Annotated in this window: 53 protein-coding genes (2 of these 53 only partly in view); 28 read left to right on the top strand and 25 right to left on the bottom strand. The window is 59.8% G+C overall.

Annotated features, from left to right (window positions below; genetic code table 11):
* Positions 1 to 1037, bottom strand: partial view of an aldehyde dehydrogenase family protein gene (locus tag ABZS45_RS10780; protein ID WP_412099810.1) — the 5' portion only. The gene continues 373 nt to the left of window position 1, outside the view; the window shows 1037 of its 1410 coding nt (coding positions 1-1037); its start codon is at positions 1035 to 1037; its stop codon lies beyond the left edge, outside the window.
* A gap of 151 nt (positions 1038 to 1188) precedes the next feature.
* On the opposite strand from ABZS45_RS10780, the gene ABZS45_RS10775 reads away from it, so the two are divergent.
* Positions 1189 to 2109: a helix-turn-helix domain-containing protein gene (locus ABZS45_RS10775; RefSeq protein WP_412099808.1), complete on the top strand. Its 921-nt coding sequence runs from the start codon at positions 1189 to 1191 to the stop codon at positions 2107 to 2109.
* Between the two features lie 86 nt (positions 2110 to 2195).
* Here the strand turns inward: ABZS45_RS10775 and ABZS45_RS10770 are convergent, their stop codons facing one another.
* The 7 genes from ABZS45_RS10770 to ABZS45_RS10740 form a co-directional block, all read right to left on the bottom strand.
* Positions 2196 to 3683, bottom strand: coding sequence for an NAD-dependent succinate-semialdehyde dehydrogenase (locus ABZS45_RS10770; protein ID WP_070444607.1), 1488 nt, complete (start codon positions 3681 to 3683; stop codon positions 2196 to 2198).
* 9 nt (positions 3684 to 3692) lie between these two features.
* Entirely contained in the window at positions 3693 to 4478 is a 786-nt protein-coding gene (locus tag ABZS45_RS10765) for an HpcH/HpaI aldolase family protein (protein WP_412099807.1), read from the bottom strand.
* Positions 4463 to 5248 (bottom strand): 2-oxo-hept-4-ene-1,7-dioate hydratase, encoded by a 786-nt coding sequence (gene hpaH / locus ABZS45_RS10760; protein ID WP_046648741.1) that lies wholly within the window; start codon positions 5246 to 5248, stop codon positions 4463 to 4465. Before hpaH ends, ABZS45_RS10765 begins: the two co-directional genes overlap by 16 nt.
* Positions 5249 to 5408: 160 nt before the next feature.
* The gene (gene hpaD, locus ABZS45_RS10755; protein ID WP_070521828.1) at positions 5409 to 6485 is read right to left on the bottom strand and encodes a 3,4-dihydroxyphenylacetate 2,3-dioxygenase; all 1077 of its coding nucleotides are present in this window, start codon (positions 6483 to 6485) and stop codon (positions 5409 to 5411) included.
* A 49-nt stretch (positions 6486 to 6534) separates the two neighbouring features.
* Positions 6535 to 8049, bottom strand: a complete 1515-nt coding sequence (gene hpaE, locus ABZS45_RS10750; RefSeq protein WP_412099805.1) for a 5-carboxymethyl-2-hydroxymuconate semialdehyde dehydrogenase — start codon at positions 8047 to 8049, stop codon at positions 6535 to 6537.
* 16 nt (positions 8050 to 8065) lie between these two features.
* Positions 8066 to 8728, bottom strand: a complete 663-nt coding sequence (locus ABZS45_RS10745) for a GntR family transcriptional regulator (protein ID WP_412099804.1) — start codon at positions 8726 to 8728, stop codon at positions 8066 to 8068.
* A complete protein-coding gene (locus ABZS45_RS10740; RefSeq protein WP_412099803.1) occupies positions 8725 to 10200 on the bottom strand; it encodes a fumarylacetoacetate hydrolase family protein in 1476 nt (491 codons plus the stop codon). The genes ABZS45_RS10745 and ABZS45_RS10740 overlap by 4 nt, the downstream gene beginning before the upstream one ends.
* A gap of 124 nt (positions 10201 to 10324) precedes the next feature.
* On the opposite strand from ABZS45_RS10740, the gene ABZS45_RS10735 reads away from it, so the two are divergent.
* Together ABZS45_RS10735 and ABZS45_RS10730 are read left to right on the top strand one after the other, a co-directional pair.
* On the top strand, positions 10325 to 11689 hold the full coding sequence (locus ABZS45_RS10735) for an MFS transporter (RefSeq protein ID WP_412099802.1): 1365 nt from the start codon (positions 10325 to 10327) through the stop codon (positions 11687 to 11689).
* Positions 11690 to 11912: 223 nt separating this feature from the next.
* Positions 11913 to 13763 (top strand): FAD-binding monooxygenase, encoded by a 1851-nt coding sequence (locus ABZS45_RS10730; protein WP_412099801.1) that lies wholly within the window; start codon positions 11913 to 11915, stop codon positions 13761 to 13763.
* A gap of 172 nt (positions 13764 to 13935) precedes the next feature.
* On the opposite strand, the gene ABZS45_RS10725 is transcribed toward ABZS45_RS10730, so the two are convergent.
* From ABZS45_RS10725 to ABZS45_RS10715, 3 genes are read right to left on the bottom strand one after another with little or no spacing between them, the layout of a single operon-like run.
* Complete coding sequence (locus ABZS45_RS10725; protein ID WP_070645196.1) at positions 13936 to 14724, bottom strand: ABC transporter ATP-binding protein; 789 nt, start codon at positions 14722 to 14724, stop codon at positions 13936 to 13938.
* A gap of 3 nt (positions 14725 to 14727) precedes the next feature.
* Entirely contained in the window at positions 14728 to 15585 is an 858-nt protein-coding gene (locus tag ABZS45_RS10720) for an ABC transporter permease (protein WP_070711367.1), read from the bottom strand.
* The gene (locus ABZS45_RS10715) at positions 15582 to 16565 is read right to left on the bottom strand and encodes an ABC transporter substrate-binding protein (protein ID WP_070645190.1); all 984 of its coding nucleotides are present in this window, start codon (positions 16563 to 16565) and stop codon (positions 15582 to 15584) included. Before ABZS45_RS10715 ends, ABZS45_RS10720 begins: the two co-directional genes overlap by 4 nt.
* A gap of 432 nt (positions 16566 to 16997) precedes the next feature.
* On the opposite strand from ABZS45_RS10715, the gene ABZS45_RS10710 reads away from it, so the two are divergent.
* Genes ABZS45_RS10710 through trpA form a run of 6 tightly spaced genes read left to right on the top strand, consistent with a single transcriptional unit; the run spans position 16998 to position 23625 of the window.
* Entirely contained in the window at positions 16998 to 18497 is a 1500-nt protein-coding gene (locus ABZS45_RS10710) for an anthranilate synthase component 1 (RefSeq protein WP_216382085.1), read from the top strand.
* The gene (locus ABZS45_RS10705; protein ID WP_070716815.1) at positions 18494 to 19138 is read left to right on the top strand and encodes an anthranilate synthase component II; all 645 of its coding nucleotides are present in this window, start codon (positions 18494 to 18496) and stop codon (positions 19136 to 19138) included. The genes ABZS45_RS10710 and ABZS45_RS10705 overlap by 4 nt, the downstream gene beginning before the upstream one ends.
* On the top strand, positions 19138 to 20175 hold the full coding sequence (gene trpD / locus ABZS45_RS10700; protein ID WP_412099800.1) for an anthranilate phosphoribosyltransferase: 1038 nt from the start codon (positions 19138 to 19140) through the stop codon (positions 20173 to 20175). The genes ABZS45_RS10705 and trpD overlap by 1 nt, the downstream gene beginning before the upstream one ends.
* Entirely contained in the window at positions 20153 to 21535 is a 1383-nt protein-coding gene (gene trpCF / locus ABZS45_RS10695; protein ID WP_412099799.1) for a bifunctional indole-3-glycerol-phosphate synthase TrpC/phosphoribosylanthranilate isomerase TrpF, read from the top strand. The genes trpD and trpCF overlap by 23 nt, the downstream gene beginning before the upstream one ends.
* Positions 21536 to 21580: 45 nt before the next feature.
* Positions 21581 to 22795: a tryptophan synthase subunit beta gene (trpB, locus tag ABZS45_RS10690; RefSeq protein WP_070444575.1), complete on the top strand. Its 1215-nt coding sequence runs from the start codon at positions 21581 to 21583 to the stop codon at positions 22793 to 22795.
* Positions 22795 to 23625 (top strand): tryptophan synthase subunit alpha, encoded by an 831-nt coding sequence (gene trpA, locus ABZS45_RS10685; protein WP_070444573.1) that lies wholly within the window; start codon positions 22795 to 22797, stop codon positions 23623 to 23625. The genes trpB and trpA overlap by 1 nt, the downstream gene beginning before the upstream one ends.
* Positions 23626 to 23916: 291 nt before the next feature.
* Here trpA and ABZS45_RS10680 read toward each other — a convergent pair whose 3' ends face one another.
* Both ABZS45_RS10680 and ABZS45_RS10675 read right to left on the bottom strand, forming a co-directional pair.
* A complete protein-coding gene (locus tag ABZS45_RS10680) occupies positions 23917 to 25122 on the bottom strand; it encodes an HNH endonuclease signature motif containing protein (RefSeq protein ID WP_412099798.1) in 1206 nt (401 codons plus the stop codon).
* A 347-nt stretch (positions 25123 to 25469) separates the two neighbouring features.
* Positions 25470 to 26705 (bottom strand): dicarboxylate/amino acid:cation symporter, encoded by a 1236-nt coding sequence (locus tag ABZS45_RS10675; protein ID WP_395420202.1) that lies wholly within the window; start codon positions 26703 to 26705, stop codon positions 25470 to 25472.
* Positions 26706 to 26862: 157 nt separating this feature from the next.
* On the opposite strand from ABZS45_RS10675, the gene ABZS45_RS10670 reads away from it, so the two are divergent.
* The 5 genes from ABZS45_RS10670 (at position 26863) to ABZS45_RS10650 (ending at position 29549) form a co-directional block, all read left to right on the top strand.
* Positions 26863 to 27327 carry an SdpI family protein gene (locus ABZS45_RS10670; RefSeq protein ID WP_070444569.1) on the top strand — a complete coding sequence of 155 codons (465 nt, stop codon included), beginning with the start codon at positions 26863 to 26865 and terminating at the stop codon, positions 27325 to 27327.
* A 224-nt stretch (positions 27328 to 27551) separates the two neighbouring features.
* Positions 27552 to 27776 carry a hypothetical protein gene (locus tag ABZS45_RS10665; protein WP_070711375.1) on the top strand — a complete coding sequence of 75 codons (225 nt, stop codon included), beginning with the start codon at positions 27552 to 27554 and terminating at the stop codon, positions 27774 to 27776.
* Positions 27777 to 27827: 51 nt separating this feature from the next.
* Positions 27828 to 28199, top strand: a complete 372-nt coding sequence (locus tag ABZS45_RS10660) for a Rieske (2Fe-2S) protein (protein WP_070645176.1) — start codon at positions 27828 to 27830, stop codon at positions 28197 to 28199.
* A gap of 75 nt (positions 28200 to 28274) precedes the next feature.
* Positions 28275 to 29234 carry a bile acid:sodium symporter family protein gene (locus tag ABZS45_RS10655; protein WP_412099796.1) on the top strand — a complete coding sequence of 320 codons (960 nt, stop codon included), beginning with the start codon at positions 28275 to 28277 and terminating at the stop codon, positions 29232 to 29234.
* A gap of 6 nt (positions 29235 to 29240) precedes the next feature.
* On the top strand, positions 29241 to 29549 hold the full coding sequence (locus ABZS45_RS10650) for a hypothetical protein (protein WP_412099795.1): 309 nt from the start codon (positions 29241 to 29243) through the stop codon (positions 29547 to 29549).
* On the opposite strand, the gene ABZS45_RS10645 is transcribed toward ABZS45_RS10650, so the two are convergent.
* Genes ABZS45_RS10645 through ABZS45_RS10630 form a run of 4 tightly spaced genes read right to left on the bottom strand, consistent with a single transcriptional unit; the run spans position 29546 to position 32650 of the window.
* Positions 29546 to 29878 carry a branched-chain amino acid transporter permease gene (locus ABZS45_RS10645; RefSeq protein ID WP_412099794.1) on the bottom strand — a complete coding sequence of 111 codons (333 nt, stop codon included), beginning with the start codon at positions 29876 to 29878 and terminating at the stop codon, positions 29546 to 29548. The two genes, ABZS45_RS10650 and ABZS45_RS10645, sit on opposite strands and share 4 nt — an antisense overlap.
* Entirely contained in the window at positions 29863 to 30579 is a 717-nt protein-coding gene (locus ABZS45_RS10640) for an AzlC family ABC transporter permease (RefSeq protein WP_412099793.1), read from the bottom strand. Before ABZS45_RS10640 ends, ABZS45_RS10645 begins: the two co-directional genes overlap by 16 nt.
* Before the next feature lie 35 nt (positions 30580 to 30614).
* Entirely contained in the window at positions 30615 to 31214 is a 600-nt protein-coding gene (locus tag ABZS45_RS10635) for a YqgE/AlgH family protein (protein WP_412099791.1), read from the bottom strand.
* A 2-nt stretch (positions 31215 to 31216) separates the two neighbouring features.
* Positions 31217 to 32650: a CCA tRNA nucleotidyltransferase gene (locus ABZS45_RS10630; protein ID WP_412099790.1), complete on the bottom strand. Its 1434-nt coding sequence runs from the start codon at positions 32648 to 32650 to the stop codon at positions 31217 to 31219.
* A gap of 28 nt (positions 32651 to 32678) precedes the next feature.
* Here ABZS45_RS10630 and ABZS45_RS10625 point away from each other — a divergent pair, with 28 nt between their 5' ends.
* The 10 genes from ABZS45_RS10625 to ABZS45_RS10580 all read left to right on the top strand — a co-directional run bounded on the left by ABZS45_RS10625 (position 32679) and on the right by ABZS45_RS10580 (position 47210).
* On the top strand, positions 32679 to 33281 hold the full coding sequence (locus tag ABZS45_RS10625; protein WP_010188049.1) for an NUDIX hydrolase: 603 nt from the start codon (positions 32679 to 32681) through the stop codon (positions 33279 to 33281).
* A complete protein-coding gene (locus ABZS45_RS10620) occupies positions 33278 to 35419 on the top strand; it encodes a hypothetical protein (RefSeq protein WP_412099788.1) in 2142 nt (713 codons plus the stop codon). Before ABZS45_RS10625 ends, ABZS45_RS10620 begins: the two co-directional genes overlap by 4 nt.
* Before the next feature lie 8 nt (positions 35420 to 35427).
* Positions 35428 to 38670 carry a murein biosynthesis integral membrane protein MurJ gene (gene murJ, locus ABZS45_RS10615; RefSeq protein ID WP_412099787.1) on the top strand — a complete coding sequence of 1081 codons (3243 nt, stop codon included), beginning with the start codon at positions 35428 to 35430 and terminating at the stop codon, positions 38668 to 38670.
* Positions 38671 to 38881: 211 nt separating this feature from the next.
* On the top strand, positions 38882 to 39418 hold the full coding sequence (locus tag ABZS45_RS10610) for a YceI family protein (RefSeq protein ID WP_412099786.1): 537 nt from the start codon (positions 38882 to 38884) through the stop codon (positions 39416 to 39418).
* Between the two features lie 268 nt (positions 39419 to 39686).
* Positions 39687 to 41399 carry an ATP-binding protein gene (locus ABZS45_RS10605; RefSeq protein ID WP_412099785.1) on the top strand — a complete coding sequence of 571 codons (1713 nt, stop codon included), beginning with the start codon at positions 39687 to 39689 and terminating at the stop codon, positions 41397 to 41399.
* A gap of 43 nt (positions 41400 to 41442) precedes the next feature.
* Positions 41443 to 43953: an aminopeptidase N gene (gene pepN / locus ABZS45_RS10600; protein ID WP_412099784.1), complete on the top strand. Its 2511-nt coding sequence runs from the start codon at positions 41443 to 41445 to the stop codon at positions 43951 to 43953.
* Positions 43954 to 44105: 152 nt separating this feature from the next.
* Positions 44106 to 44648 (top strand): sigma-70 family RNA polymerase sigma factor, encoded by a 543-nt coding sequence (locus ABZS45_RS10595; protein ID WP_010188059.1) that lies wholly within the window; start codon positions 44106 to 44108, stop codon positions 44646 to 44648.
* Between the two features lie 54 nt (positions 44649 to 44702).
* On the top strand, positions 44703 to 45629 hold the full coding sequence (gene trxB / locus ABZS45_RS10590) for a thioredoxin-disulfide reductase (protein WP_412099783.1): 927 nt from the start codon (positions 44703 to 44705) through the stop codon (positions 45627 to 45629).
* A gap of 7 nt (positions 45630 to 45636) precedes the next feature.
* Positions 45637 to 45960 (top strand): thioredoxin, encoded by a 324-nt coding sequence (gene trxA / locus ABZS45_RS10585; RefSeq protein ID WP_412099782.1) that lies wholly within the window; start codon positions 45637 to 45639, stop codon positions 45958 to 45960.
* Between the two features lie 65 nt (positions 45961 to 46025).
* Entirely contained in the window at positions 46026 to 47210 is a 1185-nt protein-coding gene (locus ABZS45_RS10580) for an N-acetylmuramoyl-L-alanine amidase (protein ID WP_412099781.1), read from the top strand.
* Between the two features lie 25 nt (positions 47211 to 47235).
* On the opposite strand, the gene ABZS45_RS10575 is transcribed toward ABZS45_RS10580, so the two are convergent.
* The 8 genes from ABZS45_RS10575 to rpmH are packed head-to-tail and all read right to left on the bottom strand — an operon-like array spanning position 47236 to position 52172.
* Positions 47236 to 47811: a hypothetical protein gene (locus ABZS45_RS10575; RefSeq protein WP_412099780.1), complete on the bottom strand. Its 576-nt coding sequence runs from the start codon at positions 47809 to 47811 to the stop codon at positions 47236 to 47238.
* A 6-nt stretch (positions 47812 to 47817) separates the two neighbouring features.
* Positions 47818 to 48873: a ParB/RepB/Spo0J family partition protein gene (locus ABZS45_RS10570; protein ID WP_412099779.1), complete on the bottom strand. Its 1056-nt coding sequence runs from the start codon at positions 48871 to 48873 to the stop codon at positions 47818 to 47820.
* A gap of 6 nt (positions 48874 to 48879) precedes the next feature.
* A complete protein-coding gene (locus tag ABZS45_RS10565) occupies positions 48880 to 49728 on the bottom strand; it encodes a ParA family protein (RefSeq protein ID WP_284763588.1) in 849 nt (282 codons plus the stop codon).
* A 10-nt stretch (positions 49729 to 49738) separates the two neighbouring features.
* Positions 49739 to 50368, bottom strand: coding sequence for a 16S rRNA (guanine(527)-N(7))-methyltransferase RsmG (gene rsmG, locus ABZS45_RS10560; RefSeq protein ID WP_339017070.1), 630 nt, complete (start codon positions 50366 to 50368; stop codon positions 49739 to 49741).
* A 23-nt stretch (positions 50369 to 50391) separates the two neighbouring features.
* Positions 50392 to 51381, bottom strand: a complete 990-nt coding sequence (gene yidC, locus ABZS45_RS10555; protein WP_412099778.1) for a membrane protein insertase YidC — start codon at positions 51379 to 51381, stop codon at positions 50392 to 50394.
* A gap of 9 nt (positions 51382 to 51390) precedes the next feature.
* Positions 51391 to 51669, bottom strand: a complete 279-nt coding sequence (yidD, locus tag ABZS45_RS10550; protein ID WP_070444526.1) for a membrane protein insertion efficiency factor YidD — start codon at positions 51667 to 51669, stop codon at positions 51391 to 51393.
* Positions 51657 to 52025, bottom strand: coding sequence for a ribonuclease P protein component (gene rnpA / locus ABZS45_RS10545; protein ID WP_412099776.1), 369 nt, complete (start codon positions 52023 to 52025; stop codon positions 51657 to 51659). Before rnpA ends, yidD begins: the two co-directional genes overlap by 13 nt.
* Before the next feature lie 3 nt (positions 52026 to 52028).
* Positions 52029 to 52172 carry a 50S ribosomal protein L34 gene (gene rpmH, locus ABZS45_RS10540; protein ID WP_003847033.1) on the bottom strand — a complete coding sequence of 48 codons (144 nt, stop codon included), beginning with the start codon at positions 52170 to 52172 and terminating at the stop codon, positions 52029 to 52031.
* 798 nt (positions 52173 to 52970) lie between these two features.
* Between rpmH and dnaA the strand changes: the two genes are divergently transcribed.
* From dnaA to ABZS45_RS10520, 4 genes are all read left to right on the top strand, one after another.
* Positions 52971 to 54602 (top strand): chromosomal replication initiator protein DnaA, encoded by a 1632-nt coding sequence (gene dnaA, locus ABZS45_RS10535; RefSeq protein WP_412099775.1) that lies wholly within the window; start codon positions 52971 to 52973, stop codon positions 54600 to 54602.
* Between the two features lie 573 nt (positions 54603 to 55175).
* Positions 55176 to 56357, top strand: coding sequence for a DNA polymerase III subunit beta (gene dnaN, locus ABZS45_RS10530; RefSeq protein ID WP_412099774.1), 1182 nt, complete (start codon positions 55176 to 55178; stop codon positions 56355 to 56357).
* 5 nt (positions 56358 to 56362) lie between these two features.
* Complete coding sequence (gene recF / locus ABZS45_RS10525) at positions 56363 to 57541, top strand: DNA replication/repair protein RecF (RefSeq protein ID WP_412099773.1); 1179 nt, start codon at positions 56363 to 56365, stop codon at positions 57539 to 57541.
* Positions 57534 to 57671: the 5' end (the start) of a DciA family protein gene (locus tag ABZS45_RS10520; RefSeq protein WP_412099772.1), read on the top strand. It continues 405 nt past the right edge of the window; 138 of the gene's 543 nt are visible here — the first part of the coding sequence; the start codon lies at positions 57534 to 57536; its stop codon lies off the right edge, out of view. The genes recF and ABZS45_RS10520 overlap by 8 nt, the downstream gene beginning before the upstream one ends.

The raw sequence follows: 57671 nt of genomic DNA, 5'->3' as shown, positions 1-57671 counted from the left end.
CCGCCCAGCAGTACGCGGGCGCCGGAATCCTTGGCGGCGTTGACGAGCTTGTCCACGATGTCGAACTGCTGCTTGTTCTGCAGCGGGCCGAGCACGTTCTCTTCCTCGAGGCCCACGCCCATCGGGGAGGCCTTGGCTACCTCGACGAGGGCTTCGCAGACGGCGTCGTAAAGCGATTCCGGCACGTACAGGCGCTTCATTGCCGCGCAGGTTTGTCCAGTGTTGATGAACGCGCCCCAGAAAAGGTCGCCGGCGATGGCGGCTGGGTCGGCGTCGTCAAGCACGATGCCCGCATCGTTACCGCCGAGCTCGAGGGTGAGGCGCTGCAGGTTCGCCGCAGAGGACTCGACGATCTTCTTGCCGGTCGCAGTGGAGCCGGTGAACATGATCTTGTCGATGTCGGCGTGAGTGGTCAGCGCTGCGCCTACCGCGCCGTCGCCGGTGACAACCTGCAGGACGCCTTCCGGAAGCACGGAATTAAAGACCTTGATGAGCGCCAGGACGGACAGCGGGGTGTACTCGGAGGGCTTGACGACGACCGCGTTGCCCATACGCAGCGCTGGCGCAATCTGCCAGATGGTGATCATCATCGGCCAGTTCCACGGGCCAATAGCACCGACGACGCCGAGCGGACGGTAGTTAACGGTGGCGGTGATGTCATCATCGACGGCGGTGTAGTTAGGGTGCTCGAAAGAAGCGGTAGCATTCAGCCAACCAGAGCAGGCACCGACCTCGAAGCGGGCGTTCGGGCCGTTGAGCGGCTTGCCCTGCTCACGGGAGAGCAGCTCCACGAGCGCCTCTGCGTTAGCGTCGATGGCGGCGGCGGCCTTGGTGAGAAGCTCGCAACGCTCTTCGTCGCTGAGCTTGGCAAAGTCCTTCTGGGCAGCACGTGCGGTCTCAACTGCTGCGTTGAGGTCTTCAACGGTGTTCTCTGGGGCGCGGCCAACAACCTCACCGGTGGCGGGATTGAGGATTTCGCGGCCGTTTTCATCCGTGATGGCGTCGAGCAGATCAGCGTAGGTGGCGAACTGAGTCATGAGATCTCCTTGTAAAGAAGTCGAGGGCCCCGCGAACAAAGCCCAAAGGAACTTTTGCTCGGTATGTTACCTGTACCACACGATGCCGCTTGACTCTGCGTGCATACAATTTGTCCACAAATGTGTGAGCTCTCACGATATGATCCCAGCTATGTCTGCTTCAGCCGTTGAGCATTTCGATATCGCGTCATGGCGCACCGCGTCATCCGAGTCTTTTGGCCAACTCGACGTGGACACTGAGGATCCCTCTTCCTTTCACGCCACGCTGCGTTCAACGAAGGTGGGAGATATTTCCCTCTTCGATATGTGCACGTCGCCCCACACGGTGAACCGATACAAGATTTCTACCGACGAGGCTCCCTTTTGCAAGCTCAGCCTGCAAATCACCGGATCCTCAACCATGAGCCAGGACGGGCGAACCTGTGAACTGCGCCCAGGGGACCTGGCTCTGTACGTAACCCAACGGCCCTACACTCTGCACTATCCGGAAGAGCAAAACACCCTCATCGTGCACTTCCCGCAGAGCTTTCTCGACATTTCACCAGCGCAGATCCAACGCCTCACCGCGAACCCCATCTCACGCTCACACGGCCTGGGTGCGGTGGCTGTGCCCCTCTTTGAACAGTTAGCCAAGAACCTGGATCTACTCAAGGGGCCACACGCCACGGCCCTGGTCCGCTCGGCTCTCACCATGTTGGTGTCGGTTCTCTCCTCCGACGTGGCCGGAGAACCCTCTGCAGGCACACTCCTGTTTAACCAGGCCATCGCCTACATAGAGAAGAACTTGGGCGACCCCGAGTTAGGCCCCAGCACCATCGCCCAAGCACTCTTCGTGTCCGTGCGCCACCTCCACGCCAAGTTCTCCGAGCAGGGACTCTCGGTAGGCAGCTATATCAGAACTAGACGCCTAGAACACATCCGCAGAGACCTCGTGGACCCGCGGTACTCCGAGGAATCAATCAGCCACATCAGTGCCCGCTATGGCCTGCACGATCCCTCGCACCTCTCGCGCATCTTCAAGGCGGAGTATCACAAGTCACCGAGTGCATACCGTGCAGCGGCTAGCGGTTAACGCAGGCGAGTTTGTCTAAAACGCCAATGCTGGCACCTCCCACCTAGGAGATGCCAGCATTGTCAGCGGCTAAATTAATGCACTAGTTATGCATTCGCGTACGGGTCGCGCATAGCGATGTACTGCAGCGAGGTGTACTCATCCAAGCCCTCGGCGCCGCCCTCGCGGCCCATGCCGGACTGCTTGACGCCACCGAATGGGGCAGCGGCGTTGGAGATGACGCCGGCGTTGAAGCCCATGAGGCCGAACTCGAGGCCGTCACCGATGCGCCACATGCGGTCGGAGTCCTCGGTGAACACGTAGGAGGCCAGGCCGTACTCCGTGTCGTTAGCAATCTCAATCGCTTCCTTCTCATCGGAGAAGGTCAGGATCGGAGCAATCGGGCCGAAGATCTCTTCCTGTGCCACTCGAGCATCACGAGGAACGTTCGTCAGGACGGTCGGGGCGTAGAAGTAGCCCTTGCCCTCACCCGGCTTGCCGCCGACGATGGCCTTGGCGCCCTTCTCCACGGCGTCGTCGACAAGCGCGGTGATGTTATCCAGCGCCTTCTGCTCCACGAGCGGGCCACAAGTAACACCCTCATCGAGGCCGTTGCCCACCTTGAGCTCACCGATGCGCTTGGCGAATTTCTCCGCGAACTCATCCGCAACAGACTCGTGAACGATGAAGCGGTTGGCGGCGGTGCAGGCCTCACCGATGTTGCGCATCTTGGCGCCCATTGCGCCCTCGACGGCCTGGTCAATGTCGGCATCCTCAAAGACGATGAACGGAGCGTTGCCGCCCAGCTCCATCGAGGTGCGCAAGACGTTATCGGCAGCTGCCTTAAGCAGGGTCTTGCCCACCGGGGTAGAACCGGTAAAGGAAACCTTGCGCAGACGGGAATCCGCCATGATCGGCTCAGAGATAGCAGACGCAGACTTACCGGAAACCACGTTGACCACACCGGCAGGAACGCCGGCATCAATCATGGTCTGTGCGAAGTACTGGGTGGTCAGCGGGGTCAGCTTGGCGGGTTTGACCACCATGGTGCAGCCAGCGGCGATGGCCGGTGCAATCTTGCGGGTAGCCATAGCCAGCGGGAAGTTCCACGGGGTAATAAGCAAGCACGGGCCCACCGGCTTGCGACGGGTCACCATGCGCAGGGTGCCCTCCGGCGCCGGCAGGGTACGGCCGTAGTCACGAACGGCCTCCTCACTGAACCAGCGCAGGTACTCAGCGCCGTAAGTAACCTCACCGTAGGACTCTGCCAGCGGCTTGCCCATCTCCAGTGTCATCAGCGCAGCGAACTCGTCCTTGCGCTCCTGCACCAGGTCAAAAGCACGGCGCAGCAGGTTGGAGCGCTCGCGAGTGGACGTGCGTGCCCACTCATCCTGCACGGCGCAGGCAGCATCCAAAGCCTTCTTCGCATCCTCAGAAGTAGCAGACGCAAGGGTGGCGATGACCTCACCGGTCGCCGGGTTGTCCACGTCGAAAGTGGAGCCATCGGAGGCGTCTACCCACTCACCGTTAATCAGCAAGCCAGTCGGAACCTTGGCCAGCAGCTCGTCAATATTGACCTTGTTGTTTTCACTCATGGTTCTTTTTTACCCTCCCAAATGGAATTTGTCTGCCAGTTGACGTGCCGCACCCGAAAGAAGTTGAACATCCGCTCCAACCAGGGCAAATGATGCGCCAGAAGCCATGTATTTCTGGGCTTGTTCAAGGTTGAAGGCGTTGACGCCTACCTTCTTTCCGGAAGCGCGGACGGCTTCAAATGTGTGATTGACCGCCTCGAGTACATTCGGATGGGTCTGCTGGCCCAAAAGCCCCATCGAGGCCGCCAGGTCCGAGGGGCCGACGAAGATGTTGTCCACACCTTCAACAGCCACGATCTCTTCCACATTCTCCACCGCGGTCGCAGACTCGATCTGCACTGTGAGGCTCACCGTGTCCGACGCGTTGGCGAGGTAGTTCTCCACGCCATTCCAGCGCGAAGAGCGGGCCAGTGCCGAGCCGACGCCGCGCACACCGCGGGGAGGGTAGTGCATGGCTGCAACGGCCGCTTCCGCTTCCTCGGCAGTATCAATCATGGGCACCATCAGATTCTGTACACCCAGGTCAAGGTACTGCTTAATAAGCGCAGTGTTGTTTACGGGCACGCGAACCACACGCGTGAGGCCATAGGCATCGGTGGCACGCAGTAGGGAGAGGATGGTCTCCAGACCATAGGGCGAATGCTCGCCGTCGATAAGCGTCCAGCTAAAACCAGCCGAGGCAATGATCTCCGCCGCGGCCTCCGAGCCGGAACAAATCCAGGCGCCAACGAGCGGCTGCTCGGCCTTCGCAAGAACGTCCGCGAAAGTGGGCGGCAACTTTACTGGAATCGGCATGTGATGGACCCCAACTTTCCATAGTCTGCGTGGACGGTATCGCCCGGTTCAACCCACATGGGCTTGGTGAAGGAACCGGCCAGGATGATGTCACCGGCGGCGAGACTATCGCCGTGCGCATGAAGCTTGTTGGCAAGCCAGGCCACGCCCATTGCCGGATGGTTGAGCACGGCCGCAGCCACACCGGTATCTTCAATCGACTCGTTGCGGTAGAGCAGTGCGGATACCCAGCGCAGATCGACGTCCGCGGGATCCACCGGGTTGCCGCCGTAGATCATGGCGCCGAGGGCTGCATTATCCGAAATGGTGTCGACAATAGTGCGGCCTTCCATCTCGATGCGGGAGGAGAGGATCTCCAGAGCAGGGACGACGTACTCCGTCGCGCGCAGCACGTCGAAGATACTGCAATTCGGGCCCTTCAGTTCCTCCTTGAGCACGAAGGCCAGCTCGACCTCGATGCGAACATTCGAGAACTGCGCATGCTCGATGGTGGAGCCGTTCTCATAGACCTGGTCTTCAAAGATGGCGCCGTAGTCTGGCTCGGTGATTCCCGTGGCTTCCTGCATAACCTTGGAGGTCAGGCCAATCTTACGGCCGACGAGACGACGCCCGTCTTCGATGCCGCGGCGCACCCACTCGCGCTGCACCGCATAGGAATCCTCGATGCTCATCTCCGGGAAACGGGCTGTCAGCAGCGGAACCATTGACCGGTCCTTTTCGGCCTGCGCCAGTTCATCTGCAATAGCGATGTGCTGTTTTTCATCCAGCATGTACTTCGCTCCTTAAGGTGTTGTAGAACGTATCTGTTCTGTTTAACAGGTTTGTTGAACCTGAAGGTTTCACGTGAAACGACAACGCGGCCCCGCGTTATGTGCGCTTGCTTCTCGACGCCACGGGGCCACGTTCATCAACCTGAGTACTTAAGCCGTTTTAGAGCTGGTGTCCCAGCTTGTACTCGCCCTGCTTCCACTCCGGCATTTCTTCTGCATCTTCCTTACGGGTGTAGGAGAAGCCGTCCGCACCAATAGTGGCCTCCAGTTCAGACTCGTCCTCGCGAGCGACCAGCGGCACCGGGTTGCCGTCCAGGTCAAGGACGGTGGAACCGTCACGGTACCAGGACGGAACAACCGGGGTTCCCCACCAGTCACGGCGCTGGTTATCGTGAACATCCCAGGTCACGACCGGGTTATCCGGGTCACCGGTGTAGTAGTCCTGGGTGTAGATCTCCACGCGGTGGCCATCCGGATCACGCAGGTAGAGGTAGTACGCGTTGGAGACACCGTGGCGGCCTGGGCCGCGCTCAATGCGGTCGGACTCGCGCAGCGCACCCAACTTGTCACAAATCGCGATGATGTTGTGCTTCTCGTGGGTAGCGAAGGCAATATGGTGCATACGCGGGCCATCGCCACCAGTCATGGCGGTGTCGTGCACCGTCGGCTTGCGGCGCATCCACGCAGCGTATACGGTTCCTTCCTCATCGCGGATGTCTTCGGTGGTGCGGAATCCGAGCTCCTCCATGTACTTCACAGCGGAAGGAACATCCGGGGTGATCTGGTTGAAGTGGTCGAGGCGAACCAGCGCGCCAGGGATGTGGGCGTCGTATGCCCAGGCAAGACGCTCGACGTGCTCTACCTCGTAGAAGAACTCGTACGGGAAGCCCAGCGGATCCTGGACACGGACGGAATCACCGATGCCCTTGACAAAGCCATCCTTGTTGCGGCGCACCTCGCATCCGCGCGCCTTGTAGAACTCCTCCGCGAGGTCCAGATCCTCCGGGGAACGGACGCGGAAGGAGAATGCAGCGACTGCGGCGACGGGGCCTTGGCGTAGCACGAGGTTGTGGTGGATGAACTCCTCGTAGGTGCGCAGGTAGATTTCGTTCTCGTTTTCCTCGGTCACGACGAGGCCGAGGGTGTCAACGTAGAACTTTCGAGATGCAGCGAGATCGGTAACGATGATCTCCATGTAGGCGCAACGCAGAATGTCGGGGGCCTGAATGTCAGCCATGATGGCTCCTTAGATAGAAGTAGTGGTGGGGGAGAAGAGAGTGGACGTCTTAGTCCTGCTTGCCAAAGACCGGGTTGTGTACCTTGTCCAGGTTGATGTGGACAGCCTGCTGATCGGTGTAGAAGTCGATCGAGCGGTAGCCGCCCTCGTGGCCCAGGCCGGAAGCCTTGACGCCGCCGAACGGGGTGCGCAGGTCACGGACGTTATTGGAGTTGAGCCACACCATGCCGGCCTCAACGTTCTGGGCAAAGTTGTGGGCGCGCTTCAGATCCGAGGTCCAGACATAGGCGGCAAGTCCGTACTTCGTGTTGTTGGCCAGCTCGAGTGCTTCTTCATCGGTATCGAACGGGGTGATGGCAACGACGGGGCCGAAGATCTCTTCCTGGAAGATGCGTGCATCCGGCTTGACGTCAACAAAGACGGTCGGCTGAACAAAGTTGCCTTCCTCGAAGCCTTCTGGGCGCTCGCCGCCGGCGGCCAGGGTGGCCTCCTGCTTGCCGATCTCGATGTAGGAGGTGACCTTTTCGTAGTGCTCCGGGTGTACCAGGGCACCAACCTCGGTGGTCGGATCGGAGGGCAGGCCCACCTTCACGCGCTTAGCCTGTGCGGTGTAGCGCTCCACGAACTCATCGTAGATATCCCGCTGAACCAGGATGCGGGAGCCGGCGGTGCAACGCTCACCGTTGAGGGAGAAGACGCCGAAGATGCAAGCATCGATCGCGGTCTCCAGGTCAGCATCGCTGAACACGATGGCGGGGGACTTGCCGCCCAGCTCCATCGACAGGCCCTTGAGGTGCGGGGCCGCGTTGCCGAAGATGATCTGGCCAGTGCGGGACTCGCCAGTGAAGGAAATCAGCGGAACATCCGGGTGCTTGACCAGCGGGTCGCCGGCGTAACCTTCCTCGCCGAAGCCGTTGACCAGGTTGAAGACACCCTTCGGGAGGCCGGCCTCCTCGAAGATGCCTGCCCACAGCTGTGCGGACAGGGGAGTGAACTCAGCCGGCTTGAGGACGACGGAGTTACCGGTAGCGATGGCCGGGGCGAGCTTCCAAGACTCCAGCATGAACGGAGTGTTCCACGGGGTAATCAGGCCCGCCACGCCGATCGGCTTACGGTTGACGTAGTTGATCTGGCGGCCGGGTACCTTGTAGGCGTCGTCAGCCTGGGCGACGATCAGATCAGCGAAGAAGCGGAAGTTCTCCGCAGCACGCTTGGCCTGACCGTTGGCCTGCGTGATGGGCAAGCCGGAGTCGAAGGATTCCCACGCGGCAAGCTTGTCTGCGCGAGTCTCAACAATGTCGGCGATCTTATTCAGAACACGGGCGCGCTCACGCGGCAGTGCCTTGGCCCATGGGCCGTTCTCAAAGGCATCCTTAGCGGCAGCAACCGCCTTGTCAATGTCCTCCGGCTTACCAGACGCGGCCTTGATATAGGCCTTGTTGGTTACCGGATCGAGGACCTCGAATTCCTCGCCGTCAATCGACGGGACAAACTCGCCGTTGATGTAGTGAAGAATCTTCTCTGGAAGGTCGGTGGGCTTAGCAGCATCGTTGTTGATAGCCATGAGTGCTTTGAACTCCTTAATCGTTTTTCTTGCGATAGGTGTTGAGGGTGGTCAGTCGGTGTTGCCTGGCCACTTTTTCTATGTAGGCGGGTTCGGCGCCAGCCTCGATGAGGCTGAGCAATTGCTCGTGCTCACGCGTTGACTCTTGGGCTCTCTCCGGCACGTAGCGAAACGTCGAGACGCGGTGGTATTCCAATTGCCTCCATTGGTCCACCACCAAGTCCTTCAACCTTTCATTCGGGCACTTGGAGAAGAGAACGCTATGAAATTCCTTGTTGAGCTGGGTGAATTCCTCTGGATCGTGGTGGATATCGAGCTCCCGCATTCGCTGGTTGATCTCCCGCGCTCGGGCAATATCCTCCGCATCGAGATACGGGGCGGATTGGGCCGTGGCATTTGCTTCTAGCGTGGCCACGATGTCCATGGATTCGTAATAGGCCTCGCGGTTGTAGGTAGTCACGCTGGCACCGACGTTGCGCTCGTAGGTGACCATTCCTTCCGCTTCGAGTTGCCGGATGGCTTCGCGGACGGGAACTACGCTGATTCCCAAGTCATCCGCGATTGCGGCCAACACGAGGCGGTATCCGGGTTCATACTCGCGAGTACGAATCTTTTCACTTATCCAGTTATAGGCCTGTTGAGACTTACTTTCCCCAGCTGTTAGTACGGGTTCCGTCATTGACCACCCGCCTTTCCATCACGGAACGCGATGTAGGCTTCCTTGTTCGCCCCGGTCGGCGGGAAAAGGCCATCCAAGCTGGCGCCCGTCTCCACCTGGGAGGCAACCCACTCATCCTCGTGCTCCTTGGCCAGGGCGGCCTCGGCGACCTCGGCGGCGATGTCGCGGGGGATCACCACGACGCCGTCATCGTCGCCGACGATAATGTCACCAGGAAGGACGGTGGAGTTACCGCAGGAGACCGCGATATCGCTATCCCACGGGACATGCTTGCGTCCGAGAACGCAAGGGTGCGCGCCCTGGGTGAAGACGGGAAGGCCAATCTCCTTGACAGCCTCGTAGTCACGCACGCCGCCATCGGTGACAACGCCGGCAGCACCGCGCACCTTAGCGCGCAGCGCCAAGATGTCACCGAGCGTTCCGGAACCGGATTCCTGACGGGCCTCGATGACGATGACCTCGCCTTCCTTGACGGTGTCGAAGACCTTCTTCTGCTCGTTGAGGCCACCGCCGTGGGACTTGAACAGGTCCTCGCGGCCGGCCACGAAGCGCAGGGTGCGGGCAACGCCCACCATCTTGGTTCCCTTAGCCTGCGGGTACACGCCTTCGATCACGGACTGGTTGATGCCGCGCTTGCGCAGCTGAGCGGACAAGCCGGCGGTCGGGGCCTTCTCCAAGGCCGCCTTGAGCTCGGGATCGAGGCCGACCGCATCCTTAGGAGGAAGGCCGGCGGATTCGCGGTCACCGTAGGCGTCCTCGCGCTGCTTATCATCCACGTAGGGCAGGTTGCCAAGCTGCGGATCGAAAGAGGCGGGGACCTCCTTCACGGTGGTCTTCAACCTGCCGGAGCTCACGCCTCCTGGCACGTCAACTTCGACCTCAACGACGTCACCAGGCTCGATGACGGAAGATCCAGCCGGGGTGCCGGTGAGGATGATGTCACCGGTCTCCAGTGTCATGTGCTGGGAAAGGTCGGCCACAAACTGGGCGAGCGGGAAGATGAGGTCTTCGTCGGAGGACGTACCCTCTTGGACAACTTCTCCGTTGACCCACGTGCGAAGGCGAAGGCCCTTGGGGTCGATCCCCTGGGCGTCGATAAGCTCCGGCCCAATGGGGGTGTATCCATCGCGGGACTTGGAACGGGTGTTGGAGCCCTTGTCCTGCACCTTGTAGTCATACAGGCCAATATCGTTCGAGGCCGTTACGTATGCAACGTGCTTCCACGCATCCTCGAGCGATACATTGCGGGCCGGAGTGCCGATGATGAGTGCGATTTCACCTTCGAAGGCCAGCAGTTCGGTTCCTTCGGGGCGCTCGACAATCCCGTCCGACTCAGCCAGCGTGCTCGTCGCCTTGAGGAAGTAACTCGGGGTCTTGGGCCAGCGACCGCGCTGTGCCGCGCGGGACTCAAAGGCCACATGGACAGCGATCATTTTGCCCGGTTTTACCGGCAAGAACTCAGGTACAGCCATGAAGAATCCTTAATTGTGAACAAATCCTTGCCCAGATCGTATATTATCCTTAGCACCACCGCAAGTGGTTCAACTCACACGCTTTTCCGTATATGGCACACCCCATGCCGAAAGGAATCACATCATGTCGCACACAGCTGTCACGCCGACAATTTCGACGGCCGAACGCCGCCGTGTCGTCGCCGCGACGACCATCGGTACCGCTATCGAGTGGTACGACTACTTCCTCTATGCAGCGGTGGCCGGACTCGTGTTCAACCACCTCATGTTCGGCCCGCTCGAAGGTGGGCTGGCCACCATCATCTCCTTCCTGACCGTTGGCTTGTCCTTCCTGTTCCGCCCAGTTGGCGCGTTCCTAGCAGGACACTTCGCCGACCGCTTCGGACGCCGCGTGGTCCTCATGGTCACGCTCATCGCCATGGGCGGCGCGACCACCCTGATTGGTGTTCTGCCAACCTATGAAACCGCCGGCATCTGGGCGCCGATTCTCCTCATCACCTTGCGCATCATCCAAGGCATCTCTGCTGGTGGCGAATGGGGCTCCGCGGTGCTCATGGCGGTGGAACACGCCCCGACTGACAAGCGCGGCCTTTACGGCGCAGGCCCCCAGATCGGCGTGCCCGCCGGCCTGCTGCTCTCCTCCGGCGTGCTGTCCATCATGAACACCATCGCGCCTGGCGACGCCTTCATGGCCTGGGGCTGGCGCGTTCCCTTCCTCCTCTCCTTTGCCCTCATCTTGGTGGGCTACCTCATCCGCATGGGCGTCGACGAGTCCCCAGTATTCGCGGAGATTGCGGAACGCGAAGAGGAAGAAGCCACCAACCCCATTGGCACGCTGTTTAAGAAGTTCACCCCGCTCGTCCTAGTCGCCGCCCTCGTCTTCGCTGGTAACGGCACCGTCGGATACATGACTACGGGCGGCTACATCCAGCGCTACGCCACCGACCCCGAGGGCCCCGTCGCACTCGACCGCGGTGATGTCCTCAACGCCGTGACCGTGTCTGCCTTCTCGTGGGCCTTGACCACCTTGGTCGCCGGCTTCATTTCGGATTACATCGGCCGCCGAAATACCTACCTCCTGGGATTCATCCTGCAGGGCATCGGCGCCGCCGCGCTCTTCCCCCTGGTCAACACGGGTAGCCTGGGGATGCTCTACGGTGCGCTCCTCTTCCTCACCGTCGGCCTGGGCCTGACCTACGGTGCACAGTCCGCGATGTACGCCGAGCTTTTCCCCGCATCAATTCGCGCCACCGGCGTCTCCATTACCTACGCCATCGGCTCGGTCCTCGGCGGCGCTTTCGCCCCCATGATTGCCGCTTCACTCGTGGAGGCAACCGGCACCACCTTCGCGGTATCGGGCTACCTCGTCTCCGCCTCGATTGTCGGTTTCATCTGCACCTTCATCCTGCGTGAGCGCAAGGGAATCGCTCTCGGCGCAGAGCACGAGGCCGAGCAATCTCAGGGGCACTTCATCTTTAGCCCGCGCTAGGCGACGCCCCTCCACCCATGCGCTCCCCTTTCTGCACAATCCATTGTGCGCGGGAAACGCATCATATATGATTCTCATATACGACCCAGCTCACATCCTCTTGACGCCTTGAACTGAGTCACCAACTCAACGAGCGAAGCTCACATAGAAGTGGGGGAGCAGCCGCTACCCCCATCACTCTCTTTGTTCTCGTCCACTACAACCGCTAACTAAGGAGTCCACAGTGCAGTTCCACCACAACGGCTACGTTTCGGAAGATCCCCGCGTGCACGAGCCCGCAGGTTTCGGCATCGATCGCGCCTCTGAGCTTCCCGATGAAATGGACGTTCTCATTGTGGGCTCCGGGCCAGCCGGCATGATCGCCGCAGCGCAGCTGGCCATGTTCCCGGACGTCAATACGCGGATCATCGAGCGTCGCCCACACCGCCTCGAGCTAGGCCAGGCCGATGGAATCCAGTCCCGTTCCGTGGAGACCTTCCAGGCCTTCGGCTTTGCCAAGGAAATTACAGAAGAGGCCTACGAGATCACGGAGATGTCTTTCTGGAACCCGGATCCGCAGGATCGGTCCAAGATTGTCCGTGGCGCTCGTCCAGTCGATGATGAGCAGGGCATCTCTGAATTCCCTCACCTCATTGTTAACCAGGCCCGCGTGCTGGACTACTTCGCCCGTTATGCGCACCGCGCCCCGGGCCGCATCACCCCAGACTACGGCTGGAATTTCGTTTCCCTTGAGGTAGGGGAGGGCGAGTACCCGGTGACGGTGCACCTCGAGGACGTCGACGGCAACCCGCGCGACGTACGCGCCAAGTACGTCGTCGGTTGTGATGGCGCTAAGTCGCGCGTCCGCAAGTCCATCGGTCGCTCGCTCAAGGGTGACCAGGCTAACCACGCATGGGGTGTCATGGACGTTGTCGTTGACACCGACTTCCCGGACTGGCGCACTAAGTGCGCCATCCACTCCCAGGCCGGTTCTATCCTCCACATCCCGCGCGAGGGCGGCTACCTTTGCCGCGTGTACGTTGACCTTGGCGTGGTGCCAGAAGATGACAACCACAAGGTTCGCAACACCCCGATTGAAAAGATCATCGAGAAGGCGAACGAAATCTACGCCCCCTATTTCGTTAACGTCAAAATGGTGGCGTGGCATTCCGTCTACGAAGTGGGCCACCGCCTCGTCGATGCCTTCGACGATAACGACGACGATCCGCGCGTCTTCCTTACCGGCGACGCCTGCCACACCCACTCAGCCAAGGCTGGCCAAGGCATGAACGTTTCGATGCAAGACGGCTTCAACATTGGCTGGAAGCTCGGCCACGTCCTCGACGGCCGCGCGCCGAAGGAGCTCCTGGCCACCTACCACGGCGAGCGCCAACCAGCCGCGCAGAACCTCATCAACTTCGACCGCGAATGGTCCACCCTCATGGCTACCCCGACCGAAGAACTCGATGATCCGGAGGCAGTGGAGAAGTACTACGTCGCCGCCGAGGAGTTCGCCGCCGGCATGATGACTCAATACGAAGAGAACCTGATCGTGGGCTCCACCCAGCACCAGGATCTCGCCACCGGCTTCCCAGTGGGCAAGCGCTTTAAGTCCTTTGAGGTCCTTCGCCGCTGCGATGCTTACCCTCAGCACCTGGGCCACCAGCACACCGCCGATGGCCGCTACCGCATCTACGCCTTTGCCGATGCCCCCAAGGCCGGCGAGAGCTCCACTCTGAGCGAGTGGGCCGAGAAGCTCGGCCCCATCCTCGCCAAGTTCACCCCTGAGGGCGCCGATGAGAACACCTACTTCGACGTGAAGGCCATCTACCAGCAGACCAACCATCACGACTATGAGATTCTTGACGCCCCACTGTTGTTCCGCCCGCGCAACGGCAAGTTCAACATTCCGAATTGGGAGAATGTCTTCAACGCTCTCCCTGGCGACAAGGACATCTTCGATGCCCGTGGAATTTCCCGCGACGGAGCGGTGGTCATCGTTCGCCCGGACCAGTATGTAGGCGCTGTTCTCCCTCTCGATGACCCATCAGCAGTCGAGGACTACTTCTCTTCCGCGCTCATCAAGCTCAAGTAAGCTCCACTCAAGTTCAACTAGCTTTACGCTTAGAGGGCCCAGCATTGTGCTGGGCCCTCTTTTTATGTCACCGCCAAGCCTTCACAAAGATGCTGGACCCACGAACAGAAAGAAACCTAGATACTGCCAAACACAGCACCTAGGTTTCACGTGAAACAACCACGGAGGAACGCTACTGCAAAAGGGTCCTATCGGACGTCGCTCCCTTAATCTTCGCAAACTCCGCCATGAGATCCTCCACCGTGAGCTTCGCCTTCTGCTCAGCGTCGGCGGAGTAAATGATCTCTCCCTCATGCATCATGATGAGGCGGTTTCCCACCTGCAGCGCCTGTGCCATATTGTGCGTCACCATCAGCGTGGTGAGCTGACCTTGTTCCACGATGCGCTTCGTCAAAGTGGTCACCAGCTCCGCGCGTTGCGGGTCGAGAGCAGCCGTGTGCTCATCAAGAAGCATCACCTTCGGGTTGGTAAAGCCGGCCATGAGCAACGACAGCGCCTGGCGTTGACCACCGGAGAGCAAGCCCACCTTCGTCCCAAGGCGCTCCTCCAAGCCCAGCTCGAGCGACTCTAGCTGATCCACAAAGACAGCCCGGCGCGCGGAATTGAGCCCCAGACCGAGTCCGCGCTTCTTGCCGCGCAGATAAGCGAGCGAGAGATTCTCCTCAATCGTCAGGTTCGGCGCTGTACCTGCCATAGGATCCTGAAAGACGCGCCCGACCTTCCTCGCACGCTTGTGCTCCGGCTGGCTGGTCACATCCTTGTTGTCGATCGAGATTTTCCCAGAATCCGGGGTGAGCCGGCCCGCAATCGAGTTCAGAAGAGTTGACTTTCCCGCACCGTTTGAACCGATAACCGTGACGAAGTCACCGGAGGCAAGCTCCAGGGAGACGTCGCGAAGCGCACGGCGTTCGTTGACTGTCCCCGGAAAGAAGGTCTTTGAGATCTTGTCTATGTTGAGCATGATTTAGGCCTTCCTTTTGCCGCGTACCCGCGTCATGCGAGGCACCAGGAGAGCAACAATAACCAGCAGCGCCGTGATGAGCTTCATGTCATTCGGGTTGAGGCCCACCTGGAGGGCGGCGAAAATAATGAGCCGGTAAATTACGGAGCCCAAGGCCACGGCCACCACGGCCAGCCACAGGCGCGACTGGGGGAGTACCGCCTGGCCCAGGATGACGGAAGCCAGACCAACCAGAATGAGTCCGATGCCCATCGAAATATCGGCGAAACCCTGGTACTGCGCGATGAGCGCACCGCACAGACCCACCAGGCCGTTGGACAGGGCCAAGGTCAGGATTTTGGTGAAATCGGTGGACACGCCAAAGGACGTGATCATCTGCTGATTGTCACCCGTCGCGCGCAACGAGAGTCCCAAGTCCGTGGACAGGAACCACACAATGAGCAAGCAGAGCAGCACCGAACCCACCGCAAGCAGACCCACTCCTGCCCAGGTTCCCATTACCGCGTCCAGAGGAGTAAATACCGAATCTTGCGAGAGCAACGGCACATTGGCGCTTCCCATGATGCGAAGGTTGATGGACCACAGGCCGATCATCGTGAGGATGCCAGCGAGCAGCCCGTCAATGCGGCCCTTCGTATGTAGAAGTCCTGTGATGCAACCCGCCACAAATCCCGTGGCGAAGCCAGCCAACGAGGCCACAAAGGGGTTGACCCCATTCGTAATGAGTACGCCTGCAGTGGCAGCGCCGGTAGTGAAGGAGCCGTCAACTGTCAGATCCGGGAAATCAAGCACACGGAACGTCAGGTAGACGCCCACGGCCATCACCGCATAAATGAGGCCTAGCTCGAGTGCACCAATCACAGCGTCTCAGCCTTATCGAGAATCTCCTTCGGCACCTCGACGCCCTGTGCCTTCACGGCATCCTCGTTAATGACGTAGGTGTACTCAGAGGCAGTTTCTACCGGGGTCTCGGCTGGGTCCTCGCCGTCCTGGAGGATGCGCAGCGCCATTTCACCGGTCTGGCGGCCCAGCTCCTTGTAGTCGATACCAATGGTGGCTGCAGCACCACCTTCGACGGCACCGGAGTCCGCAGCAATGACCGGGATGGTCTTGTCATTCGCCACCTTAATGAGCGAAGAGATACCAGAGACGACCATGTTGTCGGTCGGAATGTAGATGGCATCGACATCACCCAGTGCCTCCACGGCCTGGGGGATTTCCGTCACGGAGGTCACCGTCTGCGACTTCACTTCAATACCCTTCGGCTTGGCTGCTTCCGTCAGCTGCTCTACCTGCACCTTGGAATTCACCTCAGCGGAAGAGTAGACGACGCCCACAGATGTGGCGTCCGGCACCAGCTGGCTAATGAGCTCTACCTGCTCCTCGATGGGGGCGGCATCAGAAGTACCCGTGACGTTCTTGCCCGGCTTATCCAGCGCCTCCACGAGCTCCGCCTCGACGGGGTCCGTCACCGCGGTGAACAGAAGCGGCTTGTCCTTGATGGACTTGCTCATTGCCTGACCGGCTGGGGTAGCGATGGCTAGGTAGAGATCGTGGTTGGCGTTCGCCATCTGCTGGGAGATGGACACCGCGGTGCCTTGCTCGCCATTGGCGTTCTGAACATCCCAATCCACGTCCACGCCCGCCTCCTCGAAGGCTTCTTGGAAGCCTTCTGCGGCGGCGTCGAGGGAGGGGTGCTGAACCAGCTGATTAATTCCGATGGTGTAGGAATCTCCGCCTCCGGAATCCCCGCTGGCGCTTTCCGACGACGAGGAGCAGCCCACGAGGGCAACAGTGCTCAGAGCGATAGCTGAGAGAGCAGCAGCAGTTTTAGAGAACATAGTGGTCCTTTTCTACTCAAGAGTGACAGTAGTGACCGTTATTTAATCCTCTTTTCACCCTTTTAAGCAGCAGTTTTATGAATATTTTTCCCGCGCGGGGGTACTATTAGTCCTACAAAAGCTATAGGCCTACAGTTTTAGAGTGTTACATCACACCCTCTAGCTGCATGTTTCCTATATCACTTGCAGTTCCTTGGCCCCGTACCACCATGAGGCCACGGGGGTACCCGAATGACCTTTATCTGTACGGCAGAAGGTATCGGTGTTAGAGTCAATGATGTGAAGAACACATTTAACCTTTGGTGGTGGCGCGCGTAACCCGCGGGCCTCGTTCTTCTCCCATATTTAAGGCCCGCAGCTGCGGGCTTTTCGGCGTTTTGCTCTCTTGCGAAGCTCGCGGCAGCACTCACTATCGTTAAAGAAAGACACAGGATGCCGTATACAGCCCAACGCGAGGTCAGGTACATACCGGACGCCAGCGCGCTCTTTTATGCCCTCGCCACGCCGCAGGATTCCCTGCTCTTAGAATCCGCGGACATTGAATCCAAGAAGAACCTCACGTGCATTGCGATCACCAAGGCAGCGCTCAAGGTCGTATGCCGCGGCCAGGAAGTCACCGCAACGGCCTTAACACCAGCCGGGCACCTACTCTTAGATGAGCTTCGTCAGGACTTCCGCTCCAGGATGAGCCAGAACGGTGAGGGCAGCGCCACCTTTAGCTTCGAGCTCTCAACCGAGCACGATGAGCGCGCCCGCCTCCGCGCCACCTCAACCGCGGATATCCTTCGCACGCTGCAGTTTAGCCAGCTCTATTCCGGCGAGTCGCTGCCTTTCCTTGGTGGGGGATTCGCCTTCGACTATGTCGATACCTTCGAGGCACTGCCGCCGGTTCCTGATGGCCCTAACGAATACCCCGACTATGAATTTCTGGTAGCCGAGCACGTCCTCACGGTGGACCACCTGACGGAGACCGCGAAAATAGAGGGATGGGGCGTCGACAAGCACGCGCTCGAAGAAGAGCTGGACCGGGCCGTTGTCACCGTACCTATTACTCCAGAAGCCCCGGCACCGCGCGAGACCATTCGCGCACGCGCTTCCATTGATGACGCCGCTTTCCGCCGCCACGTCGAGCGCCTCCAAGACAACGTACATGCAGGCGATATCTATCAGGTCGTGCCCTCCCGCGCGTTCAGCCTCGACTGCCCGGATGCCTTTACTGCCTACCGCACGCTGCGAGAGACCAACCCCTCGCCGTATATGTTCTACCTGCGCGGTACCGAGCACGAGCTTTTCGGCGCTTCCCCCGAATCCAACCTGAAGTACACGGCCGCTGACCGGCAGGTGCAGCTCTACCCGGTCGCCGGCACCCGCCCGCGTGGTGCGACCCACGAGCTGGACATCCGCAACGAACTCGAGATGCGCACCGACTCCAAAGAGGTCTCGGAGCACATCATGCTGGTTGACTTAGCGCGCAATGACCTTGCCCGCGTCGCCGTCCCCGGCACCAGAAAGGTCGCCGACCTGCTCCAAGTGGACCGCTATTCCCGCGTGATGCACTTGGTCTCCCGCGTCGTCGCGACGCTGCACGAGGATTTCGACGCCCTCGACGCCTACCGAGCCTGCATGAACATGGGAACGCTGACCGGCGCACCGAAGCTGCGTGCCATGGAACTCATCCGTGAGACCGAAGGCACTCGCCGCGGATCCTTCGGGGGTGCTATCGGATACCTGCGCGGCGATGGATCCATGGACAACTGCATTGTCATCCGTTCCGCCTACGTCAAAGACGGCACGGCCGTTGTCCAGGCCGGCGCCGGAGTCGTGCGCGATTCCATCCCGCAATCCGAGGCCGACGAAACGGTCCACAAGGCCTACGCGGTGCTCAGTGCCATCGCCCAGGCACACAACGCTTCCCTGGAGGTCATCCGATGAACCCACACGTCGTCCTCATTGATAACCACGATTCCTTCGTCTACAACCTCGTCGACGCGCTCGCCGGCTACAACACCACCGTTTTCCGCAACACCGTACCGGTGGAGGAGGTCCTTGCCGCCCAGCCCGACATCATCATCCTTTCGCCCGGCCCCGGTCATCCCCGCGACGCCGGATCGATGATGCAGCTTGTCGACGCCTCCCTCGGCCGCATCCCCATCCTTGGCATCTGCCTGGGCTTCCAGGCGCTGCTCGAGCATTGCGGCGGCAGGGTTGAAGCCTGCGGTCCGGTGCACGGTTCCTCTGTTCCCATGACGCTGACCGACGCTGGCGCGAAGCACCCGCTCTTCCAAGGGCTCACTACTGATTCCGAGCCAGATAACCCGAACTACGTGGGCCGCCTGGTCCCCGTTGCGCGCTACCACTCCTTAGGCTGTGCGAACATTCCCGCCCAGATGCGCAGCCTCGCGGAGACCGAAACCAATATCGGCCCTGTCACCATGGCGGCGGAAACTCTCGACGGTATGGCCCTCGGCCTGCAGTTCCACCCAGAGTCTGTCCTCACGCCGACGGGACCCATCGTCATCGAACGCTGTATCAAACAACTTTCCTCTCTCCCCACTATGGAAGGAGCCAAGTAATGACTAATAACCACGCCCTCAAGACACTGCAGGAATTCCTCGACATTTCACATCCAACGCTCGAGCAAGCTATCGAGGTCTTTACCCCACTGACAGTAGGGGAGTACGACGACATTCATATCGCCGCTCTCCTTACCCACATCCGTACTCGCGGCGAAACCTTCGCCGATGTCGCCGGCGCGGCGCGCGCCTTCCTCAATGCCGGGCGTCCCTTCCCAGTCACCGGAAAGGGGCTCATGGACACCGCAGGGACCGGTGGCGATGGCGCTAACACCATCAACGTCACCACCGGCGCATCTCTCGTCGCCTCCGCCGGCGGGGTCAAGATGGTCAAGCACGGCAACCGTTCCGCATCTTCCAAGTCGGGTTCCGCCGACGTCCTTGAGGCCCTCGGCATCCCGCTCGACCTCGATCCGGACCGCGCGGTCCGCCAACTCGAAGCCTCGAATTTCACGTTCCTCTTCGCTCCTGCGTATAACCCGGCAGTTGCTCACGTGCAACCGGTACGCAAGGGACTCGGAATTTCAACCCTCTTCAACACCATGGGTCCGCTGCTCAGCCCGGGCCGCCCAGAGTTCCAGATCATGGGCATCGCCAATCCCGAGCAGGGCCAGCTCATCGCTGAAGTATTCAAGGATCTTGGCCGCACGCGCGCGCTCGTCGTCCACGGCGCGGGTACCGATGAGATTGCCGTCCACGGCACCACCCAGGTCTGGGAGCTTCGCGACGGCTCCATTAGCCACTACGAGCTCACCCCGGAGGACCTCGGCATCTCCCGCCACGAGCTCTCCGACCTCGCCGGCGGCAACGGTGAAGAAAACGCAAGGGCCCTCCGGGCGGTCTTCGCCGGTACCGGCAAGCCCGCCCACCACGACGCGATCGCCGCCACCGCCGGCACAATGTTCTATCTCAATGGCACTACCGATTCCATCCACGAGGGCGTCGCGCATGCCGACCAACTCATTAAGGATGGAACCGTCGCCGCATGGCTGAAGAAGCACGAGGAGGCGAACTATGGCTCTGCCGACCGTGCTTGAAGGGATCGTCGCCAAGCGCCGCACGCATCTGCCCGCAATCCGTGAGCGCCTGGCACACGTTGATTTAGCTGCTCTCCCGCGCTCAGAACGTTCCTTCTACGATGCACTCAACGGCACTAACCGTTTCATCATGGAGTGCAAGTCCGCCTCGCCATCACTGGGGCTCATTCGGGAACACTATGAACCTGGGGCCATCGCTCGCGTGTATTCGCGCTACGCCTCAGCCATTTCGGTGCTGTGCGAACCGGATCGTTTTGGTGGCGACTACGACCATCTGCAGACTGTGGCGCTATCCACGCACCTGCCTGTCTTGTGCAAGGACTTCATCGTTGACCCCATTCAGGTCTACGCTGCGCGCTATTTTGGCGCCGACGCCATTTTGCTCATGATGTCGATCGTCGATGACGACACCTACGCGGAACTCAAGCAGCTGGCAGATTCCCTTGGGCTCGATGTCCTCACCGAGGCGATCACCGAAGAGGAGGTCGCTCGCGCCACTGCCTTTGGCATCGACGTGATCGGAATTAACAACCGCAACCTCCACGATCTCAGCATCGATCTCACTCGCTCCGAGCGCCTCTCGCACCACGTCCCGTCTGGCAAGGTCATCGTCTCGGAGTCCGGCATCCGCGACAACCAGACGGTTCGCCGCCTGGGTTCTCACGCCAATGCCTTCCTCGTTGGCTCCCAGCTCACCGGCACGCCCGATATCGACCGGGCCGCCCGTGAGCTGGTCTATGGCCAGAACAAGGTCTGCGGCCTCACGACATGGTCAGCGGCTCAGGCCGCCCGTGCCGCCGGTGCCGTCTACGGGGGATTCGTCTTCGAGGAGGCCTCCCCGCGCAATGTTTCACGTGAAACCGCGCTCGATATCATCGCCCACGAACCCGACCTCAGCTATGTCGCGGTCTCACGCCGCACTACCGGTTGGGAGGAGTTGGCCATCGATGGCATCTCCGCCTTGCAGATCCACGCGCCTTACCAGGGGAGCACAGAGGCCGAGCTCGAATTCATTGAGTCCGTCCGCGCAGTAGCGGGGGAGCGCCAGGTGTGGCGCGCCATCGACATGACCGCACCACACGGCTCGGCCCTCGCCGCTGCGCTTGCCGACGCCGTCGACCTCCTCATTCTCGACTCGGGCGCCGGCGGCACCGGTACCTCCTTCGACTGGACAACTGTCCCGGACGAGGTCAAAGCAAAGTCACTTCTTGCTGGGGGCCTGAATCCAGAGAACCTCACCCAGGCGCTTCGCGTCGGCACCGCCGGATTGGACATCAATTCAGGGGTCGAAGTGAACGGTCGAAAAGACAGTGCACTCATCGCTCAGGCCTTCCATATAATTCGTCACTTTACGTATTAATCCCCAACCCGAGCCCTAGCAACAGCCCGAGACAAAAGGACTATCATGACCAACGATCAGGACACCAGGGAGACCATTCTTCCCGCCTACTTCGGTGAGTTTGGCGGACAATTTGTTCCCGAATCACTCATCCCAGCACTCGACCAGCTCGAGCACGCCTTCGTCGACGCCCAGAATGACCCGGCCTTCCGCAAGGAACTTGCCGGCTACCTACGGGACTACCTGGGCCGCCCCACGCCGCTCACCGAAGCGACCAAACTTGGCGGAAAGGCACGCATCTTCCTCAAGCGTGAGGACCTCGTCCACGGCGGTGCACACAAGACCAACCAGGTCATCGGCCAGGCGCTCCTAGCCAAGCGGATGGGAAAGACGCGCATCATTGCCGAAACCGGCGCGGGCCAACATGGCACCGCGACCGCTCTCGCCTGCGCTCTGCTCGACCTCGACTGTGTGATCTACATGGGTGCCAAGGACGTCGAGCGGCAGCAACCCAACGTCTACCGCATGGAACTCATGGGCGCCAAGGTGATTCCCGTGGATTCCGGCTCCGGAACCCTCAAGGATGCAGTCAACGAAGCTCTCCGCGACTGGACCGCCACCTTCCACGAATCCCATTACCTCCTCGGCACCGCAGCGGGACCGCATCCCTTCCCAACGATCGTCCGCGAGTTCCACAAAGTGATTTCCGAAGAGGCCAAGGCCCAGATGATCGAGCGCACCGGCGGGCTGCCAGATCTCGTCGTCGCGTGCGTCGGTGGCGGTTCCAACGCCATCGGCATGTTCGCGGACTTCATCGACGAGGAATCCGTCGAGCTCGTGGGCGCCGAGCCCGGGGGAGAGGGCCTCGATTCCGGGCACCATGGCGCCACCATCAATAACGGCACCATCGGCATCCTCCACGGCGCCCGCTCCTATCTCATGCGCAACGCTGACGGCCAGGTGGAGGAATCCTATTCCATCTCTGCTGGCCTCGACTACCCGGGCGTTGGTCCACAGCACGCGCACCTGGCGCAGACCGGCCGAGCCACATATGTCGGCATCACCGACGCCGAGGCCCTCGAAGCTTTTCAGCTCCTCAGCCGCCGCGAAGGCATCATCCCCGCCCTCGAATCCTCGCACGCCCTGGCCTATGCGTTGAAACGCAAAGATGAAGACATCACCATTCTCGTTTCTCTTTCCGGGCGCGGTGACAAGGACATCGATCACGTCCGCCGCACGCTCGACGCGCACCCCGAATTCAAGATCACGGAGGACAAATAATGAGCCGCTACGAGAAACTCTTCTCCAGTCTCGCCGCCCGCAATGAAGGGGCTTTTGTCCCTTTCATCATGCTGAGCGATCCCGACCCAGAAACCGCCCTCACCATCGTTCGCGCGGCCGTCGCCGGTGGTGCTGACGCGCTCGAACTCGGCGTTCCCTTCTCAGATCCGGTCGCCGACGGTCCCACGATCCAGGCCTCACACATCCGCGCCCTCGCAGGCGGCGCGACGGTAGATTCTGCCATCGAGCAAATCCGCACAATTCGAAGCGAGTTCCCAGACCTGCCCATCGGCATGCTCATCTACGGCAACGTCCCCTTCACTCGGGGGCTAGAAACCTTCTATGCCGAGTTCCAAGAGGCCGGCGCCGATAGCATTTTGCTTCCCGACGTCCCCGTTCGCGAAGGCGCCCCCTTCGTCGACGCAGCCGACCGAGCAGGAATCGATCCCATCTTCATCGCACCCGCACAAGCCTCCGGGAAGACCCTCGAGGGCGTAGCGAAGTACTCCAAAGGCTACATCTACGCGATCTCGCGCGACGGCGTCACCGGCACCGAGAAGGAATCGGAGACGCGCGGGCTCGATGAAGTAGTGAGCAACGTGAAGCGTTTTGGTGGGGCACCGATTCTCCTCGGCTTCGGAATTTCGACTCCCCAACACGTCGCGGACGCTATCGACGCCGGTGCAGCCGGCGCGATTACAGGATCCGCGTTAACAAAGATCGTTGACGCACACCTTGACGAAGATAATCGACCCACCGAGATGCTCGCTGCTGCAGTTACCGACTTTGTCTCGAAGATGAAAGCTGCCACTAAGCCCACCGAGCCCTAGTCAGGCCTCATCTGCACTTTGCCGGGTAGCGTTTCGGGCAACGATAGCTAAAAGTGAGATGTCTAGCGACCTAGAGCAGTCCGCCTCTCGACGGCCTCTTTCATCACGCTGCGCGCCACCGCGCACCCCGATGGAAGGGGCCGTTTCACGTGAAACCGTGCCCTAACCGAGTGCACAGGCAGTGAGCCTATCGGTGCCGAAATAAGCGACGGCCAATAAACCTCAGTCCACTTTCCCCATATGACTCCTTAATTCTCTGTGAGCTTCTCGATGCTTTCGCAGGCTAAGTGCTTAGAAGGGGATATCGTCGTACCCATTCGAGTAGCGTTCCGCAGGGTCCGTCTTGTCGAATATTTCGACCATCTCTCCGCCGTCCATCTCAACTTTCAAAGCTTGCGCCTCTTCGTGCATCTTGCGACGGTGCGCAACCACATCTTCCGCAATGGTCCGGGCCCACACCTTCGAGGCTGGTGCCAACGGGCCGGTTGCCTCAGTTACGGCCCAAGTTCCGTCCTCGTACAACCACACAACGTCACCAGTAACCGGGTCCAGGATGTAGAACGCCCGTCCATCTGTTTTCATGTTGTGGTGATGCTGGCAAAGAGCAACCAAGTTTGATGCATGCGTTGGGCCGCCATCGGAATAGTTAATCCGGTGGTCCAGCTGACATGTCCATGCCGGACGATTACATCCGGGCGCACGACAGGTACCATCGCGCCCCTCGACATACTTTCGGGTAAATTCAGAAGGCTGATAGCCATCGCACGGTCCTGGAGCTTCACTAAAGTCACGCGTCACTGTTTTCGACGCTGGAACCCCCTCGCCGGTCCACCCATGTCCCTGAACGTAGACTGGAGCCCCCTCCACGTCAGTAGCTTTGTATTCATGTACGACGACCTTTCCCGCCTCAGGCTGAATTTTGCCCGTAATGAGTAGAATCAAGGCATCCGCCATTGAAACGTCATGCTCTTTGGCGGCAAGCTTAATAGTCTCGTGGATTACGACGCCGACCTTGCTGTCCACCTCAAGCTCAATCGACGCACGCTCTCCCCGAGTAAGAAGCGAGTAGCGATTCTTTTTCCGCTTGTCCCGGAACTCGATTGAATCATCCAAGACTTTGGCGATGTCTCGCACTTTTCGCCGAATCTTTTCAGCACTGGGGAAGACCTGGTTCGGTTTAGTCGGCGTTAGCCACGCCGAAAGTTGACTGTCAATTTCGGCGACCACCGATGAGAGAGGGTTCCCGAGTTTTGCCATTACCTGATCGATAGCGACCAGGGCTTGCATATCGAGCAAGAACTCAGCATCTTGCAGAACCTTTACTTTCGGCAACTCACTGAGACGGATTAATCCCATGACATTCCGCGCCACATGCGCAGGAGACTTTCCTGCCTTTTGCCGTATACGCAAAAAGGCAGTATCTGAATCGGCATCGAGCGGCGGTTGGACACTAGACCAAAACTCGTACTCTATTCTCCGCATGAGTTGGCCCGCCATGCATTCTGGATCGTGCGGGTTTGAGTGAGAAAAGTACGCAGTAGGTACTGACGTTGAAGAGTTTGTTGTGGTTCCCACGGGTAGCTGCACCCCTAAAGTAGCCGAACAATTACGTTCCCCACTCCCACCTATAGAATACATGTTCTATAGGTTTCCCGCAAGAGTTGCTTTATTTTTTCACCGAGGCCTTTGATGGCAAAGTGCGCAATCAGTAGACCACGAAGTTTTCGCCAAAATAAACAAAATCCCCCTCCCAGAGCCAGAGTCCGAGTTAGCGATCTAGACGTATAGACCAGGGATGGAAAGCAGGCTAGGGAGGGGGAAACATCCAGCGTTTCACGTGAAACTTATGCCGTTGCGGGCTCCTCGTCGGCAGCCGCAGCGTCTGACTCAGCCTCTAGGCCGTCAATCTTGTCCCGCGCGAAACGATCGACGATCATCGCAATGGCGCCATCACCAGTAACGTTTGCTGCAGTACCAACGGAGTCAATTGCAATATAGGCGGCAATCATCAATGCCACCATCGAATCATCAAAGCCCATATTGGCTTGCAACAACCCGACCGCGACCATAACGGCACCACCCGGAACGCCGGGGGCGGCGATCATCATGATGCCAAGCAACAGAATGAAGCCTAGGGCCTTACCCAAATCAGCCTCCATACCCTCAGCCATGAACACAATCGCGAATGCATACAGCGTCAACTTGATCATCGACCCGGAAAGGTGAATCGTCGCGCAAAGAGGAATAACAAAGCCCGCAACAGGCTTAGAAATGCCATTCTTCAAAGTCGCATCCAAGGAAACCGGGATCGTCGCCGCCGAAGAAGAGGTACCCAGCGCGGTGAAGTAGGCCGGTGCCATGTTCTTCAGTGCGCTGAATGGATTCTTACCTGCAATGGCACCTGCAATGACGTACTGGAGCACAAGGTAAACCAAGGTCATAACGACTGCAAGCAGAAGAACCTTCGTGAAGGCGACCAACACCGTTCCGATATTCCCGTTCATACCTAGGGAAAGGAACATGCCAAAGATGTAGAACGGCAGAAGTGGGATAACGAAGCCCCAGATCACCTTGATGACAACATTCTCGAATTCCTTAGTGATCGCGTATAGGTTGTCAGATTTCACGGTGGTCATGGCCACGCCGATACAGAAGGACAGCAATAGAGCTGTCATCACCTCAAAAGGTGCAGGCATTTCGACGGTGAAGTAGGGTTCGAGAGCACCGGCATCAATGTCGGCGACATCCGTATTAAGCGTTTGTCCACCCAGCAAAGTGGGGTAGAGGGCCTGGGTCAGGCCATAAGCGACAAGGCCCGCCACAATAGTTGAGCCATAAGCGATGCCTGCAGTAATACCCAGCCACTTACCGGCGCCCCGTCCAAGGCCTGCAATTGCAGGGGCAACAAGGGCGAGAATAAGGACGGGGATGAAGAAGCCAAGGAAGTTTGAAAACAGGCCGTTGTATGTGGCGAAGGCCCTTCCGAACCACTCCGGGGCAAACTGGCTAACGATGATGCCCAAAACTATCGCGACGATAATCTTGAACAACAGAGAGTTGAGAACACTCTTGAATGTCATGATTGAGTCTTTTCTATGGTTGCTACCATGTCGGTTTTCTCGCTCGATGATAAGTACATTAATATCTACCAAGCGACACGAAATGTATATTACAGCAGGATGCGAATAATTTGAACCGGCTTTCTCGCCAGCTAGGAAGCCGGATAGACTAAGAGGCATGCTCGTAGTCGGAATCATTTTCCTCATCTTGGCCGCGGTACTTATTGTCGTCGGTGGCCTTGCCACGCTCCGCAAGCTTCCTGGAAATAGCGTCGTTGGCTTACGTCTCGCGGAAATCCGCACATCTAGAGAAGCCTGGGATAATGCCCATGCTGTCGCGGGCCCGTTCTGGTTCTTGGGCGGCGTCGCTTTAGTATTCGGTGGCATCATCGCATTGCGCGCGGAGGGATGGATGTGGCTTATCCCCGCGCTCACCTTCGTCGTGGCAATCCTCGCGCTATCCATCGGTTCAAACATGGGTGCCCGTGCCTCGTACCTGTGGAACCAGGCGCACAAAGGGGACGAAGGCTGCGGTGATTCCTGCAATTGCGGCGATGGCGGGTGCGGGGGAGAAGCGCCGACTGTCGACGTCTCCGCGGCCCGCGCAGCTGCGGCACGCGCCGATAACGTGGACAAGAATTAGCACCTACTTTAAAGCACAGTGGCGTAATCAATCGGTACAAATAACCACCACACGATTTTCGTCACATTCAAATAAATACGTTGCTCCGCCATCCATGGAATCCCACCACCATTGGCGGAGCCCTTTTCTTTATCCTGTGCCAACACTGAGAAGTGTGCACCAACACCATGGGAGAGCGAAGCGGTGCCGTGACAAGACACGATCTTCGGCGCACCATGGATCCCATGAACAAAGTTACAAACATCCGCACGTTTCGAATCATCGCTGCCGCCGCGCTCAGCCTCAGCATTCTAGGGGCAGGGGCTACTTATGCGCTTTCTAGCGATAACCGCACCGGGCACACCATAGCCGGAACAATCTATAGCGATGTCGGCACAAACTACGGTGCCTATGATTTCAGCGGCAGTAGGGAAGACGAGCTCCCCGTGTGGGATGGCAAACTCAGCTAGCTGCCCACCATCCTCCAGAACACACTCCATCAATCAGATAGAGTAATCAGCATGACTACATGTTCACGCCGTCTCTTCCTGCTTGGTACCGCCACCACTTTTGCCGGGGCTTACCTCGCCGCTTGCGGCAAGGAGCCTTCCGCAGAGATCGCTGCGACAGAAATTCCCGTCGGCTCAGCCATCATTGTGGACAAGGTGATTTTCGCTCAACCCACTGAAGGGGAGTTCAAGGCATACTCCCAGACCTGCCCACACCAGGGCTCCCTCATTACGAAGATTGAGGGCATGACTGCCACCTGCACTAGCCACTACTCCAGCTTTGACCTCAGCAGTGGTGAAGTTACCGGCGGGCCCAGTCCCAAACCGCTTACAGAGTACGGCGTAGAAAACAACGGTGGAACAATCAAAAACGTCTCCGCCTAGAGGCTATCCCCGGGGACGCAGGGGCTTGAAAAGATGTTTCACGTGAAACCGTGAGGGGCGTCTAGACTCGCTTCTATGATTGAGCGCCTTAAAAGACTCGACCCCCTCATCGTCCTCATCCTCTGCGCAGTCGTGATCGCAATTGTTCTTCCTGCGCGCGGAGGTTTTGCAGACGGCTTCGATGTCCTGACTAACATCGCGATCGCCCTTCTCTTCTTTCTCTACGGCGCTCGACTCTCAACGCGCGAAGCCATCAACGGAATCAAACACTGGAAGCTCCATCTCACCATTCTGGTGTTTACCTTCGTGGTCTACCCAATCATCGGCCTCGCGCTCCGCCCACTCACCGCGTTCATTCCTACCGATCTTTACTTAGGAATCCTCTACCTCACGCTCGTACCGTCCACGGTGCAATCCTCGGTTGCGTTTACGTCAATCGCCCGGGGAAATGTTCCCGGATCTATCGTTTCAGCGTCTGCATCAAACCTCGCTGGAGTTCTGCTTACTCCATTGCTGGTCATGGCACTCATGGGCGCCGGAGACGGCATCCATATCGATAGCTCGGTTTTCCTTGAGATTTCTGTCCTTTTGCTCCTGCCTTTCGTGCTCGGCCAGCTCACCAGAAAGTGGGTAGGAGAACTCGCAGCGAGCAAGGCCACGAAAGTGGTGGACCGTGGCTCCATTGCCATGGTGGTGTATGCGGCCTTCTCGAAAGGAATGGTCGACGGGATCTGGGCGTCGATTAGCATATGGCAAATTCTTTTTCAGATTGTGTTCTCCTCCGCGTTCGTTTTCTTCATGCTGTGGTTGACCAAGGTCGTGAGTAAAAAGTTGGGATTCAGCAGGGAAGACATCATCGCTATCCAATTCTGTGGTTCGAAGAAATCCCTGGCCACAGGCCTTCCCATGGCCTCGGTTATTTTTGCCTCCGGTGGTACCTCCTTGGGACTGCTCATCCTCCCGCTTATGATCTACCACCAGGTGCAGTTGATGATCTGTGCGTCTATGGCGGCTCGCTATGCGCGGGTAGAGTGAGAGCACATGAAAAAGCTTTATGTTCGCACCACCATGACTGTCCCGGAGGTCGGCACTGCCATTCACATCGCGGAGCTGGAGGAGATCAACGGCGAGGCGTGCTCCATGCTGCGCATGATTGCCCTCGCGCCGAATGACGCCATCGTCGGCGCTGCGACGCCAACCGCCTCGGTGGGTGATGCCAATATCCCACAGAGCGTGGTCCCACACCCCGATACCTACGACAAGTACCCCGACATCGACGCCGAGCTTATCGACGCCTTCCAGTTCCACTCCCTGTGGACCGAGGCCATCGCCCTGTACGGGGACTTCTAAAGCACCAGGTTCACCAACACCATGTACACGGCCGTGCCCCCGAAGATGGACAAGCCCGAGTTCCGGCGCCACAGGTGCAATACGGCGGTAACCACTGCGCCGACGAAGGGAGCGATAAGGCTCCCCGTCTCCTGGATCTGACTAAACAAGGTATAGGCCACAAGAACCGTCATCACACCCACGGGCATGGTGAATCCCAACATGCTGATGAACTGGCTTCCTCTAAGCGCTTTGACGAACCCGAAGGGCAACCAACGCAAGAGAACGGTCACTATTCCCACAGGGATCAGAACAGCGAAGATGCTGCCCAGAGTCACTCCGTCTGGCATGTCGTCTCCCTCCGCAGAATCAGCGCATTGTCGATACGCGGGGAGAAGTAGCGCACCACCAAGAGCACAAAATAGGCACTCAGCGCCACCATGAGCAGCTGACCGGGAAATACAAAGCCCGCGAGGATTCCCAAGGCCGCCGCTGACAGGGGGAGGGAGTAATCCTTGTTGTTCTGAAAAGAATCAATGGCAAGCACGATAAACAGGGCAACAAGGGCAAATTCCAAGCCCTTCACCGAAGGAGGAATGGCCTGGCCTGCCACCGCGCCGATGATACCGGAGCCGACCCACAACACTTGGCAGTACAGTTGCACCGCGAAGACGAAGGTGCCGCTTGGCTTCTCGTTGCGGGGAAAAGCGGAGAGGACGGCATAGGATTCGTCGGTAAGCGCGTACGTGGAATAGACGCGGCCGAGGCGACTCGAAATCTGATCGCGCGGGAAGGTCAAACCATAAAAGATATGCCGGAAGTTGACCATGAAACCCGTCAGCGCGGCTACGGCGGGCGTCACGCCGCCGGTCACCATGGAAATCGCGAGGAATTCCATCGAGCCAGCGTAAATAATGATGGAAAAGATAGGGGTCCACCACCAGTCAAAACCGGTCTGGACCATGAGCACGCCGAAGGCGAGGCCCAACGGCACCACCCCGACGGCGATGGGCATGCAGGTCCGTATTGCCGTGATGATCTCCGCACGCATGGCAGAGATGTTAGCGCAGAGGCAAACGAAGAGCGCTAATTATCTTCATCGATATAGCGCGGGAAAGTTGCAAACAGCGGAAGGGGCATGGCCTGCCGGCGCATGACATCCGACCACGTATCTGTAGAACCCGAGGAGACTACATCCTGGGGCAGGGCAGGGGCCACATACCAGTCGCCGCGAGCAATTTCTTCCTCGAGCTCGCCCGGTCCCCACTCGACATGACCGGCGAAAAGACGCATTCCCTCCACCAGTTCGGTGACGGCATCGGGGCCCACGCGCAGATCGACGAGAGCCACTCGCGGGGCAAGGCGGCTCAGCGAGGGTTGCTTCTCAATGGTCACGCCCTGCTTGGTTAGCGCCACGCCGATGGCCGCCTGCTGGTCGTGCGGTCCGCCGATGTAGAGGGCCTGCGGCTTAGCAACCACAGGTAACCACTCCGGCATGACATTGAAAACGGCGACTTCGGAGCGCTTAGTAAGGTCCACGCCATAGGTACGCCCGGCATGCTGCTCGGTGATAAGGATAACGGAGCGATTGTAATGGGGCGCGAGGACGTCGGGAGCCGCCACAAGGAGCTGGCCAGGGGCAGGATCATTGCGCTCGAGGGCGTTGAAAAGTCTGTCTGCGTACATCCCTATCTAGAATTCCACCACTCGCGCAGCTTCGCAATAGCAACCTCGCGCTCCAGCGGGCCTTCCTCGAGGCGCAGCTCCTTGAGATAAGACCAGGCCTTGCCTACTTCAGGACCAGGTTCAAGGCCGAGGATCTCCATGATCTCATTGCCGTCGAGGTCGGGACGTACGCGAGCGAGATCCTCCTTGGCGGCGATATCCGCGATGCGCTCTTCCAGCTGATCGTAGGTGCGCTGAAGGCGGCGGGCCTTGCGCTCATTGCGGGTGGTGCAGTCTGCGCGCACGAGTTTGTGCAGTCGCGGGAGTAGATCACCGGCATCGGTGACATAGCGGCGCACAGCAGAATCTGTCCACTGGCCATCACCAAAACCGTGGAAGCGCATATGCAGGTAGACCAGCTGTCCGATGTCTTCGGTTGTGGCCTTGGGGAACTTCAGCTTGCGCAGGCGCTTGCGCGTTAGCTTCGCGCCCACCACTTCGTGGTGATGGAAGCTAACCTTGCCATCGGTGGTATCGCGGGTATCCGGCTTGCCGATGTCATGAAGCAGTGCCGCCCACCGCAGAATCAGGTCGGGACCGTCCTCCTCTTGCTCCATAGCCTGGCGCAGCACGGTCAGCGAATGCGCGTACACGTCCTTGTGCTGCGCGTGCTCGTCGGGGGCCATGCGCAACGCCGGGATCTCCGGAAAAACATAATCCGCAATACCGGAGTCAACGAGCAGGTCAATGCCCTTCCACGGCGCGACACCGCACATGAGCTTATTGAGCTCCACTTGCACGCGCTCCACAGTGATGCGCTGGATTTCAGCAGCCATGTCGGCCATGGCATCGCGCACGCGCTGGGCGACGTCAAACTCCAACTGTGCCGCAAACCGCGCAGCACGAAGCATGCGCAGGGGATCATCATGGAAAGAAATCTCCGGCGCATCCGGGGTATCGAGGATGCGGTTCGCTAGGTCCTCGAGTCCGCCCATCGGATCGTGGAATTCACGGGTGCCGTCCGGGCGCAGCTCGATGGCCATGGCGTTGACCTTGAAATCGCGGCGCACGAGATCGCCCTCGAGGGTATCGCCGTACATGACCTCGGGGTTGCGGGACTGCCCGTCATAACTATCGGAACGGAAGGTCGTGATCTCAATCTGCTGGCCCTTATAAGCCGCCGAGACCGTACCGAAGTCAATGCCGGTATCCCACACGGTCTCCGCCCACTCTTCGAGAATGGAATAGACCACGTCGGGCCGAGCCGGAGTGGTGAAGTCGAGATCGTTGCCCAAACGGCCAAGTAGGGCATCGCGGACGGAGCCGCCGACGAGGTAGAGGGGGGCGTCGTGAAGCGCAAAGCGCTCCACCAGGCCGCTTAAGAGGCCACTGAGCCGGCTGACGGTAGCGTCCGCGCGGGCAAGAACGCCGATTAGCTGAGTGTCCTGAAAATTCACGGATCGAAGTCTACTACGATTAGCAGGGATGACTAAGAACACGCCAGGGTCCAAACGCCGCCGCCGGCGGGGCGCGGGCCACCGGAACCACCGCACGGGACGCCCCCAGCGCACGTCCACCAACCGCATGACCACGCGGGATGAGACCTCCGCAGGCGGACTCGTCGTGTCCGGATTGGCGGAGGCCGTCGACGAAGACGGCAACGTGGACCTGTCCCAGATCTATGTGGCGCTCATCGGCAGGCTGGACCGTCGCGGGCGCCTGCTGTGGTCCATGCCCAAGGGCCATGTGGAAAATGGCGAGGCCAAGGAACTCACCGCTGAGCGCGAGGTCTGGGAAGAAACGGGAATCCACGGCAAGGTCTTCGCGGACCTCGGCATGATTGATTATTGGTTCGTCTCCGACGGCGTACGCATTCACAAGACCGTGCACCACCATTTGCTGCGTTTTGTGGACGGCATCATGAATGACGAAGACCCGGAGGTCACGGAGGTGTCCTGGATCCCGGTCTCCGAGCTCATCGAACACTTGGCCTATGCGGACGAGCGCAAGCTGGCTCGCATTGCCCACGACCTCCTCCCGGATCTCGCGCGAAAGGAAGCTGCCGCAGGAAAGGCGACCCCACGGTGAGGTGGCGCGCAGCGGCGGCCATCGCGGCGCTGGCGGTGGGCTGCGCCGTCCCCGTGGCCCAGGCACAAACTCCCGACACTGGGATTACTGACTCCCACTATTGGCTCGGCTCCCGCGGTCCCGACGAGCTGGAGCTCAGCCTGCTTAGCGCAACGGAGGCGCGGGTAGGGGAGACGCTTAAAGTCCAGCTGCGGATCCATAACCCAACCGAGAGCGCCGTTGATGATTTGCAGATAACCTCCCGGCGCAGCACTGCCGTGAGCTCCACCACGGAGGCCCGTCAGGAGCTCGCTGCGGGATCCTTTCCTTATTATGGGGCGACACTCGGCGCAGGAAGGCTTGAACCGGGGGAGAGCCGCGAACTGACCGTGGAGGTTCCCACCGCGTTAGGAGATGACTCCACGCTGGCCATCACGGAACCTGGCGCCTACCCGCTCCTGTTCACGCTCACCGGCACCCGCGACGGCCAGGCGGCCAGTTTCGCGGAGGAGCGGACAATCCTGGATTTCCAAGGAGAAGAATCGGCTCCCGAAGACGAGAGCGAGCATTCCTTTTCGCTGGTTTATCCTGTCACCGCCGAGGTAGACGTGGTGCCGGGGGATACCGGTGGCGAGGAGCTCATCTTAGAAAGCGAGCAGCTGGCGGAACAGCTCTCCCCGGGCGGGCGGCTCGACCAACTGCTCGATGCCTACCTGCAGCATGATCTGCACGGTTCCGGCTGCATGGCTTTGGACCCCGCGCTTGTCGACGCCGCCGACCGCATGTCCGCCGGTTACACCGTCAACGAGACGCGCCCCTCTACCGCCAAACACGCCACTCGCCTGCGTGATTCCTGGTTTAACAGCGCCGATTCCGATCGCGGCACGCCCGGCGCGGGTTCCCGGGATGCCGCCGCGTGGCTGGAGAAGCTCAAACAGGTCGACTGCCGCATGCTCATGCCGTGGGCTAACGCAGACACCGATGCCGTAGCCAAAGTGGGCAATGAGTGGCTCACCCACGAGGCCGTAGAGCAAGGCACAGACACCATCGAGCGCATCCTCGGCGCCCCGCTCAGCACGCAGCTCACCGCGCCGGCCTCTGGGACGAGCGAGCATGCGATGCCCGTTCCGCTGTTGGTGGCGGATAATTCCGAGTGGGCAGGCAAGGCCGCCACCTTTGATGCCTCCCTCGGCGCACTCTTGGCCCAAACCGGATCGAAGCCGCAGACCACCGGGTACTCCAACCCGGAGCTGCGCTACGACTTCTCGATCGATTCGGAACAGGCGAGGGCGCTGACGGCGGGGGCGTCGATAAGCGTGGCGTCTGCACAAGAGGAGACCGTGGCCAAACTGCCGAATTACCAGGACCCTGCCGCCGCACGTGCGGTGATGGAAGCAGCGCAGCGGCTCCTCGATTCTGGGCGCCTCGAACCCCGCCCCGTTACCGCGCTAGAGGTGGAGGAGGGCAGTGGGAGTCCCGGCAGCCCCTACCCGGACCCTTCAGCCTTTCACGACGCCGAAATCACACAGGTAACACAGCAGGCACGCTATACCGACGAGTTGATGTCCATCATGGTCAACGACCCTGGTATCGCCATGACGCGCTACGACTTCACAGCACCTCTGCGCCACGATCTGCTCACGGCGCTCAGCGCGACCGGCCGCTCCAGCCTGCACGGCTTTCCGACTTCGGTGAAGCAAAGCCGCTCCCGCCTAGAGAAGAACGCGGATATGCTTCGCGAGCTGCGCGCCTCCGTATCCCTCATCCCACCGGGCAACGTGTATACCCGCGTCTCAGAGTCATCGCCGCTGCTCATCGTGGCGGAAAACGGCCTGCCGCTGCCTGTCGACGCCCACCTGGCTTATGACGCCCCCGACGGCGCCACGTTGAACACGCAGAACATAATTCACATCCCGGCCAAGGGATCCATTACCGTGTCCATGACCGCTGACCTGCCCAGCAACGCTGACCAGACGTCGCTGCGCCTGTGGCTTGCAACACCATCTGAGCACCTGATTTCGGATCCAATCGACATCACGGTGCAGACGCGTGCCGGTATCGTTAGCGTCTATGGAGTCGGCGCGATCGCCGCGCTCGCCCTCGTCCTAGCTGCCCTGTTCCGTCTGGGTAAGCGGAAGAAAAAGAAGTCTCACGGATAGTTTTCTCAATGACACATGAACCTAAGTCTGGTGCCCGTCGACGCATTGTCACGCCCTCGCCGCCGGCACCGGTCCCGGAAAAGCGCGCGCCGAGCGGCGTCGTCGCTGTCGACGACGAACTCGAGGACCGTTCGGGACTGAAGGGCAAGTCTGCCTCGGCCCCGAGTGAGTCCGGTGGCGAAAAGAACTCCGACGGCGCCGTCGTCCGCGCGACCGGCTCCATGGCCATTGCGACGTTGATTTCCCGCATCACGGGTTTCATTCGCAACGTGCTCATCGGCTCGTCGCTTGGCCCGGCCATTTCCTCCGCCTTTACCACGGCGAACCAGCTGCCCAACCTCATCACGGAGATCGTGCTGGGTGCGGTGCTGACCTCACTCGTGGTTCCGGTGCTGGTGCGCGCGGAAAAGGAAGATGCCGACCGCGGCGAAGACTTTGTCCGGCGCCTCTTCACACTGGCCTTCTCCCTGTTGGCCACGATCACGGTGCTTTCCTGTATTTTTGCCCCGCAGTTAACGCGCATGATGCTGCCGGAAGACGGCGAGGTCAATGCCGTGCAGGCGACCTCCTTTGCCTACTTGCTGCTGCCGCAGATCTTCTTCTACGGACTCTTCGCGCTCTTCCAAGCAGTGCTCAATACCAAGAACATCTTTGGACCGGGCGCGTGGGCGCCAGTGGTCAATAACATCATCTCGATTTCGGTGCTCGTGGCCTACCAGCTGGTGCCGGGCAGTCTGCATCCCGATGCACCCTCGCCGATCACGGACAGGCACGTGCTGCTCCTCGCGCTCGGTACAACAGCCGGCGTGGTGGTGCAATGCCTCATCCTCTTCCCTTATCTCAAGAAGGCGGGCATCAACCTCAAGCCGCTCTGGGGCCTGGATGACCGCCTGAAGCAATTCGGTGGGATGGCCATGGCGATCGTTGCCTATGTGGCTATTTCCCAGTTGGGTTACGTCATCACCTCCCGCGTGGCGGCGCATGCGGATGAAGGCGCGCCCTTTACCTACCAGCAGGCCTGGCTGCTTCTGCAAGTGCCCTATGGCGTCATCGGCGTCACGCTACTCACCGCGATTATGCCGCGTCTGTCTCGCAACGCCGCAGACGGTGACGTCAAGGCCGTGGTCCGGGATCTCACGCTCGGCACGAAGCTGACGTTTATCGCGCTGATTCCTATCGTCATCTTCATGACGGGCTTCGGCATCCCGATTGCCCGCGGCCTCTTCCAGTACGGCGCCTTCGACGCCGACGCGGCCGAACTGCTCGGCCTCACGCTGAGCTTCTCCGCCTTTACCCTCATCCCCTACGCCCTCGTGCTGCTGCACCTGCGCGTGTTCTACGCCCGCGAAGAAGCGTGGACGCCGACGTTTATCATCGCCGGCATCACGCTGACCAAAGTGGTGCTCTCCCTGCTTGCCCCACACGTGGCGGATTCCCCCGACCGCGTGGTCATCCTTCTGGGTACTGCCAACGGCTTCGGCTTCGTGGCCGGCGCGGTGATCGGCGGCTTCTTGCTCAAGCGCAAGCTGGGCAGCCTGGGCGGCCGCGCAGTCATCGCCACCACCGTGTGGTCGGTGCTGGCCTCCATCGTTGGCCTGGTCGCTGCCTACGCCTTCAACTACGGCATCAACTTCGTGCTCCCGGCCGAGGTTCCGCCGTTTGTGTACCTGCTCAAGCTCGCCGTCGTGGGCCTGGTCTTCGTGATCGTGACCGGCATCGTGCTCTCGCGCTCGGGTTTGCCGGAGGTCATCAACCTAGGCCGCCAGCTGCAGCGCATCCCGGGCATGTCCCGCATCATTAAGATCGAGCATGCCGAGGCCATCGAGGTCGAAGCCCCAGAGCAGCTGGAGTTCCAGCCGATCTTCAGCGTGGATGCCTTCAACTCTTCGCCGGTGCCGCCGCCGATGTCCGCCGGTATCGTGCGCGGACCCCGCCTCGTTCCTGGCGCCCCGGTCTCCGATGGCCGCTTCCGCCTCCTCAAGGACTATGGCTCTGCCCCGGGTACCCGCTTCTGGAAGGCCCGCGAGCAGGCTACCGGCCGCGTGGTATCGCTGACATTCGTGGACACCACGGGCGAGGCCCCCATGGCTCCGGCCACCCCGGCGGTAGCCGCCCGCCGCTCCGCGGAGGTATCCCGCGCCACGCGCCGCCTAGCGGAGATGAAACTGGATGCCATGGCGGAAAACATCGACATCCTGTCCTACCGCCAGGGCTGTCTCGTCGTGGCGGACTGGGTAGAGGGCACCTCCCTGAAGACGGTCTCGGAGGATGAGGACCTCGATCCGCGCGCCGTGGCCCACGCCTTGGTCCCGCTGGTGCGCACCACGGCTGCCGCCCATGCGGCGGACCTCGTGCTGGGCATTGAAAACCGCAACCGCATCCGCATCTCCACCGAGGGCATTGCCACCCTGGCCTTCCCCGCGGTGCTGCACAGCAACGCTGAGGAAACTGACCGCTCGGCGTTGGCCTCCGCAATCTCTCTCCTGGTGGACTCCACTAGCCCAACACCGGAGGTGCTGCAGGAGATCGCTGCCGACGCCGAAGAGGGCCAGGACTCCGATCTCGAGGACATCGCCCACCGCTTGGCGGCCTTCGCCGGCGACGGCGAGGACGGCGAGGAAACCCTCCAGGTACCGGTGGAAGAGACCCCGCGCAAGGAGGACCCGAGCCCTGCACCGGGCTTCGGCGGCCGCGGTTACTCTGGCTCCGGCATCATCGTGCTCGGCGTGCTGGCTACCCTCTTCGTCGTGGCGATGGCCGCGCTCAGCGTGTGGATCCTGTCCCATGTGGGAAATGAAAAGACTTCCCCCGTGATGACGAAGAGCGAATCGACTACTGAAACCTCATTCCCCAACGTGCCGCCGGTGCTCCTGAAAAACGTGAAGACCACCTCCGTTCCGGAGGGCAAGGAAGTATCTGGTTCGTGGTCCACGAAGAAGGCAGACACTGGACTCCTGCTCAGCATTGACAAGCCCACGCAACTCCGCGCGCTACCGCTTCAGCAGAGCAAGTCCACGGGCGCCAAGTATGAGGTCTATGGCGTTAATACCAAGGATTTTGACCCCACGGATCCTAAAACCGCAACGCTGACTGAACTCGCACACGGCACGCTAACGAACGCGCGCCAAGACATCGAGCTCAAGGAGAAGCCCGTGGCCTTCGACGGCGCCCTCATCGTCTTCACCGACATGCCCAAGTCCGGTTCCGTCACATTGAAGGAGGCCACCCTGGTGGGTATCCCCACCAACTAACCCACTACCTCACGCATTCCCCCAGACCTCGATCCCGAAACTCCCTGCGTGCTGACTCAGACGCACCACGCGCTTGACGACGCCCACCTGCAAGTTTCGGGTTCCAGGTCTGGGGCTTTATTGTTCTTGCGATTTCTTCCCTTTACAGATAAGACACGGAGCGTATAATTATTGTTGTCACGTCAACAATCTAGAGAACTGAGGAACCCCCATGACTATCACTGCAGGAACGTACGCACTGGACGCAGCACACACCACTATTGGCTTTGTCGCCCGCCACGCCATGGTCACCAAGGTGCGCGGCAACTTCAACGAGTTCGAAGGCACCCTGACCGTAGGGGAGAACATTACTGACTCCGCCGCCGCCACCGCCACGGTGAAGACGGCGTCCATCGATACCAACAACGCTGACCGCGATGCACACGTGAAGAATGAGGACTTCTTCGATGTTGAGAAGTTCCCGGAGATGACCTTCACCGCGACCAAGTTCGACGTTAACGAGGCAGGCGAGGGCACCGTCACCGGTGATCTCACCATCAAGGGCACCACCAAGTCCGTTGATTTCAAGGTAGAAGACACCGGCGTGGCCGAGGATCCCTTCGGCAACACCCGCTTGGGCTTCGAGGCTAAGACCTCCATTAACCGCACCGACTTCGGCATCGACTTCAACGCTCCGCTGAAGACCGGCGGCGTACTGGTCTCCGAGGAGATCAAGATCGAGCTCGAGGTCTCTGCCATCAAACAGTAAGCCATCAAGCGAGAAACCTCGCCGTAGGAAGTAGTTCTAAGTTGTTGCCCGTAATGCCCATTCCGGCACTGCGGGCAACAACTTTTTAACAACTGGAGGCACATCAATGGAGTAATAAACAACTCTAAAACAACTCCTCAACAACTCGCACAACGCTGTGGCCTGCACTTTTGAGAATTAGCCTGCGTCAAAAGCTGCCATATTAGTCAATAGTTGTTTATTAGTTGTTGCAGAGTTGTTTGAAACAACTCTGCTACACTACGGGGCCATGAGAGAGGACGAACTCGACTTCATCATCCAGGCACTGCGCTCGATTGAAACCGGCGCAACCGCCGATAGCCTGGAATCCGAGATTCTCGATTTTAAAGAAGACCCTGCAGTCCACCCACGAAATCGCAACCCAGACGCAACCCTTGTTGAATTCCTCATCGATGAAGCCGTGTGCTTTTCCAATGCCGATAACGGGAACGCTTTCATTGTGCTTGGAGTCGCAGACAAGAAATCTGGGCCAGAGGCATTTACAGGCACCCAGCGGGAACTGGACTGGCTCATAAGAAAGATCTTTGAAGGAACTCAGCCCAACATCCACGTCGAAGCAGAAGAACTGGAGTGGTGCGGAGCCCGGCTCATCGTTTTGCGCGTTCCCCGTGGCATCACGCTATATCAGCGTCCGAAGGGACAGGCAAGCAAGCGAGTTGGCACTCGCTGCGTACCGCTCACCGAGTATCAACGCCGCGCACTCTTTTTTGAACGCGCCAACCCGGATTACACCGCTCACCCCTCCCGGCGAGGACTTGAGGAACTCGATATGACGGCCGTCGACCAGGCCCGACACCTCCTAGCCCAAGCGAGGGCAATGTCCGGTTCCCAAGAACCTGTTCCCGCAACAGCCCGCGAACTTTTGGGAGAACTAGGGCTGCTCGATGGCTCACAAAACCCCACATACGCGGCCGAAATCCTTTTCATGCCTCCGGTATCCCAGCAAGTCACGGTCCGACATCTCCTCCGTCTTGTCCCTGGCGGTGAGCCGAGAACAACAGAAATCTCTGCGCCCCTCATCACCACATACTTGCGGTTGAAAGAGCTAATTCGAGTCAATGCCCAGCAAGAAGTGGAGCGGATCGCCCTTGCCACGGGTCAAGAAGTATCGATCAAGGCTTTCCCAGACACCGCTGTCGACGAGCTTGTCTCTAATGCCTTAGCCCATCGCGACTGGGACGCATCGGCTGCAGTAGTCATCGACCAATCTCCCATAGCCTTCTCTGTATGGTCACCGGGTGGTCTTCCCACAGGTGTACAACGCGATCGAGTTCTCACAACACAATCAATTCCCCGCAATCCCCGCCTTATGACGGCGTTAAGGATGCTGGGGTTAGCAGAGGAATCCTCCCGTGGATTCGACCGCATGTGGGCATCCATGCTGTCAAGTGGTCGCAATATTCCGGAACTTCGCGCCGAAGAATCCTTCGTCGAAGTTACTTTGTCTTCTGGGCGCGTTGACACCGCGTTCGTTAAGTCCTTGACCGAACTCAAAGGTGCTTTCGGCGCTGAGCCTTTCGACAGCGTCAATGGTCTCATCATTGCCCGTCACCTTATGGACAACCAGATCCTGCTGTGCCACACTGCTGCCCAACTCATGCAAGTCAGCGAAGATCAGGCTGCGGATACGCTTCGGTGGTATGAGAGCCTCGGTTTCGTAGAACAACTACGGGAAGCTCGAGAGTGGATACTTACCACAAAAGCCCGATCGCTGATGGGGCTTCACATAGAAGGACACATTGCAGCGACCTCCGTTCAGGATTGGATCCTGGCTCAACTCAAAGAAAGAGCTGCACTGACCACGCGCGAAGTCGCCGAAGAACTGGGAGTAGACCGGGCAATTGTCACGGGAATACTGCGCCACCTGCGGACTATAGGGCAAGCGCGCATCGATCCTGATGGCCCACAGCGCGGCCCCAACACGCGGTGGATTCTTTCATGACCACCCTGTGATACACACCGCAGCGAGGTTTAAGATGTAGCGCATGACTACCGCAAACCTCACCCATGCAGAAGCTTCCGCCCGCAGCGCCGCGCTGCGCCTGAGCACCTACAAGCTATACCTCGACGTCACGAGCGCGCCGAGCGACGCCGACTCTTACGAGGTCACCTCGCGCATTAGCTTCACCACCACCGAGCACGAGACCTTCGTGGATTACTTGGGCAAGGCCGTGCATACAGTGCACGTCAACGGCGAGGAGGTGGAGAACACCTTCGACGGCGGACGGGTTTACCTGAGCAACCTTCCAGTGGGGGAGGAGCTCACCGTGGAGATCACCGGCTCCTCCTATTACTCCCGCACCGGCCAGGGGCTGCACCGCATGCACGACCAGGCCGATGACACCACGTACCTCTACTCGCACCTCGAGCCATCTGATGCCCGCCGCATCTTCCCCTGCTTTGACCAGCCGGACCTCAAGGCCAGCTACGAGGTGCACCTCACCGGCCCGGAAGGCTGGCAGCTGCTCAGTAACCAACCGGAGGTCAGCCGCGAGAAGACCGAGGGTGGGGAAGTAGCGCACTTTGCACCGACCCCGCTGTTGTCGACGTATCTGACGGCGTTTGCGGCGGGGCCGTACGTCGAGAAGCACAGCACTTGGACTGCACCCGATGGCTCCCTCGACGTGAAGCTGCGCGCCTTCGCCCGCGCCTCCATGGCGGAATACCTGGATGATGAAATCCTGCAGGTCACCGCACAGGGCATGGACTTCTTCCACAACAACTTTGGTTATCCCTACCCGTGGGGCAAGTATGATTCCATCTTCGTGCCGGAATACAACCTGGGTGCCATGGAGAACCCCGGCCTCGTGACCTTTACGGAGCATTACCTCTTCCGTTCCGCCGCCACCCGCGCGCAGCATGCCGGGCGCACGAATACGATCCTGCACGAGATGTCGCACATGTGGTTCGGTGACCTGGTCACCCCGCAGTGGTGGGATGACCTGTGGCTCAAGGAATCCTTCGCGGAGTTCATGGGCGCGGATTCCTCGGTGCATGCCACCGAGTACACCGAGGCCTGGGTCAACTTCGCCGGCCAGCGCAAGAACTGGGCCTACCTACAGGATCAGCTGCCCACCACGCACCCGATCAAGGCGGAGATCCCAGACGTCGATGCCGCGCGCCAGAACTTCGACGGAATTACGTATGCCAAGGGCGCTGCGGTGCTCAAGCAGCTGGTGCACTACGTGGGCCGCGAGAACTTCTACGCCGGTGCGCGCGACTACTTCCAGGAGCACGCCTTTGCTGCCGCCACCTTCGAGGACCTGCTTAAGGCCCTGAAGAAGCACACCGACCGCGACCTCGACGCCTGGTCCACCGCGTGGCTGCGTACCTGGGGCCCGGACACGCTGACCCCGGAGCTGCACACGGATGGCGACAAGATCCACGAGCTCGCCATCACGGTGGAAGCCGAGGACACCACGCGCCCGCACCGCCTCAACGTGGCGCTGTTCGATAACTCCCTCACAAAGTACGCCACCCTCGACGTCGATCTGGAGGGCGAGCGCACTATCCTCGACGAGGCTTCTGGGCTTCAGGCACCGGCGTTGTTGCTGCTGAACGACGGCGACCACACCTACGCCAAGGTCCGCTTCGACGAGACCTCCTTGAAGACCATCCGCACACGCCTGTCTGACGTTCCGGATGAGCTCTCCCGAGCGGTCATCTGGACCTCCCTGTGGAACCTCACCCGCGATGGCGAGTGGCCGGTGCGCTCCTACCTCGACACCGTGCTGAAGCACGCTCCGGCGGAGTCCAACCCGACGCTACTGACCACGGCCTTTGCCAATGCAGGCTATGCCATCGACCACTTCGTTGGCCAGGAAGAACGCGAGGAGATTCGCTCCGATTATGCCGAGCGGCTGTGGGCGGTGCTGCAAGGCGCCCCGGCTGGTTCCGACGCGCAGCTCACCTTCGCACGCGCCACCATCCAGGCACTCGCGGCCACCCCGGAGGAATCCGGCACGCAGCGCCTGCGTGCGCTTTACGACGGCTCCCTCGACGGCCTCGCCCTCGACCCGGATATTCGCTGGGCCATCCTCCGCGCCTTGGCCGCCCGCGATGCCGTCAGCGCCGAGGAGCTGGAAGAAGAGAAGGAGCGCGATAACACCCTCACCGGTGCCGCCGCCTACCTGGGTGCCTCCCACGCCTTCCCATCTGCCGAGGTCAAACGCGAAGTCTTCGACCTCGTGCGCACGCCGGGTAAGTACTCCAACGCGGAGGTGGATTCCCTGCTCGCGGCGTTTAACGCACCGCGCTCAGCCCACCTCACCGAGGCCTTTGCTCAGGAGTATTTCGATTCTCTGGCGACGCTCTGGGAGGAACACCCCATCGAGATTGCTAACCGCCTGGTGCGCGGCCTCTACCCGGATCTCGCAATGGCCGATGCCGCTACCAGAGAATTCTTGAGCAGCGAACGTCCGCGTGCACTTCGCCGCGTGCTGCTGGAATGCCAGGATGCGCTGCGTCGTGCGCACCGTGTCCGTGCCGCGCAGTAAGCGCGGCACGTGAGACGCTTCGCGTAGCGGACAGCAGAATCTTCCCGTAAACTCGCAGACACATTAACGGGGGGACAATCACAAACCATCGGCTTCGGCCGGGGACTGTGTTGACCCACTTGTCATTGCTCAAGTTTCCGGGGGGATTCTTAGTGTCAGCACAGCCGACCGATCGTGAACTCGTCGACGCCTTCATTGGTGGAGATACCAAGGCCTTTTCGGCAATCGTCGAAAAGCACCGCGCGCGCCTGACCGCCATGGCGCGACGCTATACACGCAACGATGATGATGCGCAGGACATTGTGCAGGAGGCCCTGCTCAAGGCCAGCTGCAACATGGCCTCCTACCGGCACGATGCCACCCTGAGCACGTGGCTGCACCGGCTGGTGATGAACTCCGGCTATGACTTCCTCAACCATCGCTCCAACCGGGAAAACGCCTCCCTCGATGCAGAAATCATTGAGGATGACCGCAACTATGCGCTCGCGCACAACCCCAGCGAAAACCTGGCGGAACGCATCACGGTGGCCCAAGCGATGGAAACTTTGCGCCAAGACCAGCGCGAGGCGCTGTACCTCACCGACGTTGCAGGTTATCCCATCGATACGGTGGCTAAGGTGCAAGGCGTGGCACCTGGCACGGTGAAGTCACGGCGAGCTCGAGCTCGGCAAGTGTTGCGTGCGGCGATAGACTGAGGGCGAGTAGAATCTGAGTCTTACTTAAAAAGAATCGTTTCAAGGGAGTTTTTAGTGACTATCCACGATGTCGCCATCGTCGGCTCCGGCCCTGCCGGCTATACCGCAGCGCTCTACGCAGCACGCGCCGAACTCAATCCCATCGTCTTCGAGGGCTTTGAATACGGTGGCGAACTCATGAACACCACCGAGGTAGAGAACTACCCAGGCTTCCAGAAGGGAATCATGGGCCCTGAGCTCATGGAAGAGATGCGCGCCCAGGCCATCCGCTTCGGTGCCGACCTGCGCATGGAAGTTGTAGATTCCATCGAGCTCGAAGGCGAGGTGAAGAAGCTGCACGTGGGCGACGAGGTTTATGAAGCCCGCGCTGTCATCCTCGCTACCGGTGCCGCTCCGCGCTATCTGGGTATTCCGGGCGAATCTGAGCTGACCGGCCGCGGCGTGTCGGCGTGTGCCACCTGCGATGGCTTCTTCTTCAAGGACCACAACATCGCCGTCGTCGGCGGTGGCGATTCCGCCATGGAAGAGGCCACCTTCCTCACCAAGTTCGCCGAGACCGTCACCATTATTCACCGCTCGGAGAACTTCCGCGCCTCCAAGATCATGCTGGAGCGCGCCAAGGAGAACCCAAAGATCAAGTGGCTGACCAACACCACCGTCGAGCGCGTCCTGGAGAAGGACGGCAAGGTCGGTGCTCTCGAAGTCAAGAACGTGCTGACCGGTGAGACCAGCGCGCTAGATCTGACCGCCATGTTCGTGGCCATTGGCCACGACCCGCGCTCCGGCTTCCTCAACGGCCAGGTAGAGACCGATGAGGCTGGCTACGTGGTGGTACAGCAGCCCTCCACTAAGACCTCGCTGCCAGGTGTCTTTGCCTGTGGTGACTTGGTGGATGACCACTACCAGCAGGCCATCACCGCTGCGGGCTCCGGCTGCCGCGCGGCCATTGATGCGGAACATTTCCTCGCCGAGAACCGTTAGTAATCACATGAGCAACATTAAGAACGTCACTACTGATTCCTTCCGCGCTGACGTCGTAGAGGCAGCCAAGCCAGTCGTCGTGGACTTCTGGGCCGAATGGTGTGGTCCGTGTAAGAAGCTGTCCCCAATCCTCGAAGAGGTTGCCGAAGAACTCGGTGAGGACGTCTCCGTAGTAAAGGTCAACGTGGATGAAGAACGCACTTTGGGCGCCATGTTCCAGATCATGTCCATCCCATCTGTGCTGATTTTCAAGGACGGCGAGAAGGTCGATGAGTTCGTTGGCCTGCGTTCCAAGGCCGACATCGTGGCGCAGGTAAAGAAACAGCTCTAACTGGTATTCTTTAACTCGTTGTTGGCGCACTGTAGTGCGCCTCCTTGATCACGAAAGGGGTAGGTGTGAACCGCGTTTTACGTGTAGGTGACCAGAGCGTTCGGGTCGCCGAAGCACGCGCAACCCTTGCCCGCCTCGGCCTGATGACTGATTACCAGGGGACGTTGTCCGACTGGAAGAAGCAAAAGTACTCCGAAGCCGATAAGCACTTTGATAGCGAGCTAGCGGAAGTACTTAAGGCCTTCCAGCAATCACGCGGCATCGTGCCCAGCGGCGATATCGATGAGCTCACCCTGCGTGAACTGCGCCAAGCCTCCTACACCTTGGGCGCGCGCGTGCTGGCCTATGAGCCTGGCAACGTGCAGGTGGGCGATGATGTCTCCCAGTTGCAGCAACAGCTCCAGGAGCTCGGCTTCTACCAGGAGCGCATCGACGGCAATTTCGGTGCCCGCACCTATGCAGCGCTGGCGGAATACCAATTAAACTCTGGACTGCGCAGTGACGGAATTTGTGGCCCGGAAACCATCGACGCGTTGAACCTCTTGGGTCGACGCATCACCGGCGGCTCAGCACACAACATCCAAGAACGTGAACGCGTCCGCAACGCGGGACCCCAGTTGGCCGGCAAACGCGTTGTCATCGATCCCAGCTTGGGCGGTTTCAACAAGGGCCGTACGGTCAAGGGCCGCTTTGGTGACATCACTGAGGAAGAGATCCTCTGGGATTTGGCCGAGCGAGTTGCTGGCCGCATGATTGCCGCCGGCATGGAGACCATCATCTCCCGCCCGCGTACCGATGATCCTTCTATTCATGATCGCGCCGACATTGCCAATGCCTTTGGCGCTGACTTGGTCATTTCGCTCGCCTGCGACGAGTACCCCACAGAGAAGGCCAATGGCGTGGCCACCTTCTACTTCGGTTCGGAGTCCGGCAATTCTTCCCTCATCGGGGAAACGCTCTCCGGCTTCATCCAGCGTGAGATCGTCGCCCGTACCGAACTGGGTAATTGCCGCAACCACGGCCGCACGTGGGCGCTGCTGCGCCTGACCCAGATGCCGGTGGTGCAGGTCGTGCTGGGCTACCTAACCAGCCCCAAGGACGTGGCTATTCTGACCAACCCGGATCGCCGCGATGACATCGCCGAGGCCATCGTCGTCTCCGTCAAGCGCCTGTACCTTCTCGACGATGACACCGCCGTCACCGGCACCTACCGCTTCGACGAGCTGCTGCGCGCGGAGCGCTCGTCCTAACGGGCTTAGGGGAACCATCCTTTATCTAGGCTAGGGCGCGGGCGAGGAGGTCCTCCACAGCGGCAGCCGTCAGCAGATCGAAAGCTGGGGGCAGCTCGAGTCGCAGGCGCGGGGTAATGGGGTGATCACGCTCCACCCTGAAACCGGCGGATTCCAGCGTTTCCACCGGTAGTAGGCCAATACGGCCGGGCTTATCCCGCAGGAGATTCTCGGCGGCGCGAGCATCGCGGTAACCAAAGGCCTCAACGGCGCTGGCTTCGCGGGAGGTGAGGTGCATGATGGTGGCATCGAGAAGCACCGCCTCCAGGCCCTTCGCCGCACGGTGCGATTTCACGAAAAGCGAGGACACCAGCACGGCGTCCTCCGAGACGGGGGAGGTGGGCAGCTTCGCGGCACCGGGAGCGAGGTTGGGCGGACAGAAGAAGACAGTCGCCTCATCGCCCACGGTGAAACCACATTCTCCGCAGCGCAGCAGAGTAGCGCTGATCCATGCTTCTTTCTCAAAAGCGGGATCAGCGACCGTGGACTTGAGCTCCCAGAAGATGGATCGGGCCGCCAAGGGATTGATGGCAACACCTTCCTTGACGGCCTGAACGAGCATGGTCAGCTAGCTGCTTTCCTGGCCCTCAATGAGGGCCAGAATACGCTCAAAGTCTTCCTGATCACCGAATTCGACGACCATCTTGCCCTTGCGCTTGCCCATGGTGACGGTGACCTTGGTGTCGAAGCGATCTGCCAAACGTTCAGCGGAATCGGTGAAGAACTGCGGCTGTGGGGCGGCAGGCTTCTTCGTCGGCTCGGCCGGCTTACCGTCCCGCTTGTACAGGGTGACAGCTTCCTCTGTGGCGCGTACAGACAGGCCCTCGGCCACAATACGGTTGGCAATGAGCTCCATGGCCTCTGGATCCGGCAGGCCCAGCAACGCACGGGCATGCCCACCGGACAAGGTGCCCGCGGCAACGCGCTTCTGCACATTGACCGGCAGTTTGAGCAAGCGAATCATGTTGGTCACCTGCGGGCGGGAGCGGCCGATGCGATCAGCCAACTCGTTCTGGGTTACACCAAATTCCTCCAGCAGCTGCTGGTAGGCGTGCGCCTCTTCTAGCGGGTTGAGCTGCACGCGGTGGATGTTCTCCAGCAGGGCATCCCGCAGGAGGTCATCATCCTTGGTATCGCGCACGATAGCTGGAATGGTGGCCAGTCCTGCCTTAGAGGAGGCGCGCCAGCGGCGCTCACCCATGATGAGCTCGAAGCCGCCTTCCTCGGAAGGCCGGACGACGACCGGCTGCAACAGCCCAAATTCCTTGATGGAGTGGACCAGCTCCGCTAGCTCACCCTCATCGAAGACAGTACGCGGCTGCTTCGGGTTGGGCATGATGTCCCCGACGGAGATCTCGCGGTATGTCGCACCAATCACCGAGGGCTTGGCCTGCCGCTTCTTCGAGCCAGAGGACTGCTGGATGGTGGGAGCACCCTGCACCTTTTTCGGCGCAGATCCGTGAGCCCCGCCTGTCGAAGCGCCAAGGATAATGTCGGCCGCCGAATCCCCCAGGCGCGGCTTACGGGAGGGCGCACCCGGGCCGGACGGAATGAGCGCTGCCAGGCCCTTGCCTAGTCCGCCCTGGCGCTGCTCCGGCTTCTGCTCTGCCTTCTTATCTGCCACGGTGTCCTATCCTTCCAATTCCGCGAAAATCTCTGGGCTCACGCCAATGGCACCCGTGGTGGGGTGCGGCGTGTAATCTCCACGCTTGTCCAGCTCGCGTGCAGCGGCGGAGTAGGCGCGGGCGCCTGTCGACGACGGGTCATAAGCGATAACTGTCTTACCATAGCCCGGCGCCTCCGAAACGCGAACGGAGCGCGGGATAACGTTGCCCAAAACGACGGCGCCGAATTGCTCACGCACCTCATTGGCCACCTGTTCGGCCAGCTTGGTGCGGGCATCGAACATGGTCAGCAGCACACCGGAAATGTGAAGGTCCTCGTTGAGGTGCTCCCGAATCATGGAAATATTGCCCAGCAGCTGGCCCACACCCTCCAAGGCGTAGTACTCACACTGGATGGGAATAATAACTTCTTCTGCACACGTCATCGCATTGATGGTGAGCAGGCCTAGGGAAGGCGGGCAGTCGATAAAGACGTACTCAAAGCCGTGCTCCTCAAGGAAGCCATTGTGCAGAGCGTCATAGAGGCGGAACTCGCGGCGAACCAGCGAAACCATTTCGATCTCTGCACCGGCGAGGTCGATGGTGGCTGGGATGCAGTAGAGGTTCTCATCATCGGGGGAGTGCTGCATCGCATCCTGCGCGCTGCAGTCCCCCAAAAGGACCTCATAGCTGGATTTAGTGCCGGAGGTGTGCTCCGCTCCTACTGCGGTGGAGGCGTTGCCCTGCGGGTCCAAGTCGATCACCAGGACCTTCTTGCCGGCCTCAGCGAGCGCGGCGGCAAGGTTGACGGCGGAGGTGGTTTTACCCACGCCACCCTTCTGGTTCGCGATGGTGATAAGACGAGGATGAGTCATGCCGTCTACTTTAGTTCACGCGCGGGACACGGATAATCGTGGTGCCGTGGATGGTCATGACCTCGGCTTTTCCGCCGCCGGCGCGCTTGATATCAGCAGCATCGCGTTCCAGCTCCTCGTGCACCGAAGAGCCCTTGAGAGCGATCATCTCGCCGCCTTTGCGCACCAGCGGCAGGGACCACTTGGCCAGCTTTCCCAGTGGGGCCACCGCGCGGGAGGTCACGATGTCGGCACCCTTGACTGCCTTCTTCACCGGGCCTTCCTCGGCGCGACCGCGAATGACGGTGACGTTATCCAGCCCCAGTAGGTCGACGACCTCGTTGAGGTAGGTGAAGCGCTTGAGCAAAGGCTCGATGAGGGTGATCTTCAGATCAGGGCGCGCGATAGCGAGCGGGATGCCGGGCAGGCCGGCGCCACTGCCGACGTCGATAAGCGTGGCGCCCTGCGGCATGACTTCGGCGACCACGGCGCAGTTGATGAGATGGCGCTCCCACAGGCGCGGGACTTCGCGGGGGCCTATAAAACCACGAGTGGACCCGTCCGTAGCGAGCGAATCGTGGTATTTCTGCGCGAGCGGCAGACGCGATCCGAATACGTCAGACGGGTCCAGTGGCACAGTGTCGGACACAGATTCAGTCACTGTGAAAACTCCTGGGTTAAGTTCTAGTTATTGTTCTTGCGGCGCTGCTTCTTGGAGCGATTGTCCTTCTTGCGTGCGCCCGGCTTCGGAGCAGAGGTGCGCTTGAGCTCAGCCTTAGCGGCTGCCTCCTCTTCTTCCTCGCGGTCCATCTTGGCGTAGACGATGCGGGTCTGGAAGAAGGTCCACACGGTGTTAGCCAGCATGTAGAAGAGAAGGCCGATGGGCCAGATGAAACCGGAGAAGACCAGCATTGCCGGCATAAACCACAGCATCATCTTGTTCATCATGGCCATCTGCTGCTGCATCATCTCCGCATTCTGACCCTGTGGGGTAGCAGTCTTGCCGGCGGCGCGGCGAGCCTCCTGGCGGTTCAACGTCATGCGAGCGTTGAAGTGCGTCAGCGTCGCAATGATGGCGATGAGCGGCACGATGATGACGGCCGCCTGGGCGGTGGTGGTTTCCTTAACAATTTCCAGCCCCGAGTTGAGGCGCAGGTTGGCCACCAGCGGAACACCAAAGATCTTCGCGTCCACAAACTGCTTCACCAGCTCGGGCTCGAAAATGTAGTTCGCAATGGAGGCGTTCATCTCCTCCGACATTGCTTCACCCGCCGGGTGGCCAATGCCACCGGCGACGGCAACAGTGCGGTCGAAGGAGCGCAGCACGTGGAACAGACCAATGAACATCGGGATCTGCGCGAACATGGGCAGGCAGCCCGCGACCGGGCGCACGCCAGATTCCTTGTAGATGCGCTGCATCTCCTGCGCCGCCTTGGTCTGGTCATTGGCGTACTTGGTGCGCAGTTCCTGGATTTGCGGCTGGATCTCCTGCATCTTGCGGGAGGAGCGCAGCTGCGTGATGGTCGGCTTGACCATGATGGCCTTGAGCGTCCACGTCAGAAGAACGATGGCAATGATCCAGGTTCCGCCCCATGCGGAATCAAGAACGAAGCTCAAGAGCCAATGCCAGAACCACAAGACGGCTGAAATTGGCCAATAGATGAAATTAAGCACGAGAGTTGTTTACCTCAGTTGTTGTTTGGTCGGTACCGGATCAAACCCGCCCGGGTGCCAGGGACCGCACTTGCATAACCTGGCAAGCGCCATGCCCGTCCCCTTGAAGGCTCCATGGATGGAAATGGCTTCGAGGGCATAGGCACTGCACGTCGGTTCAAAACGACAGGTAGAGACCATCTTAAGGCCTGACAAGTGCTTTTGGTAGAAGCGCACCCCGTGAACTAGGACTCTCCCGAAGCCGCGGGCTTCGGGAATCTCCTCACCTTGGGAGTTCAGATATCCCATGTGCTTAGCGCTTTGCGGATATCACGCTCAAGGCGCTCACTGGTGGCACCACCGCTGGCGGGCAAGGCGCGGATAACGATGTCAACGTTGGCGGGCAGCATTGTCCCATTGACACCATCGCGCATGAGGGACATGCACACATGACGAAGCCGCCGGGAGGTGCGGTGGCGAACCACGGCATTCCCGACGGCCTTCGACACGATGAGGCCGAACCGCGGCCCAGTGGCCGCGATGTCGTCTTCACCGTTGTTAAAGCGCAAATGCACGACGACAGTGCGCGTGCCCGCCCGGCGCCCGCCCTTGATGGTCCTCCGAAATTGCCTCGGGGATGTGAGCTTGTGCTGGGCTGGAAGCATGAATTAAGCGGTGAGCTTAGCGCGCCCCTTCTTGCGACGAGCGGCGACGATAGCGCGGCCTGCGCGGGTGCTCATGCGGGTACGGAAGCCGTGCTTGCGAGCACGACGACGGTTGTTCGGCTGGAAGGTACGCTTACCCTTTGCCACGATTAACTCCTTGAAGTTGTTGGTGGATGGCACAGCTTCGCGCCACTGATGGCGGTGGGCTTAAACATCCACTGATGAATGGTGTACGTGGGGATGAGGCTTCGCACTTTAAGCGCCGTAAGGCGTGGCGAGGCATTCCCACATGCAACATGTGCACCATGCACTGTTGCGATAGACCATCACAGGTTACGTGACAGATAGTGCGCGAAACAAATCGACACACTGGGTGTCCCCGAAATTACAAAGATGTTTTTATCCGCAGCTAGAACACCACTTTTCGCCCACATGCTGCGCGGCAAGCGCCCCCTCCTGCTGTCCACCCATCGTGCTGGGCTCCACCGTGTCAAGCGCGCATAAAAGCGCGTTAGACAGCGCCCCTATAACGCGGTACAACTGAGGAATCTAATTCCACAGTCACCCACAGGATGTGGATAACTCTCAATCACAACTTGAGACTTTTGCTGTTTACGCAGGTCAACTGCATTAAGGAGCCAATTCATAGTTATCCACAGCCATAAGATAGGCTGTGGATAAACCACCTATCCACACCTGTGGATAACTTTGTGGAAACCGAGGTTACGCGCTAAAACATCGTGTGGAATCTCCGGTGGAAATCACAAATTTCTTGTGATTTCTCGTTCCGTATCTCTTTCTTATCCATCCGTCCATCCCCGATTCTCACCCAGAGTCACGCAGTAAATATTTGGTTCTCAAGGCCACTTCTTCCCAGAATCAAATAGGTGTAGCCGCCTCTTCGGCAGCACCGCGTGAACTCTAACTACACAGAAGGTAGGCGTTGTGTCCGATCCGCAAGCAGCCCTCCGGGCCAGCTGGAAAGCTGTGGTCAGTGATTTGCTGGCTCAGTCCGAGCAACCGAACTCGGATGTCCCCAACTTCTCCCATAGCCAGCGCCTCAACCTCCAACTCGTCGAGCCCATCATGATCGGTGATGGCTACGCGTTGATCGCCGCGCCACACGAGAACGCCAAAACTGTCATCGAAACTGAACTAGGGGAATACATCACCCGCGCTCTATCGCAGCACATGGGTCGCCCCTGTTCTTTGGCCGTGACCATTGCGGCACCCCCGCAGCCGGCACCACAGGAAGAGTCCCCAACACCCGCACCTCAACGCCCTATCCAAACCGAGGCTCCCGACCATGGCATGGGGCACCAGGCTCAGGCTTTCCAGCAGCCCACGCCGCCCGCTCCAACCTCCCAGCCAGAAACACCAAGCCACCATCAGCCGCGCTCATGGGAGACTGCGCATTCCCCAGCCAGCCTCGATGAATTGGCGCAACACTACAGCGAGCAACAAAGCACCGCACCCAGTGGCTACCCCGAAGCAGCCGGGGCACGGATCCCGCGGGAGGAGCCAGCGCACAACCCGAACCGAGAAAAGTCTCTCAATCCGAAGCACACCTTTGAGAACTTCGTCATCGGTTCCTCCAACCGCTTTGCTAACGGCGCCGCCGTAGCCGTCGCGGAGAACCCCGCGCGCGCCTATAACCCACTCTTTATTTGGGGCGGTTCCGGCCTCGGCAAAACGCACCTGTTACACGCGGCCGGCAACTACGCCCAGGTCCTGCACCCGGGACTGCGCGTGAAGTACGTGTCCTCGGAGGAATTCACCAACGACTACATCAACTCCCTACGTGATGACCGCCAGGAATCCTTCAAGCGCCGCTACCGCAACCTGGACATCCTCATGGTCGATGACATCCAGTTCCTAGAAGGCAAAGAGTCCACGCAGGAGGAGTTCTTCCACACCTTCAATGCGCTGCACCAGGCCAACAAACAAATCATTTTGTCCTCCGACCGTCCACCGAAGCAGCTGACCACACTGGAAGATCGCCTCCGCACGCGCTTCGAGGGCGGATTGATTACGGATATTCAGCCGCCAGATCTAGAGACACGCATCGCTATCCTCATGAAGAAGGCCTCCGCGGACGGCACAGACGTCGATCGCTCGGTTCTCGAGCTCATCGCCTCTCGCTTTGAATCTTCGATCCGCGAGCTAGAAGGTGCGCTCATCCGCGTTTCTGCCTATTCCTCTCTGGTCAATGAGCCGATCAGTTTGGAGATGGCGGAGATTGCTCTGCACGATCTGGCCCCGGATTCTGCAGATCGCCAAATCACCGCGGCAGCCATCATCGAGGTCACGGCAGATTACTTCAACATCGACGTGGATACCTTGCGCGGTTCTGGTAAGAAACGCGCCGTGGCTCATGCCCGCCAGCTGGCGATGTATCTGTGTCGCGAGCTCACCGAGCTCTCCCTGCCAAAGATTGGTGACCAGTTCGGCGGCAAGGACCACACCACCGTCATCTATGCGGACCGCAAGATCCGTAAGGAGATGACTGAGAACCGGAATACCTACGACGAGATCCAGGCGCTGACCCAGCGCGTAAAGAACCACAACCAGCGTTAGCACCACGCAACGCTTGGCGACGCCCCTCCTATCTCACCTCCGCACAGGGTGTGAGCTCGGGAAGGGGCGTCTTTGCGATCCGCTAAAAAGTTATCCACACCGTTATTCACAGCTGTGTAATTTCACGCTTGTAATTCATAGATCTTGATCACGTTTTCTCCTTCCACAGCAGATCAGAGGGCACATTGCCCTTGTGGTTAACCCTGTGATCAGCAGGGATAGATCTGGGGATGGATTGTGGATAACTTTGACCCCGGCGCAGTTACTCACATTTCTTGTCATTTGATCACAGTGATCCCACACCCTGACTCACAGATCGATTCGCGGCTCAGAGCTTGGCTTTTGCTGGGTTGTCCACAGATCCCACAGCGCTTATTACTACTCCTATTTTGTTTTCTCCCTAACTAAGAAGAAAAAGGATGTGTGTGATTCGTTGGCGCCCGGCCTGACCGCACGCCCTCATCGAGAGCACAGAAGGTAAATGACAAAATCCTGTGCTTCGGCGCTGATCCTGTAAGTTGGAGTGAGCTTGCAAGAATCTTCCATCCGCAACTAGAGGAGCGTCTCACCACCATGGAGCAGTCCGTGTCATTTCGCGTTGCCAAAGATGACCTCGCCAACGCCGTAGCGTGGGTCGCGCGCAGCCTTCCCTCGAAGGTCACCCAGCCGGTACTGCGCGCCATGCTGATCACCGCGGATGACAATGGTTTGGAATTCACCGGCTTCGATTACGAAGTTTCCACCCGCGTGCGTATCGCCGGCATGGTGGATGAGCCGGGACGCATCGCCGTGGCCGGTAAATTGCTCTCTGACATCGTTGCTTCCTTGCCCAACAAGGAAATCGAGATGACGCAGGAAGACAACAAGGTTTTGTTGATCTGTGGTTCCTCGCGTTTCGAGCTTCCGCTCATCCCGCTGGATGATTACCCTCAGCTCCCTGTCCTGCCGGAGGTCACCGGCACCATTAACCCGCAGCTCTTCGTGGAAGCTATTAGCCAGGTCGTTGCGGCTGCCGGCAAGGATGACACCCTGCCGATGCTCACCGGTGTGCACATCGACATCAATGGTTCCCACGTGGAAATGACGGCTACGGACCGTTTCCGCTTGGCCATGCGCACCTTCGAGTGGGAACCGGTATCTCCTGATGTCCAGGCCAAGCTTCTTGTTCCGGCCAAGACGCTGCAGGAGACTGGCCGCTCCTTGGACACGCACCTCAACATCCCGGTAGAAATTGCCGTGGGCACTGGTGAAAATATCGCTGCGGAAGGCCTTTTTGGCCTGCATGCGGATAACCGCGAGACCACGACCCGCATGTTGGACGCGGATTTCCCCAACGTGGCACCACTGCTGCCCAAGACCCACAGCGCCATGGCCAGCATTGAGGTTGCTCCGCTCCAGGAAGCGATTCGCCGCGTCTCGCTGTTGACGGATCGCAACGCTCAGATCCGCATGGAGTTCAACGAAGGTGAGGTGACCTTGGCGGCCGGTGCGGACTCTGGTCGCGCAAGCGAGACCTTGCCGTGCGCCTTCAACGGCCGTGAGGATTTTGTTATTGCCTTCAACCCGTCCTACCTCAAGGATGGTTTGGCTGTGGTTCACACGGACCGCGTGGTCTTCGGCTTCACCGAACCTTCGCGCCCGGCAATCATGATTCCGGAACCGGAAGAGCTGCCGGCAGCCAACGAAGACGGCTCTTTCCCCACCCCGGAGACTGATTTCACCTACCTCTTGATGCCAGTGCGCTTGCCAGGCTAGGCTATATGTATATTCGCGATCTCGATGTCAGGGACTTCCGCTCCTGGCCCGAGCTCACCCTCAGGCTGAAACCGGGAATTACCTTGTTTGTCGGCCGCAACGGTTTCGGCAAGACCAATATCGTCGAGGCCATCGGGTATACCGCGCATCTATCTTCACACCGTGTGGCCCACGATGCCCCCCTCGTGCGCCAGGGCGCACACAATGCTCGTATCTCCGCCACGGCGGTGAACCAGGGCAGAGAGCTCACTGCGCACCTACTGATTAAACCTCACGCGGCCAACCAGGCGCAGATCAACCGCACGCGCCTGAAATCCCCGCGTGAGCTCCTTGGCGTGGTGAAAACCGTATTGTTTTCCCCAGAGGATTTGTCCCTCGTGCGCGGCGAACCGGCAGCGCGCCGCCAGTATCTGGATGACATCATTGCCTCCCGTACGCCGCGTTTGGCTGGTGTGAAGGCCGATTATGACAAGGTGCTCAAGCAGCGCAATGCGTTGTTGAAATCGGCGTCGCCAAGCTTGCGCCGGGGCTACAGCGACAGTGACGGTGCCTCGGCGCTGGCCACCCTCGACGTGTGGGATACGCAGCTGTCTTCCCTCGGTGCGCAGGTGATTCAGGCACGCCTTGCGCTTGTCGACGAACTCCGCGAGCACATTCCCGCCGCCTATGCCGGGCTCGCCCCGGAGTCGCGACCGGCCGCTATTGACTACAAGTCCACCGTGGACATCACTGATCGCGAGGTCATCGAAGCCATGATGCTCACCGAGCTTGCTACGAAGCGCCAACGAGAGATCGAACGCGGCATCTCGCTCGTTGGCCCGCACCGCGACGATCTGGTGCTCAACCTTGGCATGAGCCCCGCCAAGGGCTTTGCCAGCCACGGCGAGACCTGGTCCTATGCCATCTCCCTGCGGTTGGCGGAGTTCAACCTGCTGCGCCAAGACGGCACTGATCCGATTCTCGTCCTTGATGATGTCTTCGCCGAGCTCGATGCGAAAAGGCGCGAAAAGCTCGTTCACCTCGCCGCGGGTGCGGAACAGGTGCTTATTACTGCAGCTGTGGATGAGGATTTGCCAGGCAACCTGCAGCCCATCGAACGTTTTACGGTCACAGTGCGCGATACCGACGAGGGCCGAATCTCCGAGATCGCTCCGTATACGGCGGGCGGTGACGAGGATGACTGAGCAAGACTTCGATCCGGTCAAGGCGCTCTTCGAGCGCACACGGAGTAATTCCAAGAATCCGCCGAAGCTCAACAAGCCGGCTCCCAAGATGAACTTGGCCGAGAAATCTTCAGAGAAGCAGCCAAAGCCC

The organism is Corynebacterium aurimucosum (assembly GCF_046895345.1).
GTDB lineage: Bacteria > Actinomycetota > Actinomycetes > Mycobacteriales > Mycobacteriaceae > Corynebacterium > Corynebacterium aurimucosum_G.
This window is presented reverse-complemented; position numbering and strand designations above follow the sequence as displayed.

Coding starts and splice junctions, on each gene's coding strand:
- ABZS45_RS10775 (WP_412099808.1), top strand. CDS start 1,189: ATGTCTGCTTCAGCCGTTGAGCATTTCGATATCGCGTCATGGCGCACC.
- ABZS45_RS10770 (WP_070444607.1), bottom strand. CDS start 3,683: ATGAGTGAAAACAACAAGGTCAATATTGACGAGCTGCTGGCCAAGGTT.
- ABZS45_RS10765 (WP_412099807.1), bottom strand. CDS start 4,478: ATGCCGATTCCAGTAAAGTTGCCGCCCACTTTCGCGGACGTTCTTGCG.
- hpaH (WP_046648741.1), bottom strand. CDS start 5,248: ATGCTGGATGAAAAACAGCACATCGCTATTGCAGATGAACTGGCGCAG.
- hpaD (WP_070521828.1), bottom strand. CDS start 6,485: ATGGCTGACATTCAGGCCCCCGACATTCTGCGTTGCGCCTACATGGAG.
- hpaE (WP_412099805.1), bottom strand. CDS start 8,049: ATGGCTATCAACAACGATGCTGCTAAGCCCACCGACCTTCCAGAGAAG.
- ABZS45_RS10745 (WP_412099804.1), bottom strand. CDS start 8,728: ATGACGGAACCCGTACTAACAGCTGGGGAAAGTAAGTCTCAACAGGCC.
- ABZS45_RS10740 (WP_412099803.1), bottom strand. CDS start 10,200: ATGGCTGTACCTGAGTTCTTGCCGGTAAAACCGGGCAAAATGATCGCT.
- ABZS45_RS10735 (WP_412099802.1), top strand. CDS start 10,325: ATGTCGCACACAGCTGTCACGCCGACAATTTCGACGGCCGAACGCCGC.
- ABZS45_RS10725 (WP_070645196.1), bottom strand. CDS start 14,724: ATGCTCAACATAGACAAGATCTCAAAGACCTTCTTTCCGGGGACAGTC.
- ABZS45_RS10715 (WP_070645190.1), bottom strand. CDS start 16,565: ATGTTCTCTAAAACTGCTGCTGCTCTCTCAGCTATCGCTCTGAGCACT.
- ABZS45_RS10710 (WP_216382085.1), top strand. CDS start 16,998: ATGCCGTATACAGCCCAACGCGAGGTCAGGTACATACCGGACGCCAGC.
- ABZS45_RS10705 (WP_070716815.1), top strand. CDS start 18,494: ATGAACCCACACGTCGTCCTCATTGATAACCACGATTCCTTCGTCTAC.
- trpD (WP_412099800.1), top strand. CDS start 19,138: ATGACTAATAACCACGCCCTCAAGACACTGCAGGAATTCCTCGACATT.
- trpCF (WP_412099799.1), top strand. CDS start 20,153: ATGGCTCTGCCGACCGTGCTTGAAGGGATCGTCGCCAAGCGCCGCACG.
- trpB (WP_070444575.1), top strand. CDS start 21,581: ATGACCAACGATCAGGACACCAGGGAGACCATTCTTCCCGCCTACTTC.
- trpA (WP_070444573.1), top strand. CDS start 22,795: ATGAGCCGCTACGAGAAACTCTTCTCCAGTCTCGCCGCCCGCAATGAA.
- ABZS45_RS10680 (WP_412099798.1), bottom strand. CDS start 25,122: ATGGCGGGCCAACTCATGCGGAGAATAGAGTACGAGTTTTGGTCTAGT.
- ABZS45_RS10675 (WP_395420202.1), bottom strand. CDS start 26,705: ATGACATTCAAGAGTGTTCTCAACTCTCTGTTGTTCAAGATTATCGTC.
- ABZS45_RS10670 (WP_070444569.1), top strand. CDS start 26,863: ATGCTCGTAGTCGGAATCATTTTCCTCATCTTGGCCGCGGTACTTATT.
- ABZS45_RS10665 (WP_070711375.1), top strand. CDS start 27,552: ATGAACAAAGTTACAAACATCCGCACGTTTCGAATCATCGCTGCCGCC.
- ABZS45_RS10660 (WP_070645176.1), top strand. CDS start 27,828: ATGACTACATGTTCACGCCGTCTCTTCCTGCTTGGTACCGCCACCACT.
- ABZS45_RS10655 (WP_412099796.1), top strand. CDS start 28,275: ATGATTGAGCGCCTTAAAAGACTCGACCCCCTCATCGTCCTCATCCTC.
- ABZS45_RS10650 (WP_412099795.1), top strand. CDS start 29,241: ATGAAAAAGCTTTATGTTCGCACCACCATGACTGTCCCGGAGGTCGGC.
- ABZS45_RS10645 (WP_412099794.1), bottom strand. CDS start 29,878: ATGCCAGACGGAGTGACTCTGGGCAGCATCTTCGCTGTTCTGATCCCT.
- ABZS45_RS10640 (WP_412099793.1), bottom strand. CDS start 30,579: ATGCGTGCGGAGATCATCACGGCAATACGGACCTGCATGCCCATCGCC.
- ABZS45_RS10635 (WP_412099791.1), bottom strand. CDS start 31,214: ATGTACGCAGACAGACTTTTCAACGCCCTCGAGCGCAATGATCCTGCC.
- ABZS45_RS10625 (WP_010188049.1), top strand. CDS start 32,679: ATGACTAAGAACACGCCAGGGTCCAAACGCCGCCGCCGGCGGGGCGCG.
- murJ (WP_412099787.1), top strand. CDS start 35,428: ATGACACATGAACCTAAGTCTGGTGCCCGTCGACGCATTGTCACGCCC.
- ABZS45_RS10610 (WP_412099786.1), top strand. CDS start 38,882: ATGACTATCACTGCAGGAACGTACGCACTGGACGCAGCACACACCACT.
- ABZS45_RS10605 (WP_412099785.1), top strand. CDS start 39,687: ATGAGAGAGGACGAACTCGACTTCATCATCCAGGCACTGCGCTCGATT.
- pepN (WP_412099784.1), top strand. CDS start 41,443: ATGACTACCGCAAACCTCACCCATGCAGAAGCTTCCGCCCGCAGCGCC.
- trxA (WP_412099782.1), top strand. CDS start 45,637: ATGAGCAACATTAAGAACGTCACTACTGATTCCTTCCGCGCTGACGTC.
- ABZS45_RS10575 (WP_412099780.1), bottom strand. CDS start 47,811: ATGCTCGTTCAGGCCGTCAAGGAAGGTGTTGCCATCAATCCCTTGGCG.
- ABZS45_RS10565 (WP_284763588.1), bottom strand. CDS start 49,728: ATGACTCATCCTCGTCTTATCACCATCGCGAACCAGAAGGGTGGCGTG.
- yidD (WP_070444526.1), bottom strand. CDS start 51,669: ATGGGATATCTGAACTCCCAAGGTGAGGAGATTCCCGAAGCCCGCGGC.
- rnpA (WP_412099776.1), bottom strand. CDS start 52,025: ATGCTTCCAGCCCAGCACAAGCTCACATCCCCGAGGCAATTTCGGAGG.
- dnaN (WP_412099774.1), top strand. CDS start 55,176: ATGGAGCAGTCCGTGTCATTTCGCGTTGCCAAAGATGACCTCGCCAAC.
- recF (WP_412099773.1), top strand. CDS start 56,363: ATGTATATTCGCGATCTCGATGTCAGGGACTTCCGCTCCTGGCCCGAG.